53 protein-coding genes, 1 tRNA gene and 1 other RNA gene (2 of these 55 cut by a window edge) are annotated in these 56390 nt (G+C 64.4%); 38 read left to right on the top strand and 17 right to left on the bottom strand.

All coding sequences use genetic code 11. The annotated features are described in order from the left end of the window. Positions 1-405, bottom strand: partial view of an FAD-dependent oxidoreductase gene (locus tag ACNJX9_RS04005; protein ID WP_057751855.1) — the 5' end (the start) only. 684 nt of this gene lie to the left of the window's left edge; the window shows 405 of its 1089 coding nt (coding positions 1-405); the start codon lies at positions 403-405; the stop codon falls past the left edge of the window. 258 nt (positions 406-663) lie between these two features. On the opposite strand from ACNJX9_RS04005, the gene ACNJX9_RS04000 reads away from it, so the two are divergent. Both ACNJX9_RS04000 and ACNJX9_RS03995 read left to right on the top strand, forming a co-directional pair. Continuing rightward, complete coding sequence (locus ACNJX9_RS04000; protein WP_439407873.1) at positions 664-1341, top strand: hypothetical protein; 678 nt, start codon at positions 664-666, stop codon at positions 1339-1341. Positions 1342-1360: 19 nt separating this feature from the next. Then, complete coding sequence (locus tag ACNJX9_RS03995) at positions 1361-2734, top strand: hypothetical protein (RefSeq protein WP_439407872.1); 1374 nt, start codon at positions 1361-1363, stop codon at positions 2732-2734. A gap of 68 nt (positions 2735-2802) precedes the next feature. On the opposite strand, the gene ACNJX9_RS03990 is transcribed toward ACNJX9_RS03995, so the two are convergent. Beyond that, complete coding sequence (locus ACNJX9_RS03990) at positions 2803-3960, bottom strand: hypothetical protein (protein ID WP_439407871.1); 1158 nt, start codon at positions 3958-3960, stop codon at positions 2803-2805. A gap of 75 nt (positions 3961-4035) precedes the next feature. Beyond that, positions 4036-4512: a hypothetical protein gene (locus ACNJX9_RS03985; RefSeq protein WP_439407870.1), complete on the bottom strand. Its 477-nt coding sequence runs from the start codon at positions 4510-4512 to the stop codon at positions 4036-4038. Between the two features lie 149 nt (positions 4513-4661). Here ACNJX9_RS03985 and ACNJX9_RS03980 point away from each other — a divergent pair, with 149 nt between their 5' ends. From ACNJX9_RS03980 to ACNJX9_RS03955, 6 genes are all read left to right on the top strand, one after another. Continuing rightward, a complete protein-coding gene (locus ACNJX9_RS03980) occupies positions 4662-4877 on the top strand; it encodes a hypothetical protein (protein WP_157083637.1) in 216 nt (71 codons plus the stop codon). A gap of 152 nt (positions 4878-5029) precedes the next feature. Continuing rightward, a complete protein-coding gene (locus ACNJX9_RS03975) occupies positions 5030-6052 on the top strand; it encodes an LLM class flavin-dependent oxidoreductase (RefSeq protein WP_057751938.1) in 1023 nt (340 codons plus the stop codon). A gap of 189 nt (positions 6053-6241) precedes the next feature. Continuing rightward, positions 6242-6403: a hypothetical protein gene (locus ACNJX9_RS03970; RefSeq protein ID WP_157083636.1), complete on the top strand. Its 162-nt coding sequence runs from the start codon at positions 6242-6244 to the stop codon at positions 6401-6403. Beyond that, positions 6400-6936 (top strand): hypothetical protein, encoded by a 537-nt coding sequence (locus ACNJX9_RS03965; protein WP_439407869.1) that lies wholly within the window; start codon positions 6400-6402, stop codon positions 6934-6936. The genes ACNJX9_RS03970 and ACNJX9_RS03965 overlap by 4 nt, the downstream gene beginning before the upstream one ends. A 62-nt stretch (positions 6937-6998) precedes the next feature. Then, positions 6999-7352, top strand: a complete 354-nt coding sequence (locus ACNJX9_RS03960; RefSeq protein WP_439407868.1) for a hypothetical protein — start codon at positions 6999-7001, stop codon at positions 7350-7352. 20 nt (positions 7353-7372) lie between these two features. Further along, positions 7373-7801 (top strand): hypothetical protein, encoded by a 429-nt coding sequence (locus ACNJX9_RS03955; RefSeq protein WP_439407867.1) that lies wholly within the window; start codon positions 7373-7375, stop codon positions 7799-7801. A gap of 70 nt (positions 7802-7871) precedes the next feature. Here the strand turns inward: ACNJX9_RS03955 and ACNJX9_RS03950 are convergent, their stop codons facing one another. The 3 genes from ACNJX9_RS03950 to ACNJX9_RS03940 form a co-directional block, all read right to left on the bottom strand. Further along, positions 7872-8333 (bottom strand): hypothetical protein, encoded by a 462-nt coding sequence (locus ACNJX9_RS03950; protein WP_439407866.1) that lies wholly within the window; start codon positions 8331-8333, stop codon positions 7872-7874. A 10-nt stretch (positions 8334-8343) separates the two neighbouring features. Then, positions 8344-8514 (bottom strand): hypothetical protein, encoded by a 171-nt coding sequence (locus ACNJX9_RS03945; RefSeq protein WP_439407865.1) that lies wholly within the window; start codon positions 8512-8514, stop codon positions 8344-8346. A 160-nt stretch (positions 8515-8674) separates the two neighbouring features. After that, a complete protein-coding gene (locus ACNJX9_RS03940) occupies positions 8675-9271 on the bottom strand; it encodes a TetR/AcrR family transcriptional regulator (protein WP_439407864.1) in 597 nt (198 codons plus the stop codon). 111 nt (positions 9272-9382) lie between these two features. On the opposite strand from ACNJX9_RS03940, the gene ACNJX9_RS03935 reads away from it, so the two are divergent. The 5 genes from ACNJX9_RS03935 to ACNJX9_RS03915 all read left to right on the top strand — a co-directional run bounded on the left by ACNJX9_RS03935 (position 9383) and on the right by ACNJX9_RS03915 (position 19870). After that, on the top strand, positions 9383-10708 hold the full coding sequence (locus ACNJX9_RS03935) for an MFS transporter (protein ID WP_439407863.1): 1326 nt from the start codon (positions 9383-9385) through the stop codon (positions 10706-10708). 201 nt (positions 10709-10909) lie between these two features. After that, the gene (locus tag ACNJX9_RS03930) at positions 10910-12007 is read left to right on the top strand and encodes a glycoside hydrolase family 3 N-terminal domain-containing protein (protein WP_439407862.1); all 1098 of its coding nucleotides are present in this window, start codon (positions 10910-10912) and stop codon (positions 12005-12007) included. A gap of 308 nt (positions 12008-12315) precedes the next feature. Beyond that, positions 12316-13548 (top strand): efflux RND transporter periplasmic adaptor subunit, encoded by a 1233-nt coding sequence (locus tag ACNJX9_RS03925; protein ID WP_439407861.1) that lies wholly within the window; start codon positions 12316-12318, stop codon positions 13546-13548. A gap of 8 nt (positions 13549-13556) precedes the next feature. Then, complete coding sequence (locus ACNJX9_RS03920; protein ID WP_439407860.1) at positions 13557-16742, top strand: efflux RND transporter permease subunit; 3186 nt, start codon at positions 13557-13559, stop codon at positions 16740-16742. Next, positions 16739-19870: an efflux RND transporter permease subunit gene (locus ACNJX9_RS03915; protein ID WP_439407859.1), complete on the top strand. Its 3132-nt coding sequence runs from the start codon at positions 16739-16741 to the stop codon at positions 19868-19870. The genes ACNJX9_RS03920 and ACNJX9_RS03915 overlap by 4 nt, the downstream gene beginning before the upstream one ends. Positions 19871-19882: 12 nt before the next feature. Here the strand turns inward: ACNJX9_RS03915 and ACNJX9_RS03910 are convergent, their stop codons facing one another. Next, positions 19883-21571 (bottom strand): methyl-accepting chemotaxis protein, encoded by a 1689-nt coding sequence (locus ACNJX9_RS03910; RefSeq protein WP_439407858.1) that lies wholly within the window; start codon positions 21569-21571, stop codon positions 19883-19885. A gap of 128 nt (positions 21572-21699) precedes the next feature. Between ACNJX9_RS03910 and ACNJX9_RS03905 the strand changes: the two genes are divergently transcribed. The 6 genes from ACNJX9_RS03905 to ACNJX9_RS03880 all read left to right on the top strand — a co-directional run bounded on the left by ACNJX9_RS03905 (position 21700) and on the right by ACNJX9_RS03880 (position 30719). Further along, entirely contained in the window at positions 21700-21843 is a 144-nt protein-coding gene (locus ACNJX9_RS03905) for a hypothetical protein (RefSeq protein ID WP_157083556.1), read from the top strand. Beyond that, positions 21840-23507: a tetratricopeptide repeat protein gene (locus tag ACNJX9_RS03900; RefSeq protein WP_439407857.1), complete on the top strand. Its 1668-nt coding sequence runs from the start codon at positions 21840-21842 to the stop codon at positions 23505-23507. The genes ACNJX9_RS03905 and ACNJX9_RS03900 overlap by 4 nt, the downstream gene beginning before the upstream one ends. 171 nt (positions 23508-23678) lie before the next feature. Further along, positions 23679-24614 carry a diguanylate cyclase domain-containing protein gene (locus tag ACNJX9_RS03895; RefSeq protein WP_439407856.1) on the top strand — a complete coding sequence of 312 codons (936 nt, stop codon included), beginning with the start codon at positions 23679-23681 and terminating at the stop codon, positions 24612-24614. A gap of 265 nt (positions 24615-24879) precedes the next feature. Further along, positions 24880-25164 (top strand): GYD domain-containing protein, encoded by a 285-nt coding sequence (locus ACNJX9_RS03890; protein ID WP_057748431.1) that lies wholly within the window; start codon positions 24880-24882, stop codon positions 25162-25164. A gap of 312 nt (positions 25165-25476) precedes the next feature. Then, the gene (locus ACNJX9_RS03885; protein ID WP_439407855.1) at positions 25477-30300 is read left to right on the top strand and encodes an NAD-glutamate dehydrogenase; all 4824 of its coding nucleotides are present in this window, start codon (positions 25477-25479) and stop codon (positions 30298-30300) included. A 50-nt stretch (positions 30301-30350) separates the two neighbouring features. Then, positions 30351-30719: a hypothetical protein gene (locus ACNJX9_RS03880; RefSeq protein WP_439407854.1), complete on the top strand. Its 369-nt coding sequence runs from the start codon at positions 30351-30353 to the stop codon at positions 30717-30719. A gap of 29 nt (positions 30720-30748) precedes the next feature. Here the strand turns inward: ACNJX9_RS03880 and ACNJX9_RS03875 are convergent. Together ACNJX9_RS03875 and ACNJX9_RS03870 are read right to left on the bottom strand one after the other, a co-directional pair. Further along, positions 30749-30825 (bottom strand) — tRNA-Arg (locus ACNJX9_RS03875). A gap of 294 nt (positions 30826-31119) precedes the next feature. Next, positions 31120-32658, bottom strand: coding sequence for a sensor histidine kinase (locus ACNJX9_RS03870; RefSeq protein ID WP_439407853.1), 1539 nt, complete (start codon positions 32656-32658; stop codon positions 31120-31122). Positions 32659-33040: 382 nt separating this feature from the next. Between ACNJX9_RS03870 and rpmH the strand changes: the two genes are divergently transcribed. The 11 genes from rpmH to dapE all read left to right on the top strand — a co-directional run bounded on the left by rpmH (position 33041) and on the right by dapE (position 42753). Then, positions 33041-33175 carry a 50S ribosomal protein L34 gene (rpmH, locus tag ACNJX9_RS03865; RefSeq protein WP_008542748.1) on the top strand — a complete coding sequence of 45 codons (135 nt, stop codon included), beginning with the start codon at positions 33041-33043 and terminating at the stop codon, positions 33173-33175. A gap of 28 nt (positions 33176-33203) precedes the next feature. Further along, a complete protein-coding gene (rnpA, locus tag ACNJX9_RS03860; protein ID WP_057748422.1) occupies positions 33204-33629 on the top strand; it encodes a ribonuclease P protein component in 426 nt (141 codons plus the stop codon). Positions 33630-33645: 16 nt separating this feature from the next. After that, the gene (gene yidC, locus ACNJX9_RS03855) at positions 33646-35499 is read left to right on the top strand and encodes a membrane protein insertase YidC (RefSeq protein ID WP_057748419.1); all 1854 of its coding nucleotides are present in this window, start codon (positions 33646-33648) and stop codon (positions 35497-35499) included. Positions 35500-35608: 109 nt separating this feature from the next. Continuing rightward, entirely contained in the window at positions 35609-36262 is a 654-nt protein-coding gene (yihA, locus tag ACNJX9_RS03850) for a ribosome biogenesis GTP-binding protein YihA/YsxC (RefSeq protein WP_057748416.1), read from the top strand. Continuing rightward, positions 36262-36621, top strand: a complete 360-nt coding sequence (locus tag ACNJX9_RS03845; protein ID WP_439407852.1) for a DUF423 domain-containing protein — start codon at positions 36262-36264, stop codon at positions 36619-36621. The genes yihA and ACNJX9_RS03845 overlap by 1 nt, the downstream gene beginning before the upstream one ends. Before the next feature lie 167 nt (positions 36622-36788). Further along, a complete protein-coding gene (argB, locus tag ACNJX9_RS03840; protein ID WP_057748412.1) occupies positions 36789-37676 on the top strand; it encodes an acetylglutamate kinase in 888 nt (295 codons plus the stop codon). A gap of 194 nt (positions 37677-37870) precedes the next feature. Continuing rightward, positions 37871-38854 (top strand): DUF1036 domain-containing protein, encoded by a 984-nt coding sequence (locus tag ACNJX9_RS03835; RefSeq protein ID WP_439410005.1) that lies wholly within the window; start codon positions 37871-37873, stop codon positions 38852-38854. A gap of 112 nt (positions 38855-38966) precedes the next feature. Further along, complete coding sequence (locus ACNJX9_RS03830; RefSeq protein ID WP_439407851.1) at positions 38967-39656, top strand: pyrimidine 5'-nucleotidase; 690 nt, start codon at positions 38967-38969, stop codon at positions 39654-39656. Positions 39657-39888: 232 nt separating this feature from the next. Further along, the gene (gene dapD / locus ACNJX9_RS03825; RefSeq protein ID WP_439407850.1) at positions 39889-40734 is read left to right on the top strand and encodes a 2,3,4,5-tetrahydropyridine-2,6-dicarboxylate N-succinyltransferase; all 846 of its coding nucleotides are present in this window, start codon (positions 39889-39891) and stop codon (positions 40732-40734) included. A 232-nt stretch (positions 40735-40966) separates the two neighbouring features. Next, entirely contained in the window at positions 40967-41590 is a 624-nt protein-coding gene (locus ACNJX9_RS03820; RefSeq protein WP_439407849.1) for a DUF805 domain-containing protein, read from the top strand. After that, complete coding sequence (gene dapE, locus ACNJX9_RS03815) at positions 41587-42753, top strand: succinyl-diaminopimelate desuccinylase (protein ID WP_439407848.1); 1167 nt, start codon at positions 41587-41589, stop codon at positions 42751-42753. The genes ACNJX9_RS03820 and dapE overlap by 4 nt, the downstream gene beginning before the upstream one ends. Before the next feature lie 136 nt (positions 42754-42889). Here the strand turns inward: dapE and truA are convergent, their stop codons facing one another. From truA to def, 3 genes are all read right to left on the bottom strand, one after another. Next, positions 42890-43627, bottom strand: a complete 738-nt coding sequence (truA, locus tag ACNJX9_RS03810) for a tRNA pseudouridine(38-40) synthase TruA (RefSeq protein ID WP_439407847.1) — start codon at positions 43625-43627, stop codon at positions 42890-42892. Then, on the bottom strand, positions 43627-44550 hold the full coding sequence (fmt, locus tag ACNJX9_RS03805; protein WP_439407846.1) for a methionyl-tRNA formyltransferase: 924 nt from the start codon (positions 44548-44550) through the stop codon (positions 43627-43629). Before fmt ends, truA begins: the two co-directional genes overlap by 1 nt. 122 nt (positions 44551-44672) lie before the next feature. Continuing rightward, the gene (gene def / locus ACNJX9_RS03800) at positions 44673-45200 is read right to left on the bottom strand and encodes a peptide deformylase (RefSeq protein ID WP_057748398.1); all 528 of its coding nucleotides are present in this window, start codon (positions 45198-45200) and stop codon (positions 44673-44675) included. A gap of 169 nt (positions 45201-45369) precedes the next feature. Between def and ACNJX9_RS03795 the strand changes: the two genes are divergently transcribed. Next, entirely contained in the window at positions 45370-46566 is a 1197-nt protein-coding gene (locus ACNJX9_RS03795) for a DNA recombination protein RmuC (RefSeq protein WP_439407845.1), read from the top strand. A gap of 129 nt (positions 46567-46695) precedes the next feature. After that, a complete protein-coding gene (locus tag ACNJX9_RS03790) occupies positions 46696-48060 on the top strand; it encodes an AmpG family muropeptide MFS transporter (protein WP_439407844.1) in 1365 nt (454 codons plus the stop codon). A 128-nt stretch (positions 48061-48188) separates the two neighbouring features. On the opposite strand, the gene ACNJX9_RS03785 is transcribed toward ACNJX9_RS03790, so the two are convergent. From ACNJX9_RS03785 to ffs, 5 genes are all read right to left on the bottom strand, one after another. Then, on the bottom strand, positions 48189-48626 hold the full coding sequence (locus ACNJX9_RS03785) for a hypothetical protein (RefSeq protein WP_220001419.1): 438 nt from the start codon (positions 48624-48626) through the stop codon (positions 48189-48191). A 24-nt stretch (positions 48627-48650) separates the two neighbouring features. Beyond that, complete coding sequence (gene recR / locus ACNJX9_RS03780; RefSeq protein ID WP_057748392.1) at positions 48651-49253, bottom strand: recombination mediator RecR; 603 nt, start codon at positions 49251-49253, stop codon at positions 48651-48653. A gap of 1 nt (position 49254) precedes the next feature. Then, on the bottom strand, positions 49255-49575 hold the full coding sequence (locus ACNJX9_RS03775; protein ID WP_439407843.1) for a YbaB/EbfC family nucleoid-associated protein: 321 nt from the start codon (positions 49573-49575) through the stop codon (positions 49255-49257). Between the two features lie 24 nt (positions 49576-49599). Continuing rightward, entirely contained in the window at positions 49600-51438 is a 1839-nt protein-coding gene (locus tag ACNJX9_RS03770) for a DNA polymerase III subunit gamma/tau (RefSeq protein WP_439407842.1), read from the bottom strand. 95 nt (positions 51439-51533) lie between these two features. Beyond that, positions 51534-51630, bottom strand: an RNA gene (ffs, locus tag ACNJX9_RS03765) — signal recognition particle sRNA small type. Between the two features lie 183 nt (positions 51631-51813). Between ffs and ACNJX9_RS03760 the strand changes: the two genes are divergently transcribed. The 6 genes from ACNJX9_RS03760 to ACNJX9_RS03735 all read left to right on the top strand — a co-directional run. Continuing rightward, positions 51814-52668 carry a transporter substrate-binding domain-containing protein gene (locus tag ACNJX9_RS03760; RefSeq protein WP_057748391.1) on the top strand — a complete coding sequence of 285 codons (855 nt, stop codon included), beginning with the start codon at positions 51814-51816 and terminating at the stop codon, positions 52666-52668. Positions 52669-52793: 125 nt separating this feature from the next. Beyond that, positions 52794-53456 carry an amino acid ABC transporter permease gene (locus tag ACNJX9_RS03755; RefSeq protein WP_439407841.1) on the top strand — a complete coding sequence of 221 codons (663 nt, stop codon included), beginning with the start codon at positions 52794-52796 and terminating at the stop codon, positions 53454-53456. Then, on the top strand, positions 53453-54247 hold the full coding sequence (locus ACNJX9_RS03750; protein ID WP_439407840.1) for an amino acid ABC transporter ATP-binding protein: 795 nt from the start codon (positions 53453-53455) through the stop codon (positions 54245-54247). The genes ACNJX9_RS03755 and ACNJX9_RS03750 overlap by 4 nt, the downstream gene beginning before the upstream one ends. Then, complete coding sequence (locus ACNJX9_RS03745) at positions 54247-55002, top strand: SDR family NAD(P)-dependent oxidoreductase (RefSeq protein WP_439407839.1); 756 nt, start codon at positions 54247-54249, stop codon at positions 55000-55002. Before ACNJX9_RS03750 ends, ACNJX9_RS03745 begins: the two co-directional genes overlap by 1 nt. Next, complete coding sequence (locus tag ACNJX9_RS03740) at positions 54999-56126, top strand: muconate cycloisomerase family protein (protein WP_439407838.1); 1128 nt, start codon at positions 54999-55001, stop codon at positions 56124-56126. The genes ACNJX9_RS03745 and ACNJX9_RS03740 overlap by 4 nt, the downstream gene beginning before the upstream one ends. A gap of 232 nt (positions 56127-56358) precedes the next feature. Further along, positions 56359-56390, top strand: partial view of an HIT family protein gene (locus tag ACNJX9_RS03735; protein WP_439407837.1) — the 5' end (the start) only. Its footprint extends 388 nt past the window's final position; the window shows 32 of its 420 coding nt (coding positions 1-32); it begins with the start codon at positions 56359-56361; its stop codon lies beyond the right edge, outside the window.

Raw genomic sequence — 56390 nt, 5'->3', positions numbered from 1 at the left:
GCCCGCGAATTCCACCACCGACACCGCCCACTGGCCGCCGGCCTTGGATGACGTGGTCTGCAGCGGCGGGCGGTCCGAATAGATCGTGACCGTCAGACCGAGATCGGCAAGCAGCGTGGCGGCGGTCAGGCCCATCACTCCTGCACCCAGGACGGCCACCTTTGTATCGGGCGAGCCAACCAGATGGCTCCTGACGATATCCCGCACCTTGGAGGCGCAGCCCCAGCTCAACGTAATGCCGGCACCGCCATGCCCATAGTTATGGACGAAGAATTTGCTGGAGATCGTCTCGGCGTCGAGACGGTAGGATCCATTGCGATACGGCCGTACGCCAGCGATACATGCGCCGGGCTGGTCGGCATCGAAGGTGAAATCGGGCGTCGGCAAATTGGGCGTTGCTGGCATGTCCGGTCCTCGCCAAACCTATGAACCTACCTCTGCACCAAACGACCTTCACTTGAGATTGCAACCTTAGCTCAATCGCATTTTCCGGCCATGTGAAGTGGTTCACAACCTTTGGTCGCTGGCTGCTCTAACGTCGAGACCAGCGCGATCTGCTGAGCTGCCCAGGATGCGCTGGAGCCACCTCGCTCTTTTCGCTTTCAGGAGGGACTCAAGGTCCGACGCGACGTCAAGACTGACTATCTTTGGTGAGGAGACGCCATGTCCAAGATCCCGGGATTTTGTTCGGTTCTGCTGTTGGGACTGTCAGTTGCAGCGAGCGCTCTTGCGCAGCCTGCGGGAACCGACGACGCCGATATGAAGAAAGAGAAGCTCTTTCCAGTTGGGAACGGAGTAGGACTGACGCACTTTCGCGTCGTCATGCCCGGGGTCCTTTATCGCGGCGGCACCGAAGGGTCTCGCGCTGGTGTGGACGGTCCACGCCGACCGCTGCAAAATCAGTCTCTTCAGGCACTTTGCAAAGCCGGCTTCTCGCAGGCGGTGTACGCGTATCGAACCGGATGGAACGGTACCGAGAATGTCAGCTGCGCCGGCAATTCGCTCCAATATGACTATCACCAGTGGGACAACCGCGCGGCCTTGAAGACGGTGTTCACCAAGCTCCATGAGATCATCACTCAAGGCAAGGGTGCGATGTACGTCCATTGCTGGTATGGCCTGCACGCTTCCGGTTTTATCGCGGCCGCTTCCCTCGCTCAATTTTGCGCTCCAGCGGGATGGGATTCCCGCAAGGCAGCCGAATATTGGGATAGCGTGATCCCGCCCAAGATTCGTTATCCAAAAGAGCATGACGAGGTCGCGAATTTCGTCCGCTTCACGGATCCGGAGCTGCAAATTTCCGAGCAGGACGCGGCTCGCGTTTGTCCGCAATATCATTGAGGCTTCCAGGACCTTTTTCATGCGCGCATCGCACGCCATGAGACCTGCGCGTTTCACTCAGCTGCTATTGCTGCCGCTGCAGCTGCTGGCTCCGGCATACGCCTATGCCGGCTTATCCGTCGACCCTGCGCGCGGCGAACAGACCATGCAGATTCCGGTGCCAGGCAGAAATGCCGAGATTTGCGTCGTTCCCAAGCATCTCGCTGCGGGGAAATATTTCGACAAGGACAGCGAGATCGAGATTCGGCTTTGCAATATCGATGAGCACAAGAATTCGGCTGTTTGTCCGAAACTCAACAGCACGAATCCGGGTCTTGACCTCTATTCACTCCCTCAAGGGGGCACTCCCGAACAGGTTGAGGCCGCTCGTTGCAACACTGCCGGCGCCCACAAGATAGCCAAATACAAGCTGAGCTCCAGCTGCAGCTACACGCCATCCATCCTCGGCTACTACCATCTGTCGCGCATGCTTGGTGGCATCGCTGACGTACCTCCGGCAGTTCTGCGCACGTTCGACCTGCAAAACCATATTGCCCTCGGTCGCGCGGCGCTGGCGGAGACCGCCTCGAACAGTCTTATTCATCAGACCTGGGCAAGCCTGATGGCGCAATTGACAGCAGGCGCGAACGGCAAAAGGCGGGATTTTCTGCTGACCAACGACTTCACCCAGTCGTATGGCGCCCTTAGCGAAAATCCAAAGCATGAAAGCTTCTACAAGGAGTTCTTCAATGGCGGAGCCAACAACGTAGCCCGCGCGGTGAATTTCCGCGACAGGAACCCGGTCGTGCAAATGCTGGCCCGCAACGTCGACATCAGTACGCTGGTGGGACGAAGCTTCACCACCGAAAACGTTCAGGAGATGGTGCAGCTCAAGGATGCTGCGGACTTGATCGTGCTCGACACGCTGATGAACCAGCAGGATCGCTTCGGCAACATCCACTATCTTACCACCTACTACTACCTCGACGCAGCGGACCCGGAGGGGGATGGCAGCCCCAAGCTGAAGTCGAGCAAGGACTTGACGCCCGAAGAGGCTGCGAGACTGGGAGCTGTTCAGCTCAAGAAGATGCTCCTGAAAGACAATGACTGCGGGGTCGCAAAGGAGAATATTGCAAATCGAGTCGGCCTGGCCGATCGTATCGCGCACATTGATCCCAAGACCTACCTGCTTCTCCAGCAACTTGACGCCGTTGCCGATTCGACTGAAACGAAGGATTTCTTCGTCCGGGAATTGGTTTTTACGGCCGACGATTACGCCAACATCCGAAGGAATCTGAAGGACCTTGCGACCAAGCTGCATCAAGCATGCCTCAAAGGCGTCTTGAAGCTCGACCTGGATCTGCAGGCCCATTTCTCGACCCAAACAGTCAAAGTCAGGAGTTGCGAGCCGTGAGAGCTCCGCAGCCGCGGCGGCCGCGGGCGAATCCGATCAGCTGCGTCGTCTGATCGCGCGCGGCAGACTCAGTCGAAGAAGGCTTTATCGCCGAACTTGGTTTCGGTCGCCCGGACGTAGTCCAGCACAAAGCCCAGGTTCCTTCTGAGCCGTTGAACATTGATAGCCGCGCTGTTTTGGGAGTAGAGACCAAGGTCGGCGACGAACACTTCAGGATCGGAATATCCGAGATAGCCGGTCGCGGGGGTGTCGAGGAATCGTTTCAGATCGTCCAGTTTCTGGATGACGCCGCGATCGAAGCGGCTGAACCAGGTCAGATTCCGCGCGTTCCAACTGTCGCTGAGATCGGCTCCGCCGTTATCGGTCATGTAGAAATGAGCGCGACCTTGATCGTCTTTCCGGATCGCCACGTTGCCGCCGCTGTACCGGTCCCACTGCTGGGTGATGGCGTCGATCGTCATGATGACCGAATATTCCCGCGCGAGCTCGAGTTCGTCGCCGTCATAGCCGGTTTTCAAAATCAGGCTCTTGCCTGCCGTCGGCTTGTCATTCGCCGCCTGCAGGAACCGAATGATCGGGTGACCGGCGTTCGGGGCGCCATTTGACGCGGCGTGGGTGTTGGCGATCGCGTCGAACGCGACGCCCGTGTCGTCCTTCTTGGCCTTGACACAGCCCTTCAGGGGTGACCCGGACTCTATGGCCTTCAATATTCGGGCCTTGTTGGCCAGCCGCGCGGAACCATGAATGTTGTACTTTCCGATGAGGGATTTCAACGCCTGGCTCGCGATCGGGCCAAGCTCGTAGCGTGCGGCGGGGCGATAGATCTGGTCGTATCCAAGGATGGCGCTGAGATTGAAAGCCGCGATCTCGATGTCGGGATTGGCGGAACTATTCCGTGGGACGAAGGATCCGCGCGACTTGTAGCCTTTCGGATCCGACGCATCGATCTTCTCGATCTTCATATTGATCGACGTCGAGCCCGACAGCTCCTTGAATGTATAGGAGGCGCTGTCCTCGAGGTTCATTCCCCTCCACTTCTTCATCCAATCCTTGCTGTCCGCCGAAAGCGACCGGCCCTCCGACTGGAGCGCTTCCGGCACTGGAAAACTCTGGATTTCGTAACCGGCCGGCGCGGCGCGCAAGGGAGCCGGCATATCCGCCGCAGCCAAAGCCGCCAGACAAAACGCTGCCAGAATAGCTGTTCGCTTCTTCGGCAACCGATCCATTGCTTCCTCTCGCAATTGTTCGCCGCGACGGTCGATCCGACTTTTCACTCGGCGCCGTCGGCGGCAGGCGCAACGTCAGAACGGCTCCCGCACTTTCGTGACCTCGGGCGTTTCCCGATCCTTCGCAAACTCGACTTGAAGAATGAGATCGAAAACATCGCCTTTCCAGGGGTCCGGATAAGCGTCCGCTGATGCCTTCAGCGCATGCATCATCGGCGGGATATTTCCGTGATGCCAACAGACCACGACGAGCGCCTCATCGAAGGCGTCGCTCTTGCGAAGGTGGTGCGCCAGCGCGCCGTAGTCCTGATCGGCGTAGGTTTCATCGATGGTCAGGTGACATTGCCTGGCAAGAGGCTCCAGCGTCTGAATTGGACGCCGACTGTGCTTTGAAGCAGCGGTTGCAAACAACCACTTCGGCGCTCCAAATGTCGCTGGAATGTATTGAGCCAGCCGTTGCGCGCGGGCATTGCCGGCGGGAGTGAGGTCGGGATCAAGCGGATCGTCCGACTTTTCGGCGTGCCGCATGACCAAAATCACCTTGGCGCTCATGATCGAAATGCTCCCGGAAGGGAAATAGTGTGTAGCAGGACTTCGCTGAAGCAAATGTAAGCTAAATCACAGTGCCGAACGACTGCCGATCGTACACTGAAGCATGCATGACGGATGATCGGTTCATGTCCCTCGCGGAGAGGTCAACGATGTCGAAAAGGCCGTCGATTCAACATGAATACCATCCCAAGCGGGATCGCCTCGAAATCACCATCAAGCATTTCTCGCTCACGAAAAAATCAGAGCGCGAGGATTTGGTGAAGTACCTTCTTCAAAAGCTGACAGGGGGTACGGATATCGCAAAGAAGCTCAAGCGCGCAAAAAATCCATGGAAGGAAACCAGAATACCCGAGGTCGGAGACTGATTCTGCGTGGATCACCCAAGCAGCGGTTGAGCGATGCCGCTGCTGTTCGGGGTTGAGCGGGCATCAGGTGGCCAGCCTCAACGAGGACACGGCCTCATCCGGCCGCCGGCGCAGGCGGTTGACGCCGTCCTTGCCTGTATTAAATGACCTCCATGAAAAAGATCGGATTTCTGTCCTTCGGACACTGGACCCCCTCGCCACAGTCGCAGACGCGCTCGGCGGCAGACACGCTGCTGCAATCGATCGAGCTGGCGGTCGCGGCCGAGCAGCTCGGCGCCGATGGGGCCTATTACCGCGTCCATCATTTCGCGCGGCAGCTGGCCTCGCCCTTCCCGCTGCTTGCCGCCGTCGGCGCCAGGACCAGCACGATCGAGATTGGCACGGCCGTGATCGACATGCGCTACGAGAACCCGCTCTACATGGTCGAGGACGCAGGCAGCGCCGATCTCATCGCCGGCGGACGGCTTCAGCTCGGCATCAGCCGCGGCTCGCCCGAGCAGGTGATCGACGGCTGGCGCTATTTTGGCTATCGCCCGGCGGAGGGCCAGAGCGATGCCGACATGGGCCGGCGCCACGCGGAGGTGTTTCTCGACCTGCTCCGCGGCGAAGGCTTCGCCCAGCCCAATCCGCAGCCGATGTTTCCGAACCCGCCGGGCCTGTTGCGGCTTGAGCCGCATTCGGCGGGCTTGCGCGAACGCATCTGGTGGGGCGCCGGCTCGAACGCAACAGCGGTGTGGGCGGCAAAGCTCGGCATGAATTTGCAGAGCTCGACGCTGAAGAACGACGAAACCGGCGAAGCCTTTCACGTGCAGCAGGCCGCGCAAATCCGCGCCTATCGCGCCGCGTGGAAGGAAGCCGGCCACACCCGCACGCCGCGCGTCTCGGTCAGCCGCAGCATCTTCGCGCTGATGGATGATCGCGACCGCGCCTATTTCGGCGGCGAGCGCGGTGGCGAGGACCAGATCGGCTTCATCGATCCACAGACAAGGGCGATCTTCGGCCGCTCCTATGCGGCGGAGCCTGAGGTGCTGATCGAGCAGCTCAGGCAGGACGAGGCGATCGCGGAAGCCGACACGCTGCTGCTGACGATTCCGAACCAGCTCGGCGTCGACTATTGCGCTCATGCGATCGAGGCGATCCTGAAGCATGTCGCGCCGGCGCTCGGGTGGCGGTGAGGCCAGGTCGCCGCTTCGCGATGCAAGCCAGGACTGACTGGCTTTGATCTTCCCGGGCCAAGCGTCTGTCTCCTCGCGCGGGGCACTGAAGCAACAGAGATAGATCAGACCGTGCGCCGATCAAATCGGCGCAGCGAAAAGCTGGCTACCTGTTCTCCGTGCGCTCAGTGAGGCGCGAATGAACATCAGATGAATAGACGCGATGATGTCGTCGCGCTCGGTGCGTTGCAAAACCTCAAATTCGGAACATCAGCTGCAGACATCGCGCCGCAGGAACGTTTGCGCGATTGCCAATTTATCCCGTGCCTGCATGGCGATTCTTTGCAAGAAACTGGAGGAGACGAAAGATGAGGATTTGGAAACTTTCTGCGGCTGCGGCTGCTCTGCTGGCCAGCACGGCTCTCGCCGTTGCGCAATCGAGCTCGACGGTCGGCACCGGCGGCTCTTCGGCTGGTGGTGGCACCAGCAACTCGACCATCGGCACGGGCGGCTCTTCGGCGGGATCGGGTAGCGGCTCGGGCTCAGCCTCGACGCTCGGGACCGGCGGCTCTTCCGCGGGCGGCGGCCAGAGCTCGTCCAGCGTCGGCACCGGCGGGTCTGCGGCCGGCAGTGGCTCGGGCAGCGGTTCGGCCTCGACGCTCGGCACCGGCGGTTCGTCCGCGGGCGGCGGCAAGAGCTCGTCCAGCGTCGGCACCGGCGGCTCCGCGGCCGGCTCGGCATCCAACTCGGCATCGACTGTAGGCACCGGCGGCTCGTCAGCCGGCAGCGGCAAGAGCGGCTCGACCGTCGGCGCGGCCGGCTCGTCTGCGGGTCATGCCGGCGAGATGGGCATGGAAAAGGGCAAGGGCCACCACAAGGACGAGATGAAGAAGGACAAGGATTGATGCCTTGACTTTCCGGAGCGGCAGCAATGCCGCTCCTTCGTCTGTGTTGGAGGAGAACTCGCATGAACAGATCAATCATTGCGATCGCAACCCTGGCCTTGATGGGCTCCACCGCTGTTGCCGAAACCACCGAGAAGTCAGGCAAGACCGCGTCGGGCGAAACCTGCAAGGTCAAGGTCGAGAAGCATGCCGACGGCAGCATCAGCGCGGTGGGCGCGTCGGGCTCAGGCACGACCGGATCGACCGCATCCAGCGGCTCGCTGTCGAGCTCCAGCTCGGCGGGCGGATCGTCGGTGCATGTGCAGGCTGGCGGCGGCAACGTATCGAGCTCGTCCTCGACGGCGGGCGGTCCCGGCTCCGCAAGTACCAGCACCATCACCGTCAATGGCTGCACGATCTCGACCTCGTCGCCTTGAGATTTGTTGAGGATTGAAACATGAGAACGCATCTGACCATCGCGGCGCTCGCACTTCTGCTCGGCGCCGCATCGCCCGCCCTCGCGCAAAAGAGCATGACAGGCGGAACGGGCGGCTCGGCCGCCGTGGGCGGCACCTCCGCTTCCACGGTCGGCACCGGCGGCACCTCCACCTCTGCCAACGGCAGCACGGGTTCGTCGATCGCATCAGGCGGAAGCGCGGCTTCCGTCAACGGCAAATCCCACACCGGCGTCAACATGAACAAGGGCAACGGACCGGTGATGAACTCCAACGCCCGGGCGCAGGCGCATGAGGGCGGCACCTTCAGCCGCTCGCACACCCGCACCAAGGTCAAGGCCGGCGAAGAGGTGGGCTCAACCACCAAGACCATGTCGCACACGCCCGGTTCGAAGCCGGACATGTCAACCACGTCGACGACGGTGCGTTAGAGCCGCGCAAGCAATTTGGTCCTCACGACCTGCTGCCCGATGCAATCGGGCAGCCCTTTTTTGCGTTCGGTCAGCCGCCACTCAGGCTGTGGCTGATGCGCGTGACCACCTCGTCCCATTGCCGCTTCTCGGTCGCGGGATAATTGATCAGCACGCAATGCACGTAGCGGCTGGTGAAGTTGCAGCGGTCGTACCAGATCTTGTCACGCTTGATGCTGGAGACGACGAAGAAATCAGGCGCGATCCGCTTGTAGACGATTCCCGATGGTGGTTGTTTCGCTTTGAGGAATGCGCCGGGCGAAATCCCGGGCTGGCGAGGAACGGCCTGCACGGTGAGATCGGCAGCACCGTCGGATGTGCGAAATTGCTGGCCGTATCCGTCGGGCTTTCCGGCCTGCTCGGTAAAGATCGAGGTGGGAATGTCGATGGAGGTTCCGGATTCGGGAATGCGATAGGTCGTCCAGTTGCTCGCCTGCGCCGGAACGGCCCATGCCGCAAAGAGTGCGATGACAATTGCAGCTCTCGTCTTCATATCAGTCTCATCAGTCTCGTGGCGCAAGCTGCAGCTCCAGCAAGGCAATCCTCTGCAAGTTCGTCACATCGCGCTCGCCCGCTCCGGCCGTACGCAGGATCGACTCGGCGAGCGCATTGACATGGGCGGAATGCACGGGCTCCGGCAGGGTCGCGACCGCAGCTTCCAGGGCGGTGGTCATGAGCTCGATCACCTCTGGTGAAAATTCCGCGTTGGCAAAGTTTTTCATCGAAGCCGGCCGCTCGTGCGCGCCGCCGGTCTAACGTCGGGAAAAAATGGAAGTTCCTGTCACAGAGCAATGCGCGGCGCGGCATCGACGAGCGCAGCGTTCAGGGACCCGCTCACCCCGCCTTCACGCTCGCATCGATCAGGAGCTTCGCGGCGGCGAGCGCCGACTGCGCCGGGCCGTCTTCGGATTGCTGGCCGGTGACGTAGATGCCTTCGATCAGGAGCAGCAGCGCATCGCCGAGCACGTTCGGCTGGCGCGCGCCCATTTGCGCGGCGAGTTCGCGCAGGCGCTTGCGGAACACTTTCTTGTGCGCTTCGGCGACCTGCCGGGCGGGATTGTCGGGCGCGGGATATTCCACCGCGGCGTTGCTGAGGCCGCAGCCGCGATAGCCCTTGGCCACCGCGCGCTGCGCAAGCTGGCCGATATAGGCAAGCACGTGGTCGCGCGGATTGCTGTAGCTCTTGCCACCGGGGCGCTCGAAATTCTCCCAGAAGTTCGCCTCGTAGTCGCGCAAATAGGCGGCGGCGAGATCGTCCTTGGAGGCGAAGCTGCGATAAAGGCTCGGTTTTGTCACTCCGGCGCGGTCCACCACCTCGTCGACGCCGACGGCGCGGATGCCCTCGCGGTAGAACAGCTCGCTGGCGGAGGCGCGGATGCGGTCGGCAGCCCGCAGCGGGGCGTTGGCGGGTTTCTCGGCTTTTTTCGTCATCTGGCTCCCGTGCCTCCAAGACTGCTTCCAAGACTGCCTCCAAGACAGGCTTGACAATGTTACTGACCGGTACGTACTAATACCGCATCGCCATACGTACCGGTAAGTAACATGCCCCCATCCCCTGTTCAACCTGCCCCCGTTCAACCTGCCTCCGTTCAATCCTCCGCGGTCTTGCGGCGGCCGTTCGGCCAGAACTACGCCTTCGTGGTCGTTGCCGTGATTTTCCTGGCGCTCTTGGCCTCCGCCGGCCTGCGTGCGGCGCCTGGTGTCCTCATGCTGCCGCTGCAGAAGGCCTTCGGCTGGGACGTCAGCGTGATCTCGTCCTCGGCTGCTGTCGGCATTTTCCTCTATGGCCTCGCCGGTCCCTTCGCCGCGGCGGTGATGCAGCGCTTCGGCATCCGCCGTACCGTGCTCGGCGCGCTCATGCTGATGTCGGTCTCGACGGCCGTGAGCTATTTCATGACCACGCCGTGGCAATTGTTCATGAGCTGGGGCCTGCTCTCCGGCATTGGCTCGGGCGCGGTCGCCAACGTGCTTGGCGCCACCATCGTCAATCGCTGGTTCACGACCAATCGCGGCCTTGTCATGGGACTTTTGACGGCGAGCACCGCAACCGGCACGCTGATCTTCATGCCGGGCCTTGCGTCGCTGGTCGAATATGGCGGCTGGAAGCCGGTGGTGCTGACGGTCGCCGCCTGCTGCGCGGCGCTGATCCCGCTGGTGTATTTCCTGGTGCCGGAGCGCCCCTCTGCGATCGGCCTGCGCTCCTATGGCAGCACCCATGAGGATCAACCGGCCGCGCCTGCGCAGGGCAATCCGTTCGTCGCGGCGATCGGCAACCTCATCCGCGCCGCGAGGACGCCGACCTTCTGGTTCCTGTTCGCGACCTTCTTCATCTGCGGCTTCACCACCAACGGCCTGGTCGGCACCCATCTGATCGCGTTCTGCGGCGACCACGGCATCTTCGAGGTGCAGGCGGCGAGCCTGCTCGCGCTAATGGGCTTCTTCGACCTGTTCGGCACCACGCTGTCGGGCTGGCTCACCGACCGCTTCGATCCGCGCAAGCTGTTGTTCTTCTATTACGGCCTGCGCGGCCTGTCGCTGATCTACCTGCCCTACTCGGACTTCTCTTTCGTCAGCCTCTCCGTGTTCGCCGTGTTCTACGGCCTCGACTGGATCGCGACCGTGCCGCCGACGGTGCGCATCGCCAACGAGGCCTTCGGCGACAAGAACGCGCCGCTGATCTTCGGCTGGGTGGTCGCAGGCCATCAGCTGGGCGCAGCCTGCGCCGCGTTCTTCGCCGGCTTCATGCGTTCGGCGCAGGGCGATTACCTGCAGGCCTTCATGATCGCAGGTGCGACCGGCATCGTCGCAGCCGTGCTGTCGCTGATGATCGGCAGGCGGCCGGTGCAGCCGCAGCTGGCTGCGGCGTGAAAAAGGAGGCGCCGGCAAGGCACTCACCTTGCCGGCGCCGGTTCCTCATACGCTGGATTCGAAGATTGATTCCGTTAAGGAATTTGAAATAATGTGGTGGCGAAGCGGGCGACTCGTCAGGCCCGCGCCGGAGCCTTAAGAGTTCGCGTTGCGTCCGGCTCCATTTCCATCAACCCCGACAATCTGTGGCGGCGCTAGCGGATGAGCGATTCCCTTCTTGCAACGGTCGGCGACCATTTCTTCATTGGCCTGAAGCCGACCAGCGTCCTCGATGACCGCGACCGCGCGCTGCTGCGGGATCTCAGGCCCGCCGGCGTCATTCTCTACAAGAGCAATTTCCGCCACGATCTGCCGTATCGGGACTGGCTCTCGGTTCATCGCGACCTGATCGCCGCGATCCGCGACGCCTCCCGGCGAGACAAGCAGTTCATCGCGATCGATCATGAGGGCGGGCGCGTCTGCCGCACGCCGGCGCCGATCACGCGCTTCTCCTATGCGGCGCGCTGGGCCGGCACCGCGGAGCAGGTCGGCGACGCCATGGGCGCCGAACTCGCCTCGCTCGGCTGCAACCTGAATTTCGCGCCGGTGCTGGATATTCACAGCAACCCCGCCAACCCCGTGATCGGTGAGCGCGCCTTCGGCCGCACCGCCGATGACGTCATCAGGTCGATGCTGCCCTTCACCAGGGCGATGGAGCGCCGCGGCGTGCGCGCCTGCGGCAAGCATTTCCCGGGACATGGCGACACGCAGGTGGATTCGCATCACGAATTGCCGGTGCTCGATCTCGACCTCGAGCAGATCAAGGCGCGCGAGCTGAAGCCGTTTGCCGCCGCGATCGCCGGCGGCATCGGCATGATGATGACGTCGCACATCCTGTACCGGAAGCTCGATCGCAACGATCCCGTGACGCTGTCGCGCGCGATCACGCACGGGCTGCTCCGCGAGGCGATGAAGTTCGACGGCGTGATCGTGTCCGACGACGTCGGCATGCGCGCGATGGCGGGCCGGTTGGATGCGCCCGACTCGGGCGCGCGCTTCGTGGCCGCCGGCAACGACATGCTGATGATCTGCTCGCATCTGACCGACACCGAACGCGCGCGCTTCCTAGCCCAGTCGATCATCAACGGCGTCGATTCCGGCAAGCTCGATCCGGCGGTGCTGAAGGCGTCAAGCCGGCGCGTCCACGCGATGCTGGACAGCACCGCGCAAAACGCAGTCACCGAGCTGCCTGCCGAAGTGCTCGCCCGCCATCGCACGGCCGGCACCCTGTTCGACGCGGCGACCGTCGAAGTCGTCTAAAGCGCGATGACAATCATCATCGCGCCTTAGACTATTGTTTGTGCACGACCTTTCCGGAAAACCGCTGCACGCTTTTCGCTGACGCGGCCTCCGGGTCCGGATCATGCTCTAGGCCCGTCAAAATCCATCGGCAACCAGGCGTTGAACAACGCAAGTGCAGTTGATCTCAATATGCTACACGTGTTAATGTTACCAACTGTAGCACATGGTCCTGCCAATCGCAGCGTCAGGCTGCTTCGTGCCAGGAAGTGCCGTCCGGGTCATCGGGACTCGGCGTCGGCGACCAGCTCAGCGTGATGGGTTTGAACGTGAAACGCGCAGCAAAACTCCTCATCGGCGCGCTGGTGGTGCTGCCGGCAGGCTATGCCGCCTATCATTTCAGAGATGACATCAAGAGCCTCAAGCTCCCGTTCGCGCTGCCCTTCATGCCGGCAGCGGAAGCCGAGCAAGGTCCCGCCGCGGCGCCTCCGCCAAGGCCGCCGGTCGCGGTGAAGGTCGCCACTGCTAAGGCGGAGGACGTGCCGATCTACCTGACCGGTATCGGCACCATCCAGGCCTCCAACACCGTCAACGTGCAGAGCCGGGTCGACGGCGAGATCGTGCAAATCCTTTTCCAGGAAGGCCAGGACGTCAAGCAGGGCGACATTCTCGCCGTGATCGATCCGCGCCCGTTCCAGGCCCAGCTCGATCAGCAACTCGCGGTCAGGCAGAAGGACCGGGCGCTGCTCGACGGCGCCCAGATCGACATGGAGCGCTATGACGCGCTGATCAAGACCGCCGCGATCTCGCGGCAGGTCGTGGACCAGCAGCATGCGCTGGTCGAGCAGTACAAGGCGCAGGTGCGCAACGACGACGCCCAGATCGAATATGCGCGCACGCAGCTCGGCTTCACCAACATTCGCGCGCCGATCGGCGGCCGGCTCGGCATCCGCCTGGTCGACCAGGGCAATTATGTGCGCGCGGTGTCGCCGACGACCATCGTCACCGTGACGCAATTGCAGCCGATCTCGGTGATCTACACGCTCGCCGCGGTCGCGGTCGGCCAGACCCGGCTCAGTCTCGGCCAGACCGAGGCGCCGGTGGTCGCGCTCACCGCCGACAACTCGGTCGAGCTCGACAAGGGCACGATCACGCTGGTCGACAACCAGGTCGACCAGGCCAGCGGCACGATCAAGCTGAAGGCGAGCTTTCCCAACAAGACGCTCAAGCTCTGGCCGGGCAATTTCGCCAACGGGCGGATCACGGTGGACACGCGCAAGAACGCGATCACCGCGCCCGCGATTGCCGTGCGGCACGGGCCGCGCGGGGACTTCGTCTGGGTCGCGAAGGCGGACGACACCGCCGCCTTCCGCCCCGTCACGGTCGGACAGATCTTTGACGGGCGCGCGCTGATCGACAAGGGCCTCGCGAGGGGTGAGCGCGTGGTCACCGACGGTTATTACCGGCTCGAGAACGGGTCCCGCATCACCATCGAGGGCCAGACGCCGACCGCCAAGGCGCAGCCCACCGCTCAGCCGCGTTCCGAGCCGCGCGTTGACTGAGGTCCGCCATGTCCGCGCCCTTCATCCTCCGGCCGATCGCAACGACGCTGATGATCGTCGCGGTCGTGCTGCTGGGCATGCTCGGCTATCGTGAGCTGCCGATCGCGCCGCTGCCGAATGTCGACTTTCCCACCATCCAGGTGGTGACGCGCTATCCCGGCGCTTCGGCAACCGTCGTCGCAACCTCGATCACCGCGCCGCTGGAGCATTATTTCGGCACGATCTCGGGGCTGACCGACATGAGCTCGACCAGCTCCTACGGCTACAGCCAGATCACGCTGCAGTTCGACCTCTCGCGCAAGATCGACGCGGCCGCGCAGGACGTGCAGGCGCGCATCAACGCGGCCGCGGGCTGGATTCCGGTCGAGCAGCTGCCGAGCCCGCCGACCTATCGCATGGTCAATCCGGCCGACACGCCGGTGCTGATCCTGGCGCTGACCTCAAAGACGATGGCGCTGCACGAGGCCAATGATCACGCCGCGACCATTCTGGTGCCGAAGCTGTCGCAGATTCCGGGCGTCGGCGCCGTCAGCATCGAGGGCGGGCACACCCGCGCGGTGCGCCTGCAAATGAACCCGACTCGGCTGGCCGGGCTCGGCCTCTCGCTCGACGACGTCCGCCGCGGCATTGCCGCGACCACCGCAGACAATCCCAAGGGCTCGCTCGATGGTCCGAGGCAGGCGTTTCACGTCGACACCAACGACCAGCTCTTTACGGCGGAGGCTTATCAGGACGCGGTGATCGCCTATCGCAACGGCGCGCCGGTGCTGCTGCGCGATGTCGGCACCGCCATCGATAGTGTCGAGGATTCCGAGGAGGCGGCCTGGTTCCAGGGCGAGCGCGCCGTGCTGCTGGACATCCAGCGCCAGCCCGGCGCCAACACGATCGAGGTCGTGGACGCGATCAAGAGCGTCTTGCCGAAGCTGCAGGATTCCTTGCCCGCAGCACTGAAGATCTCCGTCGTCAGCGACCGCACCACGACGATCCGCGCCGCGATCCACGACGTGCAGTTCACGCTGGTGCTGACCGTCGCACTGGTGGTGCTTGTTATCTTCATCTTCCTGCGCAAGCTGTGGGCGACGGTGATCCCGAGCGTCACGCTGCCGGTGTCGCTGATCGCGACCTTCGGCGTCATGGCGCTGTGCGGCTTCAACCTCGACAATCTTTCGCTGATGGCGCTGACGATTGCGTCAGGCTTCGTTGTCGACGACGCCATCGTGATGATCGAGAACATCGCGCGCTATGTCGAGGACGGCGAGGAGCCGCTGCAAGCAGCCTTGAAGGGCGCGCGGCAGATCGGCTTCACCATCGTCTCGCTGACGGTCTCGCTGATCGCCGTGTTCATCCCGCTGTTGCTGATGGGCGGCGTGGTCGGCCGGCTGTTCCGGGAATTCGCCATCACCTTGTCCATTGCGGTCGTCATATCCGGCCTGGTCTCGCTGACATTGACCCCGATGATGTGCGCACAGCTGTTGCGACACGAGGATCCCGATGCACAGCACGGCTTGCTGTACCGGATCAGCGAGCGCGGCTTCGAGGCCTCCGCGAGCTTCTATCTCTGGGGCCTCGATTGGGTGCTGAGGCACCGTGGCCTCACGCTCGCCTTCACGGTGCTCACGCTGGTGGCGACCGGGATGCTGTACGTCGCGATCCCCAAGGGCTTCCTGCCCCTGCAGGACACGGGTCTGCTGATCGGCACCACCGACGCGGCCCAGGACATCTCCTTTGCGGCGATGGCGGAGCGGCAGCAACAGCTCGCCGCCGTGATCGCGCGCGATCCTGATGTCGTCACCGTCGGCAGCTTCGTCGGCATCGGCTCGGTCAACACGACCTTGAACAGCGGCCGGCTCTACATCGATATCGGCAGCCCCGACGCGCGGAAATCGTCCGCGGCGGCCGTGATGGCGCGGCTGCAACATGCGGTCGAGGGCGTTCACGGCATCACGCTGCATTTGCAGCCGGCGCAGGACCTTCAGATCGAGTCGCGCGTCGCGCGCACGCAATACCAATATGCGCTGCAGGATCTCGACGAGGACGAGCTCCGGCTCTGGAGCCGCCGCCTGGTCGACGGCTTACGCAAGCGCCCGGAGCTCGCCGACGTCGCCGACGACCGCCAGGACGAAGGCCTGCAGATGTCCGTCACCATCGACCGCCAGCTCGCGGCGAGCTACGGCGTCAGCCTGAACACGATCGACCAGACGCTGTATGACGCCTTCGGCCAGCGTCAGATCGCAACGGTGTTCGGACCGCTGACGCAGTACCACGTGATCATCGAGGTCGATCCGACGCTGCGCAACGATCCTGATATCCTCGGGAAGATCTATCTGACTGCGGCCGCGGCCCAGGCCAGCACCATCGATCAGCAGACCGGCGGCTTCAGCGGCGCCTTCAGCAAGGCCTCCGCGCCGGTGCCGCTGTCGGCTTTCGCGCGGATCGAGCGGCAGCACGCCCCGCTATTGATCTCGCACCAGGGCCTGTTTCCCGCCACGACGATTTCCTTCAACCTGGCCGACGGCGTGTCGCTGAGCCACGCGACGGAGGCGCTGCGCAAGACCGAGCGCGACATCGGACTGCCGGATGCGGTCACCACCAGGCTGATCGGCACGGCCGCCGAGTTCGCCAACTCGCTCAGCGACGAGAAATGGCTGCTGCTGGCCGCGATCGTGACCGTCTACCTGATCCTCGGCATGCTCTATGAGAGCTACATCCATCCGATCACGATCCTGTCGACATTGCCGTCGGCCGGCATCGGCGCGCTGCTGGCGCTGATGCTGTACCGGCAGGATCTCAACCTGATCTCGCTGATCGGCATCATCCTCCTGATCGGCATCGTCAAGAAGAACGCCATCATGATGGTGGACTTCGCGCTCGCGGCCGAGCGCGAGGACGGCGCATCCTCGTTCGACGCGATCAGGCAGGCCTGCATCCTCCGTTTCCGTCCGATCATGATGACGACGATGGCGGCGCTGTTCGGCGCGCTGCCGCTGGCGATCGGCGCGGGCACCGGATCCGAGCTGCGCCAGCCGCTCGGCATTTCCATCGTGGGCGGACTGATCGTCTCCCAGATCCTCACGCTCTATACGACGCCCGTTGTCTATCTGGCATTTGCCTCGCTGCGCACCCGGTTCGGATGGCGTTCCGCACCCGTCGATCGTCCGGCGGCGCTGCCGCAGGCGGAGCGACCGGTGCCGTGAGCATCACCGCACAATTCGTGCTGCGGCCGGTGGCGACGACGCTGCTGATGATCGGCGTGTTCCTGCTCGGCTGCGTCGCCTATTTCCGCCTGCCGATCGCATCGGTGCCGGCGGTGGAGCGGCCCACGATCGGGATCTATGCACCGTTCCCCGGCGCCAGCCCGGCAACGGTTGCGAATGCGCTGTCGCAGCCGCTCGAGACCACGCTCGCGCTGATCCCCGGCGTCACCGAAATCACCTCGTTCAGCGCCATGGGCGGCACCAGCATCACGGTGCAGTTCGAGCTTTCGGTCGACCTCGACGCCGCTGCCGGCGCGGTCCAGGCCGCCATCAACGCGGCGGGCCCGAACCTGCCGAAGGGCCCGTGGCCGCCGACCTATTGGAAGGCGAACCCCGCGGGCGCGGCGGTCGTGGCGCTCGCCTTGACCAGCGACGTGTTCACCCCAGGCGAGGTCTACAGCCTTGCCGACGGCGTGATCTCGCCAAAACTGTCGCAGCTGCCGGGTGTCGCGCGCATCGTCGTCAGCGGCGCCGAGCGAAGCGCGGTGCGCGTCCAGGCGTCACCGGCCCGGCTCGCCGCGATGAACCTGTCGCTGGAAGCGGCGCGCATCGCGGTCCTCAATGCATCGCAGAACCTGCCGAAGGGCGCCGTGTCGGTCGACGGTCAGCGCCTGACCATCGAGGCCAACGACCAGTTGCTTCAGGCTTCCGACTATCGCGACATCGTGCTGGCCTGGCGCAACGGCGCCCCTGTCAAGCTCGGCGACGTCGCCTCCGTCACCGACAGCGTCATCAACAACCGCCTTGCCGGATGGTACGGCACCGAGCGCGGCATCGTCCTGTTCGTCTACAAGCAATCGGACGCCAACATCGTCGACACCGTCGATGCCATCAAGGCCGAGCTGCCGGAAATCCAGCGCTGGCTGCCGCCCGGCATCAAGCTGCACACGGTCTATGACCGCACCACGCTGATCCGGGCCGCCGTGAACGACGTCAAGCTCACGCTGGTGATCGCATCAGTGCTGGTCGTGCTGGTCATCGCGCTGTTCCTGCGGCGGTTCTGGGCGACCGTGATCCCGAGCGTCACGATACCCGTCTCGCTGGCGGCGACGCTGTTCGTGATGAACCTGTGCGGCTTCAGCCTCGACAATCTGTCGCTGATGGCGCTGACCATCGCCGCCGGCTTCGTCGTGGACGATGCCATCGTCATGATCGAGAACATCATCCGCCGCATGTCCGAGGGCGAGCCGGCGCTGAAGGCCGCCATCAACGGCGCCAGGCAGATGGCCTTCACGGTCGTCGCCATCACCGTCGCCCTGATCGCGGCGCTCATTCCGATCCTGTTCATGCCCGACGTCGTCGGGCGCTATTTCCGCGAGTTCGGTGTGACGCTGGTTGTCGCCATCGTATCCTCCGCGGTGATCTCGCTGACGCTGACGCCGATGATGTGCGGTCATCTGCTCGATCGCGGCCGGCGGCGGCTGCACAATCCCGATGCGCTACCTGCGCGACGCACCTTCTATGCGCGCAGCCTCGACTGGACGCTGCGTCATCGTTTTCTCACCGCCCTTGTGATCACAGCCCTGACCGGGGCCAGCGTCTGGCTCTATCTGCAACTGCCGAAAGGTTTCATGCCGACCCAGGACACCGGCGTGATGTTCGTGCGGACGGTGGCTCCTTCCAACATCTCGTTCCTGTCCATGGAGGACCGGCAGCGCGCCGTCGGCGAGGCGATCCTGCAGGATCCCGCGATCTCGGGCCTGACGTCCTTCATCGGCGAGGGCAATGGCAATGCGCTCAGCGTCGGGCAGATGCTGGTTGCGCTCAAGCCGCCTGACGTGCGCAAGCTGTCGATTCAGCAGGTGATCGCGCGCTTGCGCGAGCGCATGGACCGGATCGACGGCGTCCGCGTCTTCTTCGTGCCGCTGCAGGATCTCAATCTCGGCGTTCAGTCCAGCGGCTCGCGTTACCAATATACGCTCTGGGGCATCGACGAGGACGAGGTGATACGGGCCGCGGAGAACATGGTCCGCCGCGTCCGCGGCATCCCTCAAATCATCGACGTCATCCCGAGCTGGGAAACCGGCGGCTTGCAGGCCGGGCTGACCATCGACCGCGTTCGCGCCGCGATGCTCGGCGTCACGCCGGTTGCGATCGACAACACGCTCAACGACGCCTTCGGCCAGAGACAGGTCAATCTGTTGTTCTTGCCGACCAATTATTCGCGCGTGATCTTCGAGGTCGAGCCGCAGGCGGCAACCGGCCCCGAGTCCATCAGCCAGATCTACGTGCCGAGCGCCAGCGGCAAAGCGGTGCCGCTGACGGCCCTGACCCGGCCGCAGCGCGCGCATGCCGCGATGTGGGTCCGTCACAGCGCCCAGTTTCCGGCCGCGACGATTTCGTTCGACATCAAGCCCGGCACCTCGATCGGCGACGCCATCACCTCGATCCGCAAGGAAGAGCTTGCTGCAAAACTGCCCGACGACATCAAGGCCGAATTCCGCGGCGAAGCCAAGGAAGCGGACAAATCGATCGTCAAGCAGGCGGCCCTGTTCGCGGCAGCGCTGATCACGATCTACCTCGCGCTCGGCATGCTCTACGAAAGCTATGTCCATCCGCTGACGATTCTCTCGACCTTGCCGCCGACCGCCTTCGGCGCGCTGGTCGCGCTGTGGGCGACCAAAACGCAGTTCACGCTGGTGACCACCATCGCCTGCATCCTTTTGGTCGGCATGGTGATGAAGAACGCGATCATGATGGTCGACTATGCGCTCGATGCGGAGCGAAATCGCGGCCTCGCTGCGCGCGATGCCATCCTGCTCGCGGCACGGCTGCGGGCGCGCCCCATCACCATGACGATGCTGGCGGCTTTCTTAAGCGCCGTCCCGATCGCGCTCGGCACCGGCCCCGGCTTCGAGATCCGCCAGCCGCTCGGCATCACCATCATGGGCGGCCTGGTCGTCGCCCAGCTGTTCACGCTGTACTCGACGCCGGCGATGTACCTGATCCTGGACGGGCTCCGGCGGAAGAAGATGCGCGCGGGTCAGGACCTCGGAATGGACGGCCAAATTTTCGATGCCGCGCGTCCGGTTGACCAGGTCGGACCCGCGGCGAGCCCTCAGACCTGACGCCTCAGCTTTTCAGCTCGCTCGAACCTGGCGCAGGAATCCGTCAACCGCCATGCGCAGCGTTCCGGCCTGCTGGTCGAGTTCGCGCGCGCCGCGCAACACTTCGGACGCAGCGGAGCCGGTAGCCGTGGCCGCTTTGCTCACCCCGCCGATATGGCTCGTGATCTCGCTCGAGCCCTGCGCGGCGGATTGAATGTTGCGAGCGATCTCCTGCGTCGCCGCGCCTTGTTCTTCCACCGCAGATGAGATCGCGATCGCAATCTCGCTCATCTTGCCAATGGTCCCTGCAATACCATTGATCGCCACGACCGCTTCGCCGGTTGTCGCCTGCATGCTCGACACTTGGGTCGAGATTTCCTCCGTCGCCTTGGCGGTCTGAGTGGCCAGCGCCTTGACCTCGGATGCGACCACGGCGAAGCCCCGGCCGGCATCGCCGGCGCGCGCAGCCTCGATGGTGGCGTTGAGTGCCAGCAAATTGGTCTGCTCGGCAATGTTTTGGATCAGTTGGACGACCGCTCCGATTTTCTCGGCGCCACCCGACAATTGCTGCACCGTCGAATTGGTCTGCTCGGCCTCGCTGACAGCACGCCGCGCGATCTCGCTCGATTGCAGCATTTGGCGTGAGATCTCGGCGACGGAGGCCGAAAGCTCCTCGGCCGCCGCAGCAACGGCTTGTACGTTGCCGAGGGCTTTTTCCGAAGCCTGACCTACGGTAGCCGCGCGCTGGCTGGCGTCGCCGGCAGTCGCCGTCATGGATTCTGCGGCGGTCTGCATTTCACCCGCGGAGAGGCCGACAGCGCGCACCACGCCGTCGACACTGCGTTCGAACCCGTCGGCAAGCGCCGCCATGGCCGCACGGCGATCGGCGATGGCTTGCTGCTGCGCTTCAGCCTCCTTCTGCTCAAGCCCTCGGATACGGATGGCGTTGTCCTTGAACACCTGAACGGTCTCGGCCATCGAGCCGATCTCGTCACGCCGCCCGCCGTTGGCAACCGTTACCTGAAGATCGCCGCTCGCGAGTTTGCGCATGCTGTCTCGCAGCAGCCCGAGTGGAACGGTAATCCCGCGTGCGGTGAGCCAGGCGGCGAGCCCGGTGACGCAGGCAATCACGAGCATCGAGAAGCCCAACGATCGGATGATCGGCCAAAGCTTGGCCTCCAAATCGTCGAGGTAAGCGCCTGTACCGACGAACACGCTCCATCCGGGAATGCCGGCCGCATATGTCAACTTCCGCGACAGCCGGGTCTCGCCCGTCTTGGTGTGCTCATAGCTCAAGGTGACTTCGCCCTTGGAGGCCACGCCGTCGCGCAACTCGCGAATCAGCTTGCGGCCGCCAGTCACGGCATCCAGCCGATCGGTGCCGATCAGCTTCAAGTCAGGGTGCGCAAGCAGCACGCCGTCCATCGTGTACACGAAGAGGTAACCTTCGCCTTTGTCGTAGGTCATGCTTGCCGTGCGCTTGGCAAATTCCTGGATCGCCTGCTCCTTGGTCATCCGACCGGCATCGACCTGCTTCTGGAGCTCCAGCGCGACATTCTTGGCGATATCCACGATCGTGCGCGCTTGCTCAGTCCGGTCGGCCAGGAGCTGGTCGCTCATCAGGCGAGCAGCTTGGAGACCCGCAACCCCCAAGCCCAGCAATGCGAGGACGATAAGCCCGCCCAATTTTGCCGCGATCGGGAGATTGTTGATCAGTTTCATCATAGCGCTCCGGTGCCAGGTTTGTGGCGCGGGAACCAATATGGAGCACTCATTACATCTACGTTAAGGATACGACTTCCACCTTCGAGAGCGATTGAGAATTGGTTCGTCCTCGTGGATAAATCCGCATGAGCGCCGCGTCGCTGTTGTCGCTTTTGTCGGCGGTGCGGGAGACGATGGCCGCAATCGACCGTCCGGAGCGGCCGCAAGCCTCGCGCAATCTCGTGCTGCTGAGGTGGCCATTCGCCATTCATGGGACCGAGCAGCAATGAGCACAGCCGCCGCCTTCTGCGAAGCGGGCCTTGCGCATTTTCAGGCAGGACGGCATCTCGACGCGCGTGCCTGCTACCAGCAGGCCCTCGGAATCGATGCCGAGCATACCGACGCCCAGCATCTCATGGGGCTGCTGCATCTCGAGGCGCGTCAATACAACGACGCCCTGGAATGGATCGTCCGCGCTATCAGGCGTGCCCCCAAGGCGGAATATCTCGCGAGCTTCGCAACCGTGCTGCAGTTGCATGGACGTTGCGACGAGGCCCTGGCGGTGCTCGACAAGGCGATCCAGCTTCGGCGTGAGGATGCTGGCCTATGGTGCCAAAGCGGAATTCTGCTCCACAAGCTCGGGCGCAACGAGGAGGCTCTTGCGCGTCTTGACGAGAGCGTCAGGCTGTTGCCGGACCATGCCCCGACGCTGCGCACGCGCGCATGGGTTCTCTATGGCCTGAAGCGGTACGAGGAGTCCGCGACCGAAGGCGCGCGGGCGCACCGGCTCGACCCCGGTGATGCCGAGACCTGCAACAATCTCGGCCTTGCGCTCAGGCGGCTTCGCCGCAACGAAGAGGCGCTGGTCTGGTTCGAAAAGGCCATCGCGCTGGCACCGCGCTTTGCCGATGCCTTCGACAACAGACTGGTCGCGCTGTTTCACCTTCATCGCTTCGACGAGCTGTTCGCGCTGTCCGACCGCATGATTTCGCTGGGCTTAAGCAATGAGGTGACCGCGTGGAATGTGTCGCTGGCCCAGCTCCTGACCGGCAATTTCGAAGCCGGCTGGCTCGGGCACCAGACGCGGTCGAAGCTGCCTTCGTCAAAATATCCTCCCTTTCCGCAACCGATGTGGCTTGGTGACGAGAACGTAGAAGGCAGGACGATCCTGATCGCTGTGGACGAGGGATTGGGCGACACCGTTCACTTCGCCCGCTACGTCCCGATGCTGGCCGCGCGCGGTGCGCGCGTTCTCCTTGCCGTTCAGGATCCGCTGCATCGGCTGATGTCTGACTTGAGCGGTGCATCCGTCTGCGTGCCGATGTCGGCGATGGGCACGCTGCCCGATTTCGATCTGCACTGCCCGATCTCCAGCCTTCCGCTCGCCTTCAACACCCGTCTCGACACGATCCCGTCCGGACAGTATCTGCCCACTCCGCCGGACAGCCGCGTTCAGGCCTGGGACAGCAGGCTTTGTCCTCGCACCAGGCTCCGGGTCGGCCTGGTCTGGTCCGGCGATCCTTCGCACGTGAACGACGAGACGCGCTCGATTCCGTTGCGAACGTTGTCGCGCATCCTCGACGTCGATGTCAGCTTTGTCAGCCTGCAAAAGGCGCCGCGGCCGCACGATGCGGCGGTGTTGCGCGAGAGAAGCGACATTCTCGACCTGACCGCAGAACTCACCGACTTCACCGAGACTGCCGCCTTGATCAGCTGTCTCGATCTCGTCATCACCGTCGACACCAGCGTCGCCCATCTCGCCGGCGCCCTTGGTCGACCGACCTGGATCCTGCTGCCATGGACGCCCGACTACCGCTGGCTGCTCGATCGCACCGACAGCCCCTGGTATCCGAGCGTGCGGCTGTTTCGCCAGACCGAGACGCGTGACTATGAGACCGTGCTTGATCGCCTCAGGGACGAATTGCGGGTCCTCGCCGCCGCCTTCGGAGCTTGAGCCCCCCGAGAGGCGGCGAACATCGCCGGCCGGCACATGTTTGTGGCTCCCTTGGCCTGCTCCCTTGGCCTGCTCCCATCGACATACAGAATTCGTTAACGCAGACGCCCTAGCCTTTGAGCACTTCCTTAAGTCTTTGGGCAAAATCGCGTTTACGCTGCCGGACCGTCGATGACAGAAGACCATGCGACCTTGCCGGACGAGGTTCGCGTACGACTCTATGATCAGGCCCTGAATGCCGCGCGCATCGGCGCGTGGGAATGCCTGCTCGAGACCGAGCGCCTGAGCTGGACCCAGGGCGTCTACGACATCTTCGGCTATCCCGAGAGCAACCCGCTGCGGCGCGCGGACATCGTTGACCTCTACATCGACGAATCCAGGCGCCACATGGAGCTCGCGCGAGCCGAAGTGATCCGGAGCGGCTTGCCTGTGACGCTCGATACCGAGATCCGAACCTGGCGCGGCGAACGGCGCTGGATGCGCCTCTCGATCAACGCGGTACACGAGGGCGGCCGGCCGGTGCGGATCTTCGGCTCCAAGCAGGACGTCACCTCCGACCGGCAGGCTCTCGAGAGCCTGCGGCAGCAAGCCGAAACCGATCCGCTGACCGGGCTCGCCAATCGTTCGGTTTTTCAGGCCCGCTATCGCGAGGTGGTCAACGACAGCCTGAATCACGGATTCGCCTCGGCGCTGGTCTTGATCGACCTCGATGGCTTCAAGCAGCTCAACGATACATTCGGCCATCTGGCCGGAGACGCATGCCTGTGCGAGGTCGCGCAGCGTTTGCGGCGGGCCTTCCACAATGCCGGCCTGGTCGGCCGGCTCGGTGGCGATGAATTCGCGATCATCCTGCGCGCCCCGAAGGACCCTGCGCGGATCGCAGGCGTATTGCAAAAGACCGTGATGATGCTGAGCCGCCCGCTGTTCTGGAACGGTCTTCGCCTCCAAGTCGGCGCCTCGATCGGAGCTGCCCTGATCGGCCGCCCGCACCGCCGGCCGATCGGCGAACTGTTCGCCGAAGCTGACATCGCGCTCTATGACGCCAAGGCCGCCGGCCGTAACCGGGTCCACCTGATCGGGGACGAGAAGCGGGGCCTGGCGGCTTAGCGCAGGTTGAAATGGCGCCCACGGCCGATGAAGATGGGCACTGCGTGCTCGCTGTTGCGCTATGATGTTGTGGCCCGGGACACGGTCCGGTCGCCAATGGCAGGGCTAGTGTTCGAATTTGCACCAGGGGTCATCGGGCAATCTCCTCCCAGGCCCGGCTCCCATGCCGCCTTTGCCACGGAACGGCATGTACGCGGGGCGCGGGAAGGCGTATAGTTGTCAGGTTCCTTCGCGCGCGATGATCAACATGACGTGGAGGTGGCCAATGAAATATGTACTGCTTGGCAATCTGAGCCCGGAGTGGGCGAGCAGGCAATCGGAACGGATCGGCAAGGCCAAGGCAAGGCTCGACAATCTCGGTATCAAGATCGAGTCGATCCACTACACGCAGGGCTACTACGATTTCGTCGACGTCATTGATGCCCCGAATGCGGAAGCGGTGCTCGCGTTCTCCGTCTGGTACTCGACCCAAGGGCTGGGGCGGATCCAAAGTATGCCGGCCTTCGACGCAAAGAGCTTCGAAACCGCGATCAAGAACGCAGCGGGCTGAGCGCTTGCTGGCTCACGGAGGCGACGGCCGGGCAGCCGAAACGGCCCGGCCGTTCAAGCTACTTTGACACACTTGAGATTCCTCGTCATTTTGCAGGGCACCCAACGGCACGATGGTCGTCGGCACCGGTTCCGCCCCAAAGCGCGCCCCACAACTCCGCGCGCCATGACGGCTGCGGAATGCTAATATCATCGAAGCCGCAAGACCGAAGATTTCGCCGAGGCGATTGAAACACGGTCAAGAAAGATGCGCTCGAAGAGGCGCACTCCAAGAACACAATGCCCGACCGTCATTGCGGATCGTCGGTGGGAGATGGAGGACGCGATGGCGTGGCGAGACGACAAGGCCCGGGCAACTCTGATCCGCGAGGCGGCAGGAAGCGTGCAGCCGGGAAAGGCCCCGCGAAGCTTTGCCGAGCTTTTGTTCGCCTTCACCAATGTCGAGGATCTCGCCAGTCACGATGCCTCCTCGCTTGCCTTCCTGGCGGAGCAGGCCTGGGAGCATGTGCAGCGGCGCACGGCGGGGCGTGCCGATATCCGCGTCGTCAATCCGCTGATGCCGGACGGGCGCGAGATCTCAGTGCTCGAAATCCTCAACGACAACATGCCCTTCCTGTTCGATTCCACCATGGCGGAGCTCACCGAGCAGGGCATCGAAGTCACCCTCGTCGCTCACCCCATCATCGCGGTGGAGCGCGATGAGCAGGGCAAGCTCCTGCGCTTCTACGGCGAGGCACTGCCGGAAGGGGCAAAGGGCGCGCGAGAGAGCCTGATTCATCTCCACATCACCCGCCTGGACGCCGACGCGGACCGCGAGAGGCTGATTGACGGCCTGACCAGGACGCTCGGCGACGTGCGCGCCTGCGTCGCGGACTGGCGCGCCATGCGCGACCGCGTCGAGGACGCGGTCAAGACGTTCTCGTCCAATCCGCCGCCGCTGCCGATCGACGAGGTCGCCGAAGCCAACCAGTTCCTGCAATGGCTGTGCGCGGACAATTTCACCTTTCTCGGCGTGCGCGAATATCGCTTCCTGCCGGGGCAGGATGCGTCGGACGACATCACGACCGGCGAGGGCCTCGGTATCCTCCGCGATCCCGACGTAAAGGTCCTGCGCCGCGGCAGCGAAATGGTGGTGATGACGTCGGAGATTCGCGAGTTCATGCGCGAGCCGACCCTGCTCATTGTCATCAAGGCCAATGTGAGCAGCCGCGTTCATCGCCGCATCCGGATGGATTACGTCGGCATCAAGCTCTATACGCCCGACGGCCGGCTCGAGGGTGAATTGCGAGTCGTCGGTCTGTTCACCTCGGGTGCCTATACGCGCTCGGCACGACAGATCCCCTATGTTCGCCACAAGGTATCGCGGGTGCTCCAGCGCGCCGGCTTCGACCCGAACAGCCATTCGGGCAAAGCTCTCCAGCATATTCTCGAGGAATACCCACGCGACGAACTTTTCCAGATCGACGTCGATACCCTCTTCAATTTCGTCATGGAGATCCTGATTCTCTATGAGCGTCCGCGCGTCCGGGCGCTGGCGCGGGTCGACAAGTTCGATCGCTTCGTCTCCATCCTCACCTTCATTCCGCGCGACAAATACGACACCGACGTCCGTACGCGTGTCGGAGCCTTCCTGGCGCAGGCCTACAAGGGGACCCTGTCCGCTTCCTACGTCTCGTTCCCGGAAGGCGCGCTGGCGCGAGTCCAATTCATCATCGGACGCTATGAAGGTAAGACTCCCGCCGTCGAGCGCGCCACGCTTGAAGCCGGGATCAGCGCCATCGCCGCGACCTGGGCCGACAAGCTGAAGGCGGCGCTGGCTGCGTCGACCGACGGCATGCGGGCGCGCATGCTCGCAAATCGCTACGCTCAGGCCTTCAGCGGCGGCTATGCCGAGGCTTCCACGGCCGAACAGGCCGTCGCCGATATCGCCACTATCGAGAAGCTCACACCAGCCCGCCCGGTGACGATTTCGGTTCACCGCTTCGAGAAGGACGATCCCAGGCGCTTCGGCCTCAGGGTGTTTTCGGATGCCGCGCCTCTATCGCTGTCCTACCGCGTGCCCGTGATCGAAAATCACGGCCTGCGCGTGGTCAACGAACGCACCTATCAGATCGTGCCCGGCAACAGGCCCGAGCCGGTCTGGCTGCACGACATGACGATTGAGACCAGCGACGGCCAGCCGATCGAGATCAGCCGGGACTTCAGCCATCGCCTGGAGGCCTCGATCATGGCTGTTGTCACCGACCGCGCCGAATCCGACGGATACAATGCCCTGATCCTGCGCACTGCGCTCGGCTGGCGGGAAGTCTCGTCTATCCGGGCGCTGTCGCGTTATCTGCACCAGATCCGCACGCCGTTCACCCAGGATTACATGTGGGAGACGGCGCGCAAGAACGCCGCGATCACGGCGAACCTCGTCGCCCTGTTCCAGACGCGCCTTGATCCGCGCCTTGTCCTGACCGATCGCGAGCGTTCGGCGCGCGAGATAACTCTCGTTGCCGAGATCGAGGAGCAGCTCAAATCCGTCGCCTCGCTCGATGAAGACCGCATCCTGCGCCGTTTCACCAATCTGGTGCAATCGACCATCCGCACCAATTTGTGGCAGCTCGGCCCGGATGGACATCCGCGCCCGGTGATCTCCTTCAAGTTCGACGCGCGCAAGATCGACGATTTGCCGGCGCCGCGACCGCTCTACGAGATCTTCGTCTATTCACCGCGCGTCGAAGGCATTCACCTGCGCTTCGGCAAGGTTGCGCGCGGTGGCTTGCGCTGGTCCGATCGGCCGCAGGATTTCCGTACAGAGATCCTCGGCCTCGTGAAAGCGCAGCAAGTCAAGAACGCCGTGATCGTGCCGGTCGGCGCCAAGGGCGGCTTCGTGCCCAAGCGCCTGCCGCCGCCCTCCGATCGCGAGGCGTGGCTCGCGGAGGGCACCGAAGCCTATCGCATCTTCGTGCGCTCGCTGCTCGAACTCACCGACAATCTTGACGGCGACATCGTGGTGCCGCCCGACCTGACCGTGCGGCACGACGGCGACGATCCCTATCTGGTCGTCGCCGCCGACAAGGGCACCGCCACCTTCTCCGACGTCGCCAATGCGATCTCGGCCGAGAACAACCATTGGCTCGGCGATGCCTTCGCCTCCGGCGGAAGCCAGGGCTACGACCACAAGAAGATGGGGATCACGGCGCGCGGTGCCTGGGAGGCGGTCAAGCGCCACTTCCGCGAGCTCGGCACCGACATCCAGACCATGCCGTTCACCGTGGTCGGCGTCGGCGACATGTCCGGCGACGTCTTCGGCAACGGCATGCTGCTCTCGCCGGCGACGAAGCTCGTTGCGGCGTTCGATCACCGCGACATCTTCATCGATCCATCCCCCGACCCTGCGACCAGCTTCGCTGAGCGCAAGCGCCTGTTCGACCTGCCGCGATCGAGCTGGCAGGACTACGACAAATCGCTGATCTCGGAAGGAGGTGGCGTGTTCTCGCGCTCGCTCAAGGCGATCCCGCTCGCACCGGAAGTGCGCAGCCTGCTCGATCTCGACAAGGAGCAGGCAACGCCCTTCGAGGTGATGACGGCGATCCTGAAGGCGCGCGCCGACCTCTTGTGGTTCGGCGGCATCGGCACCTACATCCGCGCGTCGACGGAAAGCGACGATCAGGCCGGCGACCGCGCCAACGATCCGATCCGCATCACCGGGACCGAGGTTCGCGCCAAGGTCATCGGCGAAGGTGCCAATCTCGGCGTCACCCAGCGCGGCCGCATCGAAGCGGCGCAGAAGGGCGTCAAGCTCAACACCGACGCCATCGACAATTCGGCCGGCGTGAACACGTCCGACGTCGAGGTCAATATCAAGATCGCGCTGGCACGGCCCGAACGCGAGGGACGCCTCAGCTTCGCCGATCGCAACAACCTGCTTGCCGCAATGACCGACGAGGTCGGCACGCTGGTGCTGCGCAACAACTATCTGCAGACGCTGGCGCTCTCGCTCGCCGAACGCAAGGGCATGGCTGAGACCGGCTTCCTCACCCGCCTGATGCAGTCGCTCGAGCAGCGCGGCCTGCTCAGCCGTGCCGTCGAATTCCTGCCCGACGACGCCGCGATCGCTGAGCGCACGCGGCGCGGCCAGGCCCTGACACGGCCCGAGCTTGCAGTGCTGCTCGCCTACGCCAAGCTGACGCTCTACGAGGACCTGCTCGTCACGGGCGTGCCTGATGATCCCTATCTCGCCCGCAGACTGTCCCTGTATTTTCCGCGCGAAGTTCTCGATAAATTCCCGACCGCGGTCGAGCTCCATCGGCTGCGACGCGAGATCATCGCGACCAGTCTCGTCAATGCCGTGATCAATCGCGGCGGCCCGGCCTGCATCGTGCGCCTGACCGATGAAACCGACGCCGATGTCTCGACCATCGTCATGGCGCAGGTTGCGGTGGACGCGATCTACGAGCTCAGGCGGCTCAACGACGGGATCGACGCGCTCGACACCCTCATCGACGGGCAGTTGCAGCTCAGCCTCTACGCGGCGATCCAGGATCTGCTGCTCTCCCGCATGGTCTGGTATGTGCGCAACGTCGATTTCAAGGATGGGCTGAGCGCAATCATCGCCCGGTTTGGCCCTGCCGTCCGCGACGTTGCAGCCTCGCTCGACGACGCCCTGCCGCCGGACATGCAGGCCGCGCGAGCCAAGCGCCGGCAGGAGCTGACCGATGCCGGCGTCCCGAGCGGACTCGCCGGAGATCTTGCCGACCTCGATGCCCTGCACTCGGCGCCTGATATCGTGACCGTCGCCGAGCGTACCGGTCGCAGCATCGGCGATGCCGCAGCGACGTTCTTTGCCGCCGAGGCCAATTTCCGTCTCGACCGCATCACCGCCGCTGCGCGCAACGTGCCGGCAAGCGACCATTTCGAACGCCTCGCCATCGACCGTGCCGTCGACCTGATCGCAGCCGCCGAAAGACGACTGGCCGCAGACATGCTGACCATCGGCCAATCCGGTCAGCAGGCTGCCGAGACGTGGCTTGTGGCTCATCCTGAAGCCACGCGCATCCGCCGAGCGGTCGAGGAGATTGCCGCTGGTGGCCTGACGCTTGCCAAGCTGATGGTGGCGGCCAACTTGCTGAGCGACCTGGTCAAAGGCTGACGGGCGCACGGCTGCACGAGCGAATCTGGAATGCAATGTCAGGGGAATGGTTGTCAGCCAGCGAATGGAGGAACCCGATGATCCACGCGACTTGCCATACCGCCGACAACATCCGCTGCCTCGAATTCGATGCTACGCCCTGGTTCAGCGAGGCTGACGTTCCGAGCATTGTCGATTTGGCCCAACGAGGCTGGGCCAGCACGGCGATTGTCGACTCCCTCGAGCGCCGACGCGGATACGAAGGCCTGCATGATCTCGTTGAATATGCGGCGAAGCGACTGCAACCCGACAAGATCGAGGACCCGGCCTGGGAAACATTCGAGTGCGTCGTCAACGGACCCGAAGCCGTGGCCTGGCTCGAGACAAACCGGCCGAACGTCGCGGCAAGAATTCCGAACCGGAGCCGTGGTCAACGCTAGGAGAGGGCCTCGCAACGCATGGCCGAAAATGGCGCGCCCGGAACGATTCGAACGTCCGACCCTCAGATTCGTAGTCTGATGCTCTATCCAGCTGAGCTACGGGCGCGTTTTTCGCTGATGTGCGGGCCAAGCCCGCACGCAGCCTCCGGACAGCGCCGGAGGGGGTGCGAAAGAGCGCTTTGACTAACCGCTCTTGCCGGCGTTGGCAAGGTCTGGGAGGGGGAGATTTTGCAGGGAAATGACGGTCTCTCCAGCGTCATTCCGGGGCTCGCGACGCGAGAACCCGGAATCTCGCGCCAAAACCTCTGGATTCCGGGTTCGGCGCTGCACGCCGCCCCGGAATGACGGACGATCAACTTGTGCCGCCCGGAATGACGGAAAGCTGTCGCCGCTGGCCGACCTACGCCCGCTGCCGCTCGCTGCGGATGGAGAGGAGTTCCACCGGGCGGTCGGGGATGACGATCCGGAAGGTGGCGCCGATGGTGCCTTCGACGAGGTGGATGTCGCCGCCATGGGCACGTACGAGCTCGGCGGCGATGGCGAGGCCCAGCCCGCTGCCGCCGGGGCGGCCGGAGGTCTGGAAGGCTTCGAACAGGTGCTCCCGGGTCTTCTGGGGTACGCCGGGGCCGGTATCGGACACCTCCAGGATGGCGACGGCGCCTTCGCGTTTGCCGGTGATCCGGATCTGCTGCGGGCCGCCGTCGCCGGAGGCATGGCTCTCCAGCGCCTGGGCGGCGTTGCGCACGAGGTTGAGCAGCACGCGAAACAGCTGGTCGGGATCGGCATCGACCGAAAGGCCGCGCTCGATCGCGGCGACCCAGGCGATCGTGGCGTCATTGGCAAGGCCGGCGGTCTCGCGCACCTCGAGCACGACGGGCTCGACCAGCAACATGCGGCGGTCTGGCGCGGCCTCCTGGGCGCGGCCATAGGATAGCGTCGACTGGCAGAACGCGATGGCGCGTTCGAGCGAGCGCACCAGCTTCGGCGCGAAGCGCTGCACCCGGGGATCGGGCACGCTGGCGAGTTGATCCGACAAGAGCTGCGCCGAAGCCAGCAGGTTGCGCAGATCATGGTTGATCTTGGAGACGGCAAGACCGAGCGCGGCGAGCCGGCTCTTCTGATGCAGCATCGACATCAGGTCGCGCTGCATGTCGGACAATTCGCGCTCGGCGACGCCGATCTCGTCGCTGCGCTGGCTCGGCACGATGATCCGGGCCGAGCTTTCCGGATTCTCGTGGAAGCCGACCAGGCTCGCGGTCAGCCGCCGCATCGGCCGCACGAAGAGATAGTGCAGGGCGAGATAGACGAGACCCGCGGTCAAGACACCGATGATCAGCGCGACCACCACGACGTTGCGGGAGAAGCGGTACATCGACTGCCGCAGCGGCAATTCGTCGGTCACGATCTCGACGAACTGGGCATTGCCGACACCGGGACCGACGATGCGGATCGGCTGGTTGCCGGTCTCAAGCATCATCTGGAACGAGCCGGTGATCGCCTCCCACACGGTCATGTCGCGCAAATCGACGTCATGCTCGATCGCGGACGGCAGATTGTCGCTGGCAAGCAGCCGGCGCTGCTGGCCCATCTTGATCGCGACGGCGCGCGCATTGATGCTTTTGAGGATTTCCCGCGACAGCGAGTCCGGCACCATGCCAAGGGGCGCCGCGTCGAGCACCAGTGCCGCCGTGTTGGCCGCCGCAACGCGGTCGTTGAGGCGGTTGACCCAGAAGTTGGCGATCGCGGGGACGTAAAGCAGCACGGCTGCGATCATGACCAGGGGGACGGTCAGCAGCAGCAGCTTGCCCGAGAGCCCAAGCCCGCCCGGGCCACGGGACCGCGTCGCCGGCGAACCCGGCTGGTCCTCTGGCCGATCCAGATCTCGATCCGGGCTTTGATCCGGATTCTGGGCCGGCTGCTGAAGGTCCGTCGCTTCCACGAAGTTCGCCCCTGCTGGCCTTCCGAGAGCTTGGCAATGGAGGATGCGACCGCCCCCCGGGGCGGTCAAATTACAGATCGCTAATCTGCCAAGGTGGGATGTAGGCGCTGATATCGCTATCCGCCACCTCAAGGGTTAAAAACCCCAAGGGAAACAGGAAGGAAACAGGAAGGAAACAGCGATATTCACCGGAACTGCGCGGTCCTGCGGCGTTGACGAAAACAAGACGCTCCCTTATAAGCCGCGCAAATTGTCCGCGATGACCCGGTGCGACACCGGGAGCGGCTCTTCTGGGGCCGGAAACGGCCCGTTTTGGGCCGCATCTTTACGGACTTTATCATCAATTCTACAGGCAAATTGCCCGGTCAGCGGAGAAAAACCCGTGAAGCGGACTTATCAACCCAGCAAACTGGTGCGCAAGCGCCGTCACGGTTTCCGTGCTCGTCTCGCCACTGCCGGCGGCCGCAAGGTTCTCGCCGCCCGCCGCGCCCGCGGCCGCAAGCGTCTGAGCGCCTGAGCCGGACCCCCTTTACCGGGATTTCATTATGGATCGGCTGAGGCAGCGAGCGGATTTCCTCGCCGTTGCCAATGGCGCGCGGGTGAACAGTCCCGCGTTCGTCTTGCAAAGCCTTGACCGACGAAGCCTTGGTCGCGACGACCTCGGTCCTGTCAGGATCGGCTTCACCGTTACCAAAAAGAACGGCAACGCTCCCGAACGCAATCGCATCCGGCGCCGACTTCGCGAATTGGTGAAGCGGCTCGACCCGGTATCGATGCAACCCCATCATGATTACGTGCTGGTCGGCCGCAGGGGCGCGCTCTCGCGCGACTTCACGACCATGCTCGACGATCTGCGCATAGCGATCACGAAGCCCGCGCGGCATACGGCCAAAGGATCTGACAACGGATCTGACAAGGGACGCCGGCCAAATCCAAGGCCCGGCCCAGCCGCCAGCCGCAAACCGGATTGATGACGAGACCATAGTGATGACCGACAATCGCAATACCATCCTCGCCGTCATTCTGTCCGGCCTGGTGCTGATCGCCTGGCAGTACTTCTACAACGTGCCGGCGATGGAGAAGCAGCGCGCCCAGCAGCAGGCCCAGGCCGAGCTGCAGAAGGGCAATCCGCAGCCGACGGCCTCGGCGACACCGGGCGCCACGCCGCAGGCGGGCTCGACGACACCGACCACCACACCAGGGGCGAACCAGCCGGCCCAGCCGGTCGTCGCCCGCGACACCGCGATTGCATCGAGCCCGCGCGTGAAGGTCGAGACGCCGCGGCTCGTCGGCAGCATCTCGCTGAAGGGCGGCCGCATCGACGATCTGGCGCTGGTGCAATATCGCGAGACGGTCGATCCGAAATCGCCGCCGATCATTCTTTATTCGCCCTCGGGCACCGCGGAGCCCTATTACGCCGAGTTCGGCTGGGTGGCGGCCACGGGTGTGACGTCGAAAATGCCCGATGCCCAGACCGTCTGGCAGCAGGACGGCAGCGGCAGCCTGACGCCGACCACGCCTGTCGTGCTGAAGTGGGATAATGGCGATGGCCTCAGCTTCCGCCGCACCATCTCGGTCGACGACCACTATCTCTTCACCATCAAGGACGAGGTGAGCAATGTCGGCAACGCGCCCGTTACGCTCTATCCGTTCGCGCTGATCTCGCGCCACGGCACGCCGCAGGTGTCGGGCTATTACATCCTGCATGAAGGCCTGATCGGCTATCTCGGCGAGCACGGCCTGCAGGAGTACGCCTACAAGAAGATCGACGAAGCCAAGAAGGTCGACTTCAAGGCCACCAATGGCTGGCTCGGCATCACCGACAAATACTGGGCCTCGGCGCTGCTGCCCGACACCAGTGCGCAGCTTCAGGCCAAGTTCTCCTCGAACCTCGTCGGCAACGTCCATACCTACCAGACCGACTATCTGCTCGACCCTGTTACCGTCGCGATCGGCGGCACCGCGACCGCAAATGCGCGGCTGTTCGCGGGCGCCAAGGAAGCCGGCGTGGTCGGCATCAATTTCCCGTTCGCCGGCCTCGGCGGCTACAACAAGGCGCTCGGCCTCAACAAGTTCGATCTCCTGATCGACTGGGGCTGGTTCTACTTCATCACCAAGCCGATGTTCCTCGGCCTCGACTTCTTCTACCGCTTCTTCGGCAATTTCGGCATCTCGATCCTGCTCGTGACCGTGATCGTGAAGCTCCTGTTCTTCCCGCTGGCGAACAAGTCCTACGCCTCGATGGCGAAGATGAAGTCGATCCAGCCGCAGCTTCAGGCGCTGAAGGAGCGCTATCCCGACGACAAGGTGAAGCAGCAGCAGGAGATGATGGAGATCTACCGCAAGGAGAAGATCAATCCGGTCGCCGGCTGTCTTCCCGTGGTGATCCAGATCCCGGTGTTCTTCTCGCTCTACAAGGTGCTGTTCGTCACCATCGAAATGCGGCACGCGCCGTTCTACGGCTGGATCAAGGACCTCTCCGCACCCGATCCGACCAACCTCTTCAACCTGTTCGGGCTGATCCCGTTCGACCCGACCACCATCCCGGTGTTCGGCCACTATCTGGCACTCGGCATCTGGCCGATCATCATGGGCATCACGATGTGGTTCCAGATGAAGCTGAACCCGACGCCGCCGGATCCGACGCAGCAGATCATCTTCAACTGGATGCCGCTGATCTTCACTTTCATGCTGGCGGGTTTCCCGGCGGGCCTCGTGATCTACTGGGCCTGGAACAACACGCTCTCGGTGATCCAGCAGAGCTTCATCATGCGCCGCAACGGCGTGAAGGTGGAGCTGTTCGATAATCTCAAGGCGACGTTCGCGAAGAAGGCGACGTGATCGTCATTGCGAGGAGCGAAGCGACGAAGCAATCCAGAATCCCTCCGCGGATACATTCCTGGATTGCTTCGCTTCGCTCGCAATGACGTAAGGAAACAGCGAGCTTCGCATGACCGACGACAAAGATGCGAAGCTGATCGAGGCCGGGCGAAAGCTGTTCGCCCGCGACTGGCAATTCATCTGGGCCTCCCCCTCGATCCAGACGCTGCCGCCGATGGCGGGGCCGGAGATCGCCTTTGCCGGGCGCTCCAATGTCGGCAAATCGAGCCTGATCAACGCACTCACGGGGCGTAACGCGCTGGCGCGCACTTCGCACACGCCGGGCCGCACCCAGGAGCTGATCTTCTTCGAGGTCCCCGGCAAGACCGACCTGCGCCTCGTCGACATGCCCGGCTATGGCTATGCCAAGGCGCCCAAGAGCCAGGTCGCGTCCTGGACCGAGCTGATCCACACATTCCTGCTGGGGCGGGCCTCGCTCGCGCGCGTCTATGTGCTGATCGATGCGCGGCACGGGCTGAAGGATGTCGACCTCGACGTGCTGGGGACGCTCGACCGCTCCGCCGTCAGCTATCAGGTCGTGCTGACCAAAGCCGATCAAGTGAAGGCCTCCGAGCTGCAGGCGCGCATCGCCGAGACGGAAGCTGCATTGGCAAAACATCCGGCCGCGTTTCCGAACGTGATCGCGACCTCGTCGCGCTCATCGACCGGCATGGCTGAATTGCGTGCCGCGATGGCCAAGCTGCTCGAAGAGCGGAGCGCGTGATGCTCCGCCTGCTGCTCGCCCTCGCCGGTCTGATGGGCGCCGCCGGCGTGGCGCTGGCCGCGGCCGCCGCCCACGGCGCGGATGCCAGCCGGCTTGCCTCCGCCAGCGCCATGCTGCTGTTTCATGCAACTGCCATATTGGCGGCGGTCACCTTGCTCGCGCGCGGCCTTCTGCACGGCGGAATTGGCCTGATCGCCGCATTCGGCTTCGTGATCGGCGCTATGCTGTTCGCGGGCGACCTCACCCTGCGGCAATATGCGGGGCATTCGCTGTTTCCGATGGCAGCGCCGTCAGGTGGAACGCTGATGATCTTGAGCTGGCTGGCGGTGACGCTTGCAGCGGTGGTGGGGAAACGCTGATCCGTAGCCCGGATGGAGCGCAAGCGAAATCCGGGGTTCTTACCGCGAACACCGCTCCCGGATTACGCTGCGCTCCATCCGGGCTACACATCAGCAACGCTTTGCGCCTCGCCCGCCAATCAGATAGAACGCGAACCCGCGTTAGTCCCGCCAGCGAGATCCGTGACATGACCGACATCTCCCCGCTCGACCAGGCCCGCATCCTGTCCGAAGCGCTGCCGCACATGCAGCAGTACGACGAAGAAACCATCGTCATCAAATATGGCGGCCACGCCATGGGCGACGAGGAGACCGCGAAGAATTTTGCCCGCGACATCGTGCTGCTCGAGCAGACCGCGATCAATCCGGTGGTGGTGCATGGCGGCGGCCCGCAGATCGCGACCATGCTCAAGCGCCTCGGCATCGTCTCGGAATTCGCAGCCGGCCTGCGCATCACCGACGCCGCCACCATCGAGATCGTCGAGATGGTGCTGGCCGGCTCGGTCAACAAGCAGATCGTGGGCTACATCAACGAGGCCGGCGGCAAGGCCGTGGGTCTCTCCGGCAAGGACGGCAACATGGTGAAGGCGTCGAAGACGACGCGCACCATCATCGATCCGGACTCGAACATCGAAAAGGCAATCGATCTCGGCTTCGTCGGCGATCCCGAGAAGGTCGATCTGACGCTGCTCAACCAGCTGATCGGCTACGAGCTGATCCCGGTGCTGGCGCCGCTCGCGACCTCCAAGGAGGGCCAGACGCTGAACATCAACGCGGACACCTTTGCCGGTGCCGTGGCGGGCGCGCTGAAGGCCAAACGCCTGTTGCTGCTTACCGACGTGCCCGGCGTGCTCGACAAATCGAAGAAGCTGATCCCCCAGCTCTCGGTGAAGGACGCGCGAAAGCTGATCGCCGACGGCACCATTTCCGGCGGCATGATCCCGAAGGTCGAGACCTGCATCTACGCGCTGGAGCAGGGCGTCGAGGGCGTCGTCATCATCGACGGCAAGATGCAGCACGCGGTGCTGCTCGAGCTGTTCACCAACCAGGGCACGGGAACGCTGATCCACAAGTGATGGACGAACGCGACCAGCGGAAAAAGGCCGGCATGCCCGGGCTCGCCTTGGGCATCCAGAGCTCTCGCCTCGGACATTCATTCCGGGGCGCCCGCAGGGCGAACCCGGAATCTCGAGATTCCGGGTCTGGTCCTTCGGACCATCCCGGAATGACGAAGGTGAAACATCGCCGCTCGGCCCTCACCCGTTTCCTGATGACGCTGCCGGCCGCGGCCATCTCGCTCTTCTTCTCCTCCGCGCCTGCTTTCGCCGACCTGAAGATCTGCAACCGCATGTCCTACGTGGTCGAGGCCGCGATCGGCATCGACGACAAGGCGGCGACCGCGACGCGCGGCTGGTTCAGGATCGATCCCGCCACCTGCCGCGTCGTGGTGCAGGGCACGCTCACCGCCGACCGCATCCTGCTTCACGCCCGCGCGCTCGGCGTCTACGGCGCCTCGCCGATCCCGCAGAACGGCCACGACTTGCTGTGCGTGGCGCAGGAGAATTTCGTCATCGCCGCCGCGCGGCAATGCCGCAGCGGCCAGACCCAGGCGGCGTTCACGCAAGTGACGCCGACGCAGGCCGACGACGGCAATCTCGTCGCCTATCTGGCCGAGGATTCCGAATATGACGACGAGCAGGCGCGACTGGCCGGCATCCAGCGGCTCCTGGTGATCGCAGGCTACGACATCGGCGCCATCGACGGCGTCGACGGGCCGAAGACGCAAGGAGCGCTCGCCGCGTTCCTGAAGAGCCGCGGACTGTCGTCCGACGCAGTCTCTTCGCCAGGCTTCTTCAAGACCCTGGTCGATGCGGCGCAGACGTCCACTAGCGGTCTCACCTGGTGCAACGACACGCCGCACAAGGTCATGGCGGCAATCGCGACCGATGACGGCAAGTCCGTCACCAGCCGCGGCTGGTATCGCATCGATCCCAAGACCTGCCTGCATCCTGACTTGTCCGGCCAGCCCAAGCAGATCTTCAGCTTCGCGGAAGCCGTGGACAGCGACAACCGCGCCATCAGGCTGAAGGACAAGCCACTGAACTGGGGCGGCGGCAAGCAGCTCTGCACCCGCGAGACCAAGTTCGAGACCAATGAGCAGACCGATTGCGGTGCGCACGGATTCATGGCGACGGGGTTTGGCGTGGTGGACATGAGCAGTGGCGGCAAGACGCTGCGCTTTGCGTTGCCGTGATGGGTTGGCCGCAAATACGGTGTCGTCCCGGCCTGGTGCGCAATTGTGCGCGGGGGCCGGGACGACAGCGGAGCGTGGAGCAGCGATTGCGCTTAGCAGACAGAGCATTGAGATGACCCAACCCCGCGCCTTCGCCCATATCGACACCTGGGTGTTCGATCTCGACAACACGCTCTACCCGCACCACGTCAATCTGTGGCAGCAGGTCGATGCCAGGATCGGCGAGTTCGTCTGCAACTGGCTGAACGTGACGCCCGCGGAAGCGCGCAACATCCAGAAGGACTATTACCGGCGCTTCGGCACCACCATGCGCGGCATGATGACCCTGCATGGCGTGCGCGCCGACGACTATCTCGCCTACGTGCACAAGATCGACCATTCGCCGCTGGAGCCGAATCCGGCGCTGGGCGCGGCCATCGCAAAGCTGCCGGGACGCAAGCTGATCCTGACCAACGGCTCGGTCGATCATGTCGATGCGGTGCTGGCGCGACTGGGCCTCAGCTCGCATTTCGACGGCGTGTTCGACATCATCGCCGCTGAATTCGAGCCCAAGCCGGCGGCGCAGACCTATCGGAAATTCCTCGATCTGCACGCGGTCGACGCAACCAAGGCCGCCATGTTCGAGGATCTCGCCCGCAACCTCACCGTTCCGCACCAGCTCGGCATGACCACGGTGCTGGTGGTGCCTGACGGCACCAAGGACGTGGTGCGCGAGGATTGGGAGCTGGAGGGCCGCGATGCGGCCCATGTCGACCACGTCACGGAGGACCTGGCGGGGTTTTTGGCGGGGTTGTCGCGGTGAAGACGTAGCGGCCCCGTCATTCCGGGGCGCCCGAAGGGCGAACCTCAGGTGCGCAATTGCGCACCGGGGAATCTCGAGATTCCGGGTTCGATGCTTCGCATCGCCCCGGAATGACCGGGGAGGACGGCCAAGACAAGCCCAGCAACCACGATTGTGCGCTTGACTTGACCTTTCCAAATCCCGAAAAAGCGCCCCAATCCATCAAATTCCCCGCTCCCAAGAGGAAATCCCGATGTCCCTGTCCGCCCTGGAATCCACCATCAACAGCGCTTTCGAGGCGCGTGACAGCATCTCGACCTCGACGAAGGGCGAAGTCCGCGAGGCCGTGAACCAGGCGCTGGAGACCCTGGACAAGGGCGAGGCGCGCGTGGCCGAGCGCGGGGCCGACGGCAAGTGGAAGGTCAATCAGTGGCTGAAGAAGGCCGTGCTGCTGTCGTTCCGTCTCAATGACATGGACGTCATTGCCGGCGGCCCGGGCCAGGCCAACTGGTGGGACAAGGTGCCCTCGAAGTTCGAAGGCTGGGGCCCGAACCGTTTTCGCGACGCCGGTTTTCGCGCGGTGCCGGGCGCCGTGGTGCGCCGCTCGGCCTTCATCGCCAGGAACGTCGTGCTGATGCCGTCCTTCGTCAATCTCGGCGCTTACGTCGATGAGAGCACCATGGTCGACACCTGGGCCACCGTCGGCTCCTGCGCGCAGATCGGCAAGCGCGTGCACATCTCCGGCGGCGCCGGCATCGGCGGCGTGCTCGAGCCGCTGCAGGCCGAGCCCGTGATCATCGAGGACGATTGCTTCATCGGCGCGCGCAGCGAGGTCGCCGAGGGCGTGATCGTGCGCAAGGGCGCGGTGCTGTCGATGGGCGTGTTCCTGGGCGCCTCGACCAAGATCGTCGACCGCGAGACCGGTGAGGTCTTCATGGGCGAGGTGCCGGAATATGCTGTCGTGGTGCCCGGCGCCCTGCCCGGCAAGCCGATGAAGAACGGCCAGATCGGCCCGAGCACCGCCTGCGCCGTGATCGTCAAGCGCGTCGACGAGCGCACGCGCTCGAAGACCAGCATCAACGAGCTGCTGCGGGACTGATCGGCGCACACTGCCTCAACATCGTCGTCCCGGCGAAGGCCGGGACCCATAGCCACAGGGCTTAGTCGGGCGAAGACTGGAAGTGGTCTTCGAGACGGGCACCGCTCAAGACCGATAGACCTCGCGGTATGGGTCCCGGCCTTCGCCGGGACGACGCCGAGGAGCGATCGAACCCCCTCTTCCTCCATCGCGACCAAGATCCGGGCGACCCCTCCTGCCCGGAGCCTCTCGCATGAACTGGATCTGGTACCTGTTCCGCTTCGACGGCCGCATTGGCCGTGCCGGGTTCTGGTGCAGCCTGATCTTTGTCTTGTGCGGCATGATCCTGCTGCTGTTCCTCTGCGCGGGCGTCATGGTCGCGTTCAGCGGCAAGGTCGGATCGTTCGAGCTGAATGCCGACGACGTCTTCGCGATTGTCGATCCCTCCACCTATCGATGGTCGCTGCTGGACCATGTGCCGCTGCTGCTGCTCAAGCTTGGCGCGACCGGACTGTTGCTCTGGATTTATCTCGCGATCGTGGTGAAGCGGCTGCATGACCGCGACAAGAGCGCCTGGTGGCTGCTCGCCTATTTCGTGCTGCCGGGCCTCTACACGCAGTTCGAGGAGCGCCTTCCGGACAGCTATTGGGTGCTGCCGCTCGCGCTGGCGAGCGCCGTCCTCACCCTCTCGGCCTTTGTCGAGACCGGCTTTCTGCGCGGCACCATCGGGCCGAACCGGTTTGGTCCGGACCCGGAGGCCGAAGAGGCCGACAATGCTGCCTCCCCTGCGAAAAGCTGGGACCAGAGCCGCGAGCTCGAAATTGTCCCGCCCAGCGCTAGCCCGCCCGCCGGCATGCATGTTAAGCGGGGCGCATGACCGATGCTCTCTCCCTTGCCCGCGACCTGATCCGCTGCCCCTCGGTAACGCCTGAAGACGCCGGCGCGCTCGGCGTGCTTGAGAAAGCGCTTGATGCAGCCGGCTTCATTTGCCACCGCGTGACCTTCAGCGAGGACGGCACCGCCGACGTCGACAATCTCTATGCGCGGATCGGCACCGAAGGCCCGCACATCACCTTTGCCGGCCACACCGACGTCGTGCCGCCAGGCGACGAGAGCGCCTGGAGCGTTGGCGCGTTCTCCGGCGAGGTGAAGGACGGTTTTCTGCACGGCCGCGGCGCGGTCGACATGAAGGGCGGCATTGCGTGCTCGGTGGCCGCGGTGCTGGAGCATCTCGCCGCCAATGGCGGCAAGCCGCGCGCGGACGGGACCGGCTCGATCTCGTTCCTGATCACCGGCGACGAGGAAGACGTCTCGATCAACGGCACCATCAAGCTGCTGAAATGGGCCGCCGAGCGCGGCGAGAAGTTCGATCATTGCGTGCTGGGCGAGCCCTCCAATGTCGAGAGGCTCGGCGACACCATCAAGGTCGGCCGCCGCGGCTCGCAGTCGGGCACGCTCGTCGTCGACGGCGTGCAGGGCCACGTCGCCTATCCGCATCGCGCCTCCAATCCGGTGCCGGACATCTCGCGCCTGATCGTGGCGATCTCGGACGAGCCGCTCGATCATGGCAGCGCGCAATTCCAGGCCTCCAATCTCGAATTCGTCTCGGTCGACGTCGGCAACAAGGCCTTCAACGTCATTCCCGGCGAGGCCCGGGCCAGGTTCAACATCCGCTACAACGACAACCACACCCAGGCATCCTTGCGCGAGCTGGTCGAGACCCGTCTCGCCAAGGCCTGCGGCAACCGCATCAAGGCCCGCATCGTCTGGGAGCCGTCGAACTCCAACGTGTTCGTGACCAAGCCCGGCCCGTTCACTGACCTCGCGGTGTCCGCAATCGAAGAGGTGACGGGACAGAAGCCGGAGCTGTCGACCTCAGGCGGCACCTCGGATGCGCGTTTCATCTCGAGCTATTGCCCGGTGATCGAGTTCGGCCTGGTCGGCCAGACCATGCACCAGGTCAACGAGCGCGTGCCGGTGGTGGATTTGGAGAAGCTGACGAAGGTCTATCGCGGGATTCTGGCAAGATATTTTGGGTAGAATGACGGCCTTTCCCTAATCGCTCCGCCGTCATGCCCGGTCCTTCCCGGGCATCCACGCTCTTCGTCCATCGAGCAAGAAAGATCGTGGATGGCCGGGACAAGCCCGGCCATGACGCCTGGGGCGGCATCACCTTCTAATAATCCACCTTCATCAGATACAGCCCCTCCGGCGGCGCGACGATGCCGCAGGCGGCGCGGTTGCGGGCGGCAAGCGCTGCGGAGAGATCGTCGGCGGTCCAGCGTCCCTCGCCGACCCAGACCAGCGAGCCCACCATCGAGCGCACCTGACTGTGCAGGAACGAGCGTGCCGAGGTGACGATGGTGATCTCGCGGCCATCGCGAAGGACGTCGAGCTGATCGAGCGTCTTCTCCGGGGATTTCGCCTGGCACTCGGTGTCGCGGAACGTCGTGAAATCGTGCTTGCCGAGCAGGCGCTGGGCGGCCGCATGCATCGCGTCAGCGTCGAGCCGGCGCGGCACGCGCCAGGCATGGCCGACGTCGAGCGCGAGATTGGCGCGGGTGTTGATGACGCGGTAGCGATAGTGGCGCCTGATCGCCGAGAAGCGGGCCTCGAAAGTATCGGGCACGATCTCGGCTTCGAGCACTGCGATCGGATGCGGGCGCAAATGCGCATTCAACCCGTCGCGAAACCGGCCGGGCGGAAACTGCTTCTCGACATCGACATGCGCGACCTGGCCGCGCGCATGCACGCCGGCATCGGTGCGGCCGGCCCCGTGCACGCGCAGATCGGCGCCGGTCATGGCCTTCACGGCCGCTTCCAGCGCGCCCTGCACCGACGGCAGCGTGTCCTGGATCTGCCAGCCGAAGAACGGCGCGCCGTCATATTCGATGGTGAGCTTGTAGCGCGGCATTAGGTGAGCCGCATCGGCGGCTTCACTGGCGTGCCGCGCAAGAAGTCTGCCGCCTGCATCCGGCCCTTGCCCTCGCGCTGCAGCTCGAGGATGCGGATGGCGCCCTCGCCGCAGGCGACGGTGAGTTGATCGTCCAGCACGGCACCCGGCGCGCCGGAACCTTTGGCAAGCTCACAGCGCAGGATTTTCACGCGCGCATTCTCGAGCTCGGCCCAGGCGCCGGGAAACGGCGACAGGCCATGAATATGGCGCAGCACCGCATGCGCGGGCTTGCTCCAGTCGATCCGCGCCTCGGCCTTGTCGATCTTGGCGGCATAAGTGACGCCGTCCTCGCGCTGCTTTTTCAGCTGCAACCCGCCGCGGTCAAGCGCCGCCATGGCGCGCACCATCAGGTCGGCGCCGAGACGGGCGAGGCGATCATGCAGATCGGCCGCGGTCATGTTGTCCGTGATCGGAAGCCGCTCGGCCATGGCGACGTCGCCGGTATCGAGGCCGGCATCCATCTTCATCACCATGACGCCGCTCTCGGCATCGCCGGCCATGATCGCGCGGTTGATCGGCGCGGCGCCGCGCCAGCGCGGCAGCAGCGAAGCGTGAAGGTTGTAGCAACCGAGCCGGGGCGTATCGAGGATCGCCTGCGGCAGGATCATGCCATAGGCGACGACGACAGCGGCATCGGCGTCGAAGGCGCGAAATTCTTCCAGCGCCTCCGGCGTCTTCAACGTCTTCGGCGTCAGCACGGGGACGCCGAGCTTTCGCGCGGCCTCTTCAATCGGCGTCGGCTGCATCTGCAGCCCGCGCCGCCCGCCCGGCTTCGGCGCGCGGGTGTAGACGGCCACGATCTCGTGGCCGTGCGCGACGAGCTCGAGCAGCGTCGGCACGGAGAAATCGGGCGTGCCCATGAAGATCAGGCGGAGCGGCATGACAAAAACCTGCGAACGACGCAATCCATTGACGGTCATTCCGGGGCGGCTCGAAGAGCCGAACCCGGAATCTCGAGGTTCCGGGTTCGATGCTGCGCATCGCCCCGGAACGACGGAAAGCCCTACTCGCCCGCGCGCTTGGCGGCTTTCTCGAACTTCTTGATGACGCGGTCGCGCTTGAGCTTCGACAGATAGTCGACGAACAGCACGCCGTTGAGATGATCGATCTCATGCTGGATGCAGGTGGCGTAGAGGCCTTCGGCGTCCTCCTCGTGCAGCTTGCCGTCGAGATCGGTGAAGCGCACGCGCACCTTGGCCGGGCGTTCGACCTCCTCGTAATATTCGGGGATCGACAGGCAGCCTTCCTCGTAAGTGGACAGCTCCTCTGACGAGGCGATGATCTCCGGATTGATGAAGACGCGCGGCTCCGGCTTGGTCTCGCCGTCCGGGTTGGGCTTGGCGAGGTCCATGGTGATCAACCGCAGCGGCTGCGCGATCTGGATCGCAGCGAGGCCAATGCCGGGCGCGTCGTACATGGTCTCGAACATGTCGTCGGCAAGCTTGCGGATCTCCGCCGTGACCTTCTCGATCGGCTTGGAGACCAGACGCAGCTGCTTGTCGGGCAGGATGATGATTTCTCTGAGGGCCATGGCGGGCGATTTAAGCTGCGCACGAGAAGCGGTCAATGCGGCCGGGAACGCGTCAACCCTCCGCTGACCATAAAACTTCGCCTTTCGGTAACCATAAAAATGAGGAGGCCGTTAGGCTCATCGTTCTCTCTTCGTTCGCTCTGGCTCGCGAATCGGCTAGAAGGGCGACATGAACGAGATCATTTTCATGCTGGGCGACTGGCCGGTGCGCACCATCGATGCGCTGATCGGCTTCGGCGCCCTCGTCCTCATCCTGCTGGCGGTGATTGCCGTCGTGATCGCGCGCTCCGGGCGGCGGGGCGCGGAACTCGCGATGGCGAGCGCGGTCCGGGCCGACGAGCTGGAAGAGCGGCTCGCCCAGGTGCTGCACGCCCAGAGCGAGGCCTCCGGCCGGGTTGACGCCATGACCCAGGCGCTGGCCGGCCGCCAGGCCGAAATGGCGCGGGCGGTCAACGAGCGGCTGGATTCGGTGACCCATCGGGTCGGCCAGTCCATGGAACACTCGACCCGCAACACCATGGAGAGCCTGCGCGCGCTGCACGAGCGGCTCGGCATCATCGACTCTGCCCACAAGAACCTCACCGACCTCACCACGCAGGTCACGACCCTGCGCGACGTGCTCGCCAACAAGCAGTCGCGCGGCGCCTTCGGCCAGGCGCGGATGGAGGCGATCGTCCAGGACGGCCTGCCGAAGGGGTCCTACGAATTCCAGTTCACGCTGTCGACCGGAAAGCGGCCCGACTGCGTCGTGTTCCTGCCCGACCAGCGCCCGCTCTGCATCGATGCCAAGTTTCCGCTGGAGGCGATGACCGCGCTGCACGATGCCCGCACCGACGAGGAGAAGCGCCTCGCCACGCAGCGGCTGCGCGGCGACGTGATGAAGCATGTCAGCGACATCGCGGAAAAATACCTCGTCACCGGCGAGACCCAGGAGATGGCGCTGATGTTCGTGCCGTCGGAATCGGTCTACGCCGAAATCCATGACGGATTCGACGACGTGATCCAGAAGGCCTATCGCGCCCGCGTCGTGCTGGTGTCGCCCTCGCTCTTGATGCTCGCGATCCAGGTGATGCAGCAGATCATGAAGGACGCGCGCATGCGCGATGCCGCCGACCAGATCCAGACCGAGGTGATCAAGCTCGGCGACGATCTCGGCCGCCTGCGCGACCGTGTGCTGAAATTGCAGAAGCACTTTGCCGACGCCAACGAAGACGTCCGGCAGATCCTGATCTCCGCCGACAAGATCGAGAAGCGGGCGGGACGAATCGAGGAGCTCGATTTCAGCAAGACCGATGCGCCGGAGGGCCCACGGCTGGTATCGGGAGCGGCAGAGCCGTTCCCGAGGAAACTCCAGGCAGGGGAGTGACGGCTCGATCGTCATGGCCGGGCTTGTCCCGGCCATCCACGCCCTTCAACACCGCATGCCCGGGACAAGCCCGGGCATGACGGCTTTTGTGGTCGAGGCATCACGCCTAGAATCTGCTAACACCGCCCCATGACCGCACCCGACGCGACCTCCTCCGCCGGCACCGATGCCCCCGCGACCTCCTGGCGGGACAGCCTGGCTGTGTACCTGCAACCGCGGGTGCTGATCGTGCTGTTCCTCGGCTTTTCGTCGGGGCTGCCGCTGGCGCTGTCGGGCTCGACGCTCTTGGTCTGGATGCGCGAGGCCGGCGTCGATCTCAAGACCATCGGGCTGTTTGCATTGGTCGGCACGCCCTACACGCTGAAATTCCTGTGGGCGCCGCTGGTGGATGCGCTGCACGTGCCGCTGTTCACGCGCGCCTTCGGACGGCGGCGCGGCTGGCTGCTGTTCTCGCAGCTGCTGCTGATCATTTCGATCCTGCTGCTGGCGATGACCGATCCGGCGCGGTCACCGTTCTACGTCGCGCTCGGTGCGCTGCTGGTGGCGACGACGTCGTCGACCCAGGACATCGTGGTCGACGCCTTCCGCGTCGAGAGCCTGCCGGAGAGCGAGCAGGCGGCCGGCATGGCGGCCTATGTCGCGGCCTATCGCATCGGCATGCTGGTCTCGACCGCGGGCGCGCTGTTCATCGTCTCCGGCTTCGAGAGCACCGGCATCACCCGCAGCGCGACCTGGATGTGGGGCTATGTGGTGATGGCGGCGATGGTGCTAATCGGGACGATCACGGCGCTTGTTGCGACCGAGCCCGAGCAGTCGGTGCGGGCGGAAGCTGCGACGCAAACCGAGACCGCATTCACGCGGGTGCTGCACGCGGCGATCGGCGCCTTCTCGGAATTCCTGTCGCGCAAGGACGCGCTCGCAGCGCTCGCCTTCGTGGTGCTGTTCAAGTTCACCGACGCGTTCTCCGGCACCATGACGGCGCCGTTCGTGATCGATCTCGGCTTCACCCGCAACGATTATGCGGCGATCGTGAAAGGCGTCGGCTTAGCTGCGACGCTGATCGGCGGCTTTGCCGGCGGCTTCGTCGCGCGGCGCTACTCGCTGGCGACCTCGCTGTGGATCGGCGGCGTGGTGCAGGCGCTGGCCAACCTCACCTTCTCCTGGCTCGCGCTGGTCGGCACCAATCAATGGGCGCTGGCGCTCGCGATCTGCGCCGAGAATTTCACCAGCGCCATCGGCACGGTGATCTTCGTCGCCTATCTCTCGGCGCTGTGCCAGAACCCGCTGCACACCGCGACGCAATACGCCCTGCTCACCGCGCTCGCGGCGGTGGGACGGACCTATCTGTCGTCAGGGGCAGGCTTCGTCGCCAGCGCGACCGGCTGGCCGCTGTTCTTCGTGATCTGCGTGCTGGTGGCGATTCCGAGCCTGGTGTTGCTCACCTGGCTGCAGAAGCGCGGGCATTTCGAGACGCTGGGGCCGGTGAGGGTTTAAAGCCCGCCTCTCTCCGTCGTCATTGCGAGGAGCTCTTGCGACGAAGCAATCCAGACTGTTTCCGCGGAGAAAGTCTGGATTGCTTCGCTTCGCTCGCAATGACGGTGGAGGGAGCCGTTCGCTCGCCCCTACTTCTTCACCAAACTCCACTTCGTCACCACGGCCTCGCTCATCTGGCCGGGATCGCTGGCGCAGGCGACTTCATCCACCTTCACGGAGATCTCCTTGCCGACGAAGGATTTCAGCTGCGAGGCCTGCGCGTCGCTGGAGGTGACGAGCTGGAAGGTCTCGGGCCCGGTCTCGAGGTCGCACAGCCCGTTCGGCGCCGGCAGGCGCCGCGGCTCGGAGGTGATCTGGTACATCGCGACACGCTTGCCCGCGTTCTTGGCGTCGCGAATCTTCATGGCGTTGAGCTCGCCCGAGAGCACCTCGCCGGCGCTGATCGGCTTGCCGGGCTTCGAGGGCGGCGGCGCCTCGCTCTCCTGCTGCGCGGCGGCGATGGCCGGCGTCACCAGCAGCAGCATCGTCGCGACCAAAGCCGATCGTGTGGCGAAAAGTTTCGTCATGTCGTCCGTTCCGCGGGTCTGTGGCTAGAACAGGGTGCGCTGCCGCATGGCGGCCGATAGCGTGCCCTCATCGAGATAATCAAGCTCGCCGCCGACGGGCACACCATGCGCCAGCCGGGTGACCTTGACGTTGGCGTCCTGAAGCAGGTCGGTGATGTAATGCGCCGTGGTCTGGCCGTCGACAGTCGCATTCAGCGCCAGAATGACCTCGTGCACCTCGGGTGCATGCGCGCGCGCGACCAGCGCGTCGATGGTGAGGTCCTGCGGGCCGACACCGTCGAGCGGCGACAGGGTCGCACCCAGCACGTGATAGCGGCCCTGGGTCGCATTGGCCCGCTCCAGCGCCCAGAGATCGGCGACATCGGCGACGACGACGATGATGGCGCCATCGCGCTTCGGATCGGTGCAGACCGTGCAGGGATTTTGCGTATCGATATTGCCGCAGGTCTTGCAGACCTGGACCTTGTCCAGCGCGACCTGCAAGGCTGATGACAGCGGCATCATCAGCGCTTCGCGCTTCTTGATCAGATGCAGCGCCGCGCGACGCGCGGAGCGCGGGCCCAAACCGGGCAGCCGCGCGAGAAGCTGGACCAGCCGCTCGATTTCAGGACCTGCAACCGCGCCCATCTTACTGGCCGAACAGCCCCGGCGGCAGGCCGAGCCCGCCGGTCAGCGACTGCATCTTCTCCTGCATCGCGGTCTCGGCCTTGCGGCGGGCGTCACCGAGCGCGGTGACGAGCAGGTCTTCCAGCACCTCGCGTTCTTCCGGCTTCATCAGCGAGGCATCGATCTTGACGCCCTTGACGTCCATCTTCGCGGTCATGCGGACGGCGACGAGGCCGCCGCCGGAGATGCCCTCGACCTCCACATTGCCGAGCTGCTCCTGCATCTCCTGCATCTTGGATTGCAGCTGCGCCGCCTGCTTCATCATGCCGAGAAAATCAGCCATGGGTTTTCGTCCTCAAAGATAGGCTCAGAGATCGTCGTCGGCGTCGGAACCGTCGGGCAGATCGTCAGAGCCGTAGTCAGCGTTAATATTGGACTCCGGCGTCTCCGGGGCAAGCCTGCGGACCTCGACGACCTTTGCACCGGGGAAGCGCGACAGCACCTCCTGCACGCGCGGATCGGCCTCTGCGTTGCGCGCATGTTCCTGCCTGGCGGCCTGGTTCACCGAACGGAGCGTGGGCTGGCCCTGCTCGTTGGAAACGATCATGGTCCAGCGCCGGCCGGTCCACAGCTCGAACTTCTTCGCAAGCTCCGAGATCATGGTCTTGGAGGCGTTCGGCTCGAGCGCGACCTCCAGCCGGCCCTCCTCGAAACGGACGAGCCGCATGTCGCCTTCCAGCGCGCTCTTGGTCATGAGATCGCGCTTCTGGCCCGCGAGCGCGACGAGCTGGGTGAAGCTGGTGACACGCAGCTGAGGTGTTGCGCCTTGCGGATCCGGCGCGGGCGCCGCCATCTGCGGCCGCGCGCCGCCGCCGAACGCCGATGGCGACGAGGTCGGCATGCGAACCGGCGCGGCTGGCGGGGCCGGCGCCGCGGAGACCGTCGGCCCCGCCGGCGCGCTGCTGCGCGCGGCACCGCCGCCCACGACCTGTGAGCCGCCGCCATTCTGCTCCAGCATCCTTATCGCTTCGTCCGGCGTCGGCAGATCGGCGACATAGGCGATGCGCACCAGCACCATCTCGGCGGCTGCGGCCGGGCGCGTCGCGCCCTGCACCTCGGCGATGCCCTTGAGCAGCATCTGCCACATCCGCGACAGCACCCGCATCGAGATCCTTGAGGCGAAATCCTTCGCGCGCACGCGCTCGGTCTCGCCATAGGCGACGTTGTCGGCCGTCGCCGGCACGATCTTCACGCGGGTGACGAAATTGACGAATTCAGCGAGATCCGACAGCACCACGATCGGATCCGCGCCGACATCGTACTGATCGCGGAACTCCTTGAACGCAGCCGCGATGTCGCCGCGCGCCAGCGAATCGAACAGATCGATGACGCGGGTGCGGTCGGCAAGGCCCAGCATCTGCCTGACCGCATCGGCCTTCACCCGGCCCGCCGCATGGGCGATGGCCTGGTCGAGCAGCGACAGCGAATCGCGCACCGAGCCTTCGGCCGCGCGCGCGATGATGCCGAGCGCCTCCGGCTCGATCTCGACATTTTCCTTCGCGGCGATGTTGGCGAGATGCTTCATCAGCACGTCGGCCTCGACGCGGCGCAGGTCGAAGCGCTGGCAGCGCGACAGCACCGTGACCGGGACCTTGCGGATCTCGGTGGTGGCGAACACGAACTTGGCGTGCTCCGGCGGTTCCTCCAGCGTCTTCAGGAAGGCGTTGAACGCCGCCGTCGACAGCATGTGGACTTCGTCGATGATGTAGACCTTGTAGCGGGCACTGGCCGGAGCGTAGCGCACGCTGTCGTTGATCTGGCGGACGTCGTCGACACCAGTATGGGAGGCCGCATCCATCTCCAGGACGTCCATGTGCCGGCTTTCCATGATCGCCTGACAATGCACGCCGAGGGTCGGCATGTGGATGGTCGGGCCCTTCACCGAACCGTCCGGCATCTCGTAGTTGAGCGCACGGGCAAGGATGCGCGCAGTGGTGGTCTTGCCGACGCCGCGGACGCCGGTGAGGATCCAGGCCTGCGGAATCCGGCCGGTTTCGAACGCATTGGAGACGGTGCGGACCACAGCCTCCTGGCCGATCAGATCGTCGAAGCTCGAGGGACGGTATTTCCGCGCCAGCACCCGATAGGGCGCGTTCCCGGCCGGGCCGGCGCTATCAGGAGGTGGAGGGGCGCCAGCGTCGGTCATCGGTCAATCCGCAATGGAATGTCTCTCGGCTGGCTTTTGCGGACAGGAGCGCGCCAGCGGGAGGCCCGCCGGCGCTGGTTCGCTCGAAAAAACAGGTAGGAGACTGACGAGCGACCCGATCCGGACCTCGTTAGGGCTGCTTCCTTCCGGACCTGACCCGGTTGGCGAGTGGCTCGTCCACCGCCAATCTCCCGGTCCCTATTTGGGGCCAAAGGAGCGGGAAAGCAAGCGGGTATCATATCGGCCAACTTGATCTTGCCCAGCATCCGGGCAATTCCTGACCTGCCCAGCCGATAGGCTGTGCTTTCGCTACCAGGGCCGCCTTGGTAAGAACGCTGCCGGAACTCCACCTCACCAGAAAAGCGATTGATCCCAATGGTTACACGTCGTGATGTTGCATCGATTGTCGGACTTGGCGCCGTCGGCGCAGTGACCGCAAGCGCGCTGGCCTCGAAGGCCGTGGCCCAGGCGGCCGATCCCAACGAATCGACCTTCGCCCGCATCCGCCGCACCAAGAAGATGCGGATCGGTGCCGTCGGCGGCGGCGCGCCCTATTACATGAAGGATCTTTCCAGCGGCCAGTGGAAGGGCTTCTACATCGACATCGCCAAGGCGTTGGCCGACGACATGGAGGCCGAGCTCGACATCACCGAGACCACCTGGGGCAATTCGGTGCTGGATCTGCAGTCCAACAAGATCGACATCTTCTTCGGCCTGAACCCGACGCCGAAGCGCGCGCTGGTGGTCGACTTCTCGGTGCCTGTCTTCAACAACGCCTTCGGCATTCTCTGCAAGAAGGACTTCAAGCCGAAGAGCTGGGCCGAGCTGAACTCGCCCGATATCAAGATCGCGGTCGACCAGGGCTCGTCCCACGACCAGGTCGTCAGCCGCCTGACGCCGAAGGCGCAGATCTCGCGGCTGAAGACCGCCGACGATGCCACCGCCGCGCTGCAGACCGGCCGCGTCGACGCGCAGTGCCTGATCACGATGCTGTCGCTGACCGTGCTGAAGAAGAACCCCTCGCTCGGCCAGTTCGTGCTGCCGACGCCGATCTTCGCGACGACGTCGAACGCCGGCTTCCGCCGCGAGAACGACAAGACCTTCCGCGACTACGTCAACACCTGGATCGACTTCAACAAGGGCCTCGGCTTCATCCGCAACGCCATCATCACCAATATGGAGCTGGTGGGCGTGACCGAGGCGGACATCCCCCCGGGAGTTTCTCTGTAAGCTTTCCACTGTCATTCCGGGGCGCCCGCAGGGCGAACCCGGAATCTCGAGGTTCCGGGTTCGATGCTTCGCATCGCCCCGGAACGACGGTGCAAAATCGGCACCCACCACGAGTAATCGCACACATGTATCAGTGGGACTTCGGCATCCTCTGGAGCTATCGCTGGCTCTTTCTCAACGGGCTTGGCGTCACCGTCGGCTTCACCGTGGTGATCGTGCTGCTCGGCCTCGTGTTCGGCCTGTTCGGCGCTTTCGGCAGCCTGTCGCGCTTCCAGCCGGTGCGGCTCGTCGCCCTCGCCTTCATCGAGGCGTTCCGCTGCACGCCGATCCTGGTGCAGCTGATCTGGTTCTACTACGCGCTGCCGATCCTCGCCGGCGTCGAGATGACGCCGATCACGGCGTCGGCGCTGGCGCTCTCGCTGTACGGCGGCTCGTTCTATTCGGAGATCATCCGCGGCGGCATCGTCTCGATCGACAAGGGCCAGTCGGAAGCCGGTGCCGCGCTCGGCATGACCCCAGGCCAGAGCATGCGACGCATCGTGCTGCCGCAGGCAATCAAGCGCATGATCCCGGCGCTGATGAACCAGTCGATCATCCAGTTCAAGAACACCTCGCTGGTCTCGGTGCTGGCGGTGCCCGACCTCGTGTATCAGAGCCAGGTCGCAGCCCATGACAGCTACCGGCCGCTCGAGACCTACACCGCGGTTGCGGTCGCCTATGCGGCGATCCTGATCCCGCTCACCATCATCGTCCGCCGCGGCGAGAAGCACCTGGCGGTCGGCGAATGAGCGAGACATCGAAAATCGAGATCCGGGCCTTACGCAAGAGCTTTGGCAGCAACGAGGTTTTGAAGAACATCAATCTCGACGTCGCCAAGGGCGGCGTCGTCGCGCTGATCGGGCCTTCAGGCTCCGGCAAGTCGACGCTGCTCCGCTGCATCAATCTTCTGGTCGTGCCCGACGGCGGCAGCGTGCGCGTCGGTGATATCAGCTTTGCGTTCGGCGACGGCACAAAGCTCCCCGACGTAAAGAGCCTGGCAAAATTCCGCGCCAGCACCGGCATGGTGTTCCAGCACTTCAACCTGTTCCCGCACATGACGACACTCCAGAACGTGATGGAAGGGCCGGTCACCGTGCGGCGCATGGCCAAGGCCGATGCCGAAAAGCTCGCGCGGGCGCAGCTCGCCAAGGTCGGACTCGCGGAGAAGGCGGACCAATATCCGGCAACGCTGTCAGGCGGCCAGAAGCAGCGCGTTGCGATCGCACGCGCGCTGGCGATGGAGCCTGACGTCATGCTGTTCGACGAGGCCACCTCGGCGCTCGATCCCGAGCTCGTCGGCGAGGTGCTGAACGTGATCCAGCAGCTGGCCTCCGAAGGCATGACCATGGTGATCGTGACCCACGAGATCGCCTTCGCCCGCGAGGTCGCCGACCGCCTCATCTTCATGCGCGACGGCGTCGTGGTCGAGGAAGGCCCGGCGCGGCAGGTGATCGACAATCCCGGGGAAGCCGCGACGCGCGCCTTCCTCAGCCATTTCCACCGCACCGGCGCGCTGCCGCCGACCAACGCGACATCGTGATGCCTGAGATCAACCGCGTCTATCTCGTCACCGGCGCCGCCAGCGGCATTGGCCGCGCCGCGGCAAAGCTGCTTGCCGCACCCGGCACCGCGCTGCTGCTGCATACGCGCGCGAACGCCACGGGCCTCGATGCCACGGCAGCGGAAGCCGAAGCAAAGGGCGCCGTGGTCGCCAAATGCCTTGGCGATCTCGCCGACGAAACAGCCGCGACCGATGCCATCGCCGCGGTGCAATCGGCTTTCGGCCGGCTCGATGGCTTGGTTCTCGTCGGCGGCCATGCCCGCCGCGGCAGCGCGATCGGCACCCCGGCGGATCAGTTCCGGCAGGCCATGGACGAATCGGCGCTGGCTTTCACAGGGATGGTCGAGGCTGCACTGCCGCTGCTGCGGGCCGGGAATGAGGCGCGGATCGTCGCGGTGTCCTCCTTCGTCGCACACGCGATCCGGCCCGAATTCGCGCCGTTCGCAGCGACGGCCGCGAGCCGCTCCGCGCTGGAAGCGCTGGTGCGGCTCACCGCGATGGAGCTTGCAAAAGACGGCATCACCGTCAACGCGGTGTCGCCCGGCCTGATCGTCAAGGACAAGCCGGGCGAGAGCCGGCTGTCGCCCGAGCAGATCGCCGCAACGGAAGCGCTGATCCCGATGCGCCGTCGCGGGCGGCCGGAAGAAGTCGCCGAGATCATCGCCTTCCTGGCGTCCCCAAAAGCATCCTACGTCACCGGTCAGGTCTGGCACGTCAATGGAGGCCTGACATGACCGAAGCAACCATCCAGCGTCTCCGCCTGTTCCTGATCGAAAGCCCGATCAAGATGGCGCGGCTGCAGGGCGTCGGCAACGTCAAGGGCACCGTGAAGCGCGTGCTGATCGAGCTGACCTCGAGCGATGGCGTGATCGGCTGGGGCGAAGCTGCGCCGTGGGAGGTGTTCACGGGAACACCGGAAGCTGCGTTCGCGGCGCTCGACATTTATCTGCGGCCGATCGTGATCGGCAAATCCGTGCGCCGCATCCGCGCGCTGATGGCCGAGCTCGACCGCGCGGTGGTTGGGCACGCCGAAGCAAAAGTTGCGATCGAGATGGCGCTGCTCGACATCGTCGGCAAATCGTCGGGACTCTCGGTTGCCGACCTGCTCGGCGGCCGCGTGCGCGACACCATCCCGCTGTCGTTCTCCATCGCCGATCCGGATTTCGCCGCCGATCTCGAACGCATGCGAAAAATGGTTCCTGAGGGCAATGTCATCTACAAGGTCAAGACCGGCGTAAAACCGCATCGCGAGGACCTCGATCATCTCGAAGCGATCCGGAAAGAGTTCGGCGACAAGGTCGATCTGCGCGTCGACTACAACCAGGCTTTGGCGCCGTTCGGCGCCATCAAGATCCTGCGCGATGTCGAAGAGTTCGCGCCGACCTTCATCGAGCAGCCCGTGCCGCGCAGATTTCTCGACGTGATGGCGCAGCTCACCGCTGCGCTGGAAACGCCCGTGCTCGCGGATGAGAGCTGCTTCGATCGCCGTGACATGATGGAGGTGGTGCGCCGCGAGGCGGCCGATGCCGTCTCGATCAAGCTGATGAAATCAGGCGGCCTGTACGAGGCGCAGGCGATCATGGCGATCGCCGACATCGCCGGCCTGCCAGGTTATGGCGGCACGCTGTGGGAAGGCGGCATTGGCCTCGCCGCCGGCACGCAGCTGATCGCGGCGACACCGGGCATCTCGCTCGGCTGCGAATTCTACATGCCGCATCACGTGTTGACCGAAGACGTGCTGGAAGAGCGCGTTGCCAATCGCGCCGGACAGGTAGTGGTGCCCGACGGGCCGGGCCTGGGCATCCGCGTCAGCGAAGCCTCGATTCGCGCCAATGCGCGGGTGCTGGCGGAGGCGTAGTTTTTTGGTCGTCCTGGCGAAGGCCAGGACCCATTACCCCAGGCAGGAGTCGTGAGGCGAGCTGGTCGCCGCGACTCTTCGCAAAACGGCTTCCTGGGGTGGGTCCTGAATCTGCGCTTCGCTTGTCCAGGACGACGATCGCGTATGCAGTTGCCATCCTTTCCCTTACTGACCTCCTATCGTATGGTCTGGCCCAACACGCCCGACCCGATCGGGCCATCCGGAAACCTTCATGCCCGAACCCGTCTGGTCGCTGCACTCCCG

This window comes from Bradyrhizobium sp. BLXBL-03 (assembly GCF_051853015.1).
Taxonomy (GTDB): Bacteria; Pseudomonadota; Alphaproteobacteria; order Rhizobiales; family Xanthobacteraceae; genus Bradyrhizobium; species Bradyrhizobium manausense.
Note: the sequence above shows the minus strand (reverse complement) of the source record. Positions and strands in the feature narration are given on the sequence as shown.

What these genes read in the sequence shown, in the direction of transcription:
- ACNJX9_RS04000 (WP_439407873.1), top strand. Translation starts at nt 664, where the DNA reads ATGTCCAAGATCCCGGGATTTTGTTCGGTTCTGCTGTTGGGACTGTCA.
- ACNJX9_RS03995 (WP_439407872.1), top strand. Translation starts at nt 1,361, where the DNA reads ATGCGCGCATCGCACGCCATGAGACCTGCGCGTTTCACTCAGCTGCTA.
- ACNJX9_RS03990 (WP_439407871.1), bottom strand. Translation starts at nt 3,960, where the DNA reads ATGGATCGGTTGCCGAAGAAGCGAACAGCTATTCTGGCAGCGTTTTGT.
- ACNJX9_RS03985 (WP_439407870.1), bottom strand. Translation starts at nt 4,512, where the DNA reads ATGAGCGCCAAGGTGATTTTGGTCATGCGGCACGCCGAAAAGTCGGAC.
- ACNJX9_RS03980 (WP_157083637.1), top strand. Translation starts at nt 4,662, where the DNA reads ATGTCGAAAAGGCCGTCGATTCAACATGAATACCATCCCAAGCGGGAT.
- ACNJX9_RS03975 (WP_057751938.1), top strand. Translation starts at nt 5,030, where the DNA reads ATGAAAAAGATCGGATTTCTGTCCTTCGGACACTGGACCCCCTCGCCA.
- ACNJX9_RS03970 (WP_157083636.1), top strand. Translation starts at nt 6,242, where the DNA reads ATGAATAGACGCGATGATGTCGTCGCGCTCGGTGCGTTGCAAAACCTC.
- ACNJX9_RS03965 (WP_439407869.1), top strand. Translation starts at nt 6,400, where the DNA reads ATGAGGATTTGGAAACTTTCTGCGGCTGCGGCTGCTCTGCTGGCCAGC.
- ACNJX9_RS03960 (WP_439407868.1), top strand. Translation starts at nt 6,999, where the DNA reads ATGAACAGATCAATCATTGCGATCGCAACCCTGGCCTTGATGGGCTCC.
- ACNJX9_RS03955 (WP_439407867.1), top strand. Translation starts at nt 7,373, where the DNA reads ATGAGAACGCATCTGACCATCGCGGCGCTCGCACTTCTGCTCGGCGCC.
- ACNJX9_RS03950 (WP_439407866.1), bottom strand. Translation starts at nt 8,333, where the DNA reads ATGAAGACGAGAGCTGCAATTGTCATCGCACTCTTTGCGGCATGGGCC.
- ACNJX9_RS03945 (WP_439407865.1), bottom strand. Translation starts at nt 8,514, where the DNA reads ATGACCACCGCCCTGGAAGCTGCGGTCGCGACCCTGCCGGAGCCCGTG.
- ACNJX9_RS03940 (WP_439407864.1), bottom strand. Translation starts at nt 9,271, where the DNA reads ATGACGAAAAAAGCCGAGAAACCCGCCAACGCCCCGCTGCGGGCTGCC.
- ACNJX9_RS03935 (WP_439407863.1), top strand. Translation starts at nt 9,383, where the DNA reads ATGCCCCCATCCCCTGTTCAACCTGCCCCCGTTCAACCTGCCTCCGTT.
- ACNJX9_RS03930 (WP_439407862.1), top strand. Translation starts at nt 10,910, where the DNA reads ATGAGCGATTCCCTTCTTGCAACGGTCGGCGACCATTTCTTCATTGGC.
- ACNJX9_RS03920 (WP_439407860.1), top strand. Translation starts at nt 13,557, where the DNA reads ATGTCCGCGCCCTTCATCCTCCGGCCGATCGCAACGACGCTGATGATC.
- ACNJX9_RS03910 (WP_439407858.1), bottom strand. Translation starts at nt 21,571, where the DNA reads ATGAAACTGATCAACAATCTCCCGATCGCGGCAAAATTGGGCGGGCTT.
- ACNJX9_RS03905 (WP_157083556.1), top strand. Translation starts at nt 21,700, where the DNA reads ATGAGCGCCGCGTCGCTGTTGTCGCTTTTGTCGGCGGTGCGGGAGACG.
- ACNJX9_RS03900 (WP_439407857.1), top strand. Translation starts at nt 21,840, where the DNA reads ATGAGCACAGCCGCCGCCTTCTGCGAAGCGGGCCTTGCGCATTTTCAG.
- ACNJX9_RS03895 (WP_439407856.1), top strand. Translation starts at nt 23,679, where the DNA reads ATGACAGAAGACCATGCGACCTTGCCGGACGAGGTTCGCGTACGACTC.
- ACNJX9_RS03890 (WP_057748431.1), top strand. Translation starts at nt 24,880, where the DNA reads ATGAAATATGTACTGCTTGGCAATCTGAGCCCGGAGTGGGCGAGCAGG.
- ACNJX9_RS03885 (WP_439407855.1), top strand. Translation starts at nt 25,477, where the DNA reads ATGGAGGACGCGATGGCGTGGCGAGACGACAAGGCCCGGGCAACTCTG.
- rnpA (WP_057748422.1), top strand. Translation starts at nt 33,204, where the DNA reads ATGGATCGGCTGAGGCAGCGAGCGGATTTCCTCGCCGTTGCCAATGGC.
- yidC (WP_057748419.1), top strand. Translation starts at nt 33,646, where the DNA reads ATGACCGACAATCGCAATACCATCCTCGCCGTCATTCTGTCCGGCCTG.
- yihA (WP_057748416.1), top strand. Translation starts at nt 35,609, where the DNA reads ATGACCGACGACAAAGATGCGAAGCTGATCGAGGCCGGGCGAAAGCTG.
- ACNJX9_RS03845 (WP_439407852.1), top strand. Translation starts at nt 36,262, where the DNA reads ATGCTCCGCCTGCTGCTCGCCCTCGCCGGTCTGATGGGCGCCGCCGGC.
- argB (WP_057748412.1), top strand. Translation starts at nt 36,789, where the DNA reads ATGACCGACATCTCCCCGCTCGACCAGGCCCGCATCCTGTCCGAAGCG.
- ACNJX9_RS03835 (WP_439410005.1), top strand. Translation starts at nt 37,871, where the DNA reads ATGACGCTGCCGGCCGCGGCCATCTCGCTCTTCTTCTCCTCCGCGCCT.
- ACNJX9_RS03830 (WP_439407851.1), top strand. Translation starts at nt 38,967, where the DNA reads ATGACCCAACCCCGCGCCTTCGCCCATATCGACACCTGGGTGTTCGAT.
- dapD (WP_439407850.1), top strand. Translation starts at nt 39,889, where the DNA reads ATGTCCCTGTCCGCCCTGGAATCCACCATCAACAGCGCTTTCGAGGCG.
- ACNJX9_RS03820 (WP_439407849.1), top strand. Translation starts at nt 40,967, where the DNA reads ATGAACTGGATCTGGTACCTGTTCCGCTTCGACGGCCGCATTGGCCGT.
- dapE (WP_439407848.1), top strand. Translation starts at nt 41,587, where the DNA reads ATGACCGATGCTCTCTCCCTTGCCCGCGACCTGATCCGCTGCCCCTCG.
- truA (WP_439407847.1), bottom strand. Translation starts at nt 43,627, where the DNA reads ATGCCGCGCTACAAGCTCACCATCGAATATGACGGCGCGCCGTTCTTC.
- fmt (WP_439407846.1), bottom strand. Translation starts at nt 44,550, where the DNA reads ATGCCGCTCCGCCTGATCTTCATGGGCACGCCCGATTTCTCCGTGCCG.
- def (WP_057748398.1), bottom strand. Translation starts at nt 45,200, where the DNA reads ATGGCCCTCAGAGAAATCATCATCCTGCCCGACAAGCAGCTGCGTCTG.
- ACNJX9_RS03795 (WP_439407845.1), top strand. Translation starts at nt 45,370, where the DNA reads ATGAACGAGATCATTTTCATGCTGGGCGACTGGCCGGTGCGCACCATC.
- ACNJX9_RS03790 (WP_439407844.1), top strand. Translation starts at nt 46,696, where the DNA reads ATGACCGCACCCGACGCGACCTCCTCCGCCGGCACCGATGCCCCCGCG.
- ACNJX9_RS03785 (WP_220001419.1), bottom strand. Translation starts at nt 48,626, where the DNA reads ATGACGAAACTTTTCGCCACACGATCGGCTTTGGTCGCGACGATGCTG.
- recR (WP_057748392.1), bottom strand. Translation starts at nt 49,253, where the DNA reads ATGGGCGCGGTTGCAGGTCCTGAAATCGAGCGGCTGGTCCAGCTTCTC.
- ACNJX9_RS03775 (WP_439407843.1), bottom strand. Translation starts at nt 49,575, where the DNA reads ATGGCTGATTTTCTCGGCATGATGAAGCAGGCGGCGCAGCTGCAATCC.
- ACNJX9_RS03770 (WP_439407842.1), bottom strand. Translation starts at nt 51,438, where the DNA reads ATGACCGACGCTGGCGCCCCTCCACCTCCTGATAGCGCCGGCCCGGCC.
- ACNJX9_RS03760 (WP_057748391.1), top strand. Translation starts at nt 51,814, where the DNA reads ATGGTTACACGTCGTGATGTTGCATCGATTGTCGGACTTGGCGCCGTC.
- ACNJX9_RS03755 (WP_439407841.1), top strand. Translation starts at nt 52,794, where the DNA reads ATGTATCAGTGGGACTTCGGCATCCTCTGGAGCTATCGCTGGCTCTTT.
- ACNJX9_RS03750 (WP_439407840.1), top strand. Translation starts at nt 53,453, where the DNA reads ATGAGCGAGACATCGAAAATCGAGATCCGGGCCTTACGCAAGAGCTTT.
- ACNJX9_RS03745 (WP_439407839.1), top strand. Translation starts at nt 54,247, where the DNA reads ATGCCTGAGATCAACCGCGTCTATCTCGTCACCGGCGCCGCCAGCGGC.
- ACNJX9_RS03740 (WP_439407838.1), top strand. Translation starts at nt 54,999, where the DNA reads ATGACCGAAGCAACCATCCAGCGTCTCCGCCTGTTCCTGATCGAAAGC.